Source organism: Streptomyces venezuelae, assembly GCF_008642375.1.
GTDB lineage: Bacteria > Actinomycetota > Actinomycetes > Streptomycetales > Streptomycetaceae > Streptomyces > Streptomyces venezuelae_G.
This window is the reverse complement of record NZ_CP029194.1, coordinates 676,349-734,019: the sequence shown is the minus strand read 5'-3', so window position 1 is coordinate 734,019 and position 57,671 is coordinate 676,349. Positions and strand designations below refer to the sequence as shown.

The 57,671-nt window shown below is 72.9% G+C and carries 44 protein-coding genes (2 of these 44 running past the window's edge); 13 read left to right on the top strand and 31 right to left on the bottom strand.

The window, feature by feature from the left end; translation table 11 throughout:
* Positions 1-855: the 3' portion of a hypothetical protein gene (locus DEJ46_RS03305; protein WP_150264073.1), read on the top strand. The gene continues 690 nt to the left of window position 1, outside the view; only the last 855 of its 1,545 coding nucleotides appear in the window; its start codon lies beyond the left edge, outside the window; the stop codon is at positions 853-855.
* A 102-nt stretch (positions 856-957) separates the two neighbouring features.
* Here the strand turns inward: DEJ46_RS03305 and DEJ46_RS03300 are convergent, their stop codons facing one another.
* On the bottom strand, positions 958-1,758 hold the full coding sequence (locus DEJ46_RS03300) for a VOC family protein (RefSeq protein ID WP_150264072.1): 801 nt from the start codon (positions 1,756-1,758) through the stop codon (positions 958-960).
* Positions 1,759-1,877: 119 nt separating this feature from the next.
* Here DEJ46_RS03300 and DEJ46_RS03295 point away from each other — a divergent pair, with 119 nt between their 5' ends.
* On the top strand, positions 1,878-2,567 hold the full coding sequence (locus DEJ46_RS03295) for a formylglycine-generating enzyme family protein (RefSeq protein ID WP_150264071.1): 690 nt from the start codon (positions 1,878-1,880) through the stop codon (positions 2,565-2,567).
* A gap of 9 nt (positions 2,568-2,576) precedes the next feature.
* On the opposite strand, the gene DEJ46_RS03290 is transcribed toward DEJ46_RS03295, so the two are convergent.
* From DEJ46_RS03290 to DEJ46_RS03280, 3 genes are all read right to left on the bottom strand, one after another.
* Positions 2,577-3,077, bottom strand: coding sequence for a nucleotide triphosphate diphosphatase NUDT15 (locus tag DEJ46_RS03290; RefSeq protein WP_150264070.1), 501 nt, complete (start codon positions 3,075-3,077; stop codon positions 2,577-2,579).
* A gap of 235 nt (positions 3,078-3,312) precedes the next feature.
* On the bottom strand, positions 3,313-4,290 hold the full coding sequence (locus DEJ46_RS03285) for a universal stress protein (RefSeq protein ID WP_150264069.1): 978 nt from the start codon (positions 4,288-4,290) through the stop codon (positions 3,313-3,315).
* An 88-nt stretch (positions 4,291-4,378) separates the two neighbouring features.
* Complete coding sequence (locus DEJ46_RS03280; RefSeq protein ID WP_150264068.1) at positions 4,379-4,798, bottom strand: DUF5997 family protein; 420 nt, start codon at positions 4,796-4,798, stop codon at positions 4,379-4,381.
* A gap of 92 nt (positions 4,799-4,890) precedes the next feature.
* On the opposite strand from DEJ46_RS03280, the gene DEJ46_RS03275 reads away from it, so the two are divergent.
* Both DEJ46_RS03275 and DEJ46_RS03270 read left to right on the top strand, forming a co-directional pair.
* Positions 4,891-5,721, top strand: a complete 831-nt coding sequence (locus DEJ46_RS03275; protein ID WP_150274057.1) for a LysR family substrate-binding domain-containing protein — start codon at positions 4,891-4,893, stop codon at positions 5,719-5,721.
* Between the two features lie 93 nt (positions 5,722-5,814).
* Positions 5,815-6,393, top strand: a complete 579-nt coding sequence (locus tag DEJ46_RS03270; protein ID WP_150264067.1) for a Type-2Aa cytolytic delta-endotoxin — start codon at positions 5,815-5,817, stop codon at positions 6,391-6,393.
* 49 nt (positions 6,394-6,442) lie between these two features.
* On the opposite strand, the gene DEJ46_RS03265 is transcribed toward DEJ46_RS03270, so the two are convergent.
* From DEJ46_RS03265 to DEJ46_RS03245, 5 genes are all read right to left on the bottom strand, one after another.
* Positions 6,443-8,101, bottom strand: coding sequence for an FAD-dependent oxidoreductase (locus DEJ46_RS03265; protein WP_150264066.1), 1,659 nt, complete (start codon positions 8,099-8,101; stop codon positions 6,443-6,445).
* Between the two features lie 55 nt (positions 8,102-8,156).
* Positions 8,157-9,059: an AurF N-oxygenase family protein gene (locus DEJ46_RS03260; protein ID WP_150264065.1), complete on the bottom strand. Its 903-nt coding sequence runs from the start codon at positions 9,057-9,059 to the stop codon at positions 8,157-8,159.
* A gap of 226 nt (positions 9,060-9,285) precedes the next feature.
* Positions 9,286-11,121 (bottom strand): S8 family serine peptidase, encoded by a 1,836-nt coding sequence (locus tag DEJ46_RS03255; RefSeq protein WP_223834481.1) that lies wholly within the window; start codon positions 11,119-11,121, stop codon positions 9,286-9,288.
* 259 nt (positions 11,122-11,380) lie between these two features.
* Positions 11,381-14,380, bottom strand: coding sequence for a carbohydrate binding domain-containing protein (locus DEJ46_RS03250; protein ID WP_150264064.1), 3,000 nt, complete (start codon positions 14,378-14,380; stop codon positions 11,381-11,383).
* Positions 14,381-14,615: 235 nt separating this feature from the next.
* Positions 14,616-15,083 (bottom strand): MarR family winged helix-turn-helix transcriptional regulator, encoded by a 468-nt coding sequence (locus DEJ46_RS03245; RefSeq protein WP_150264063.1) that lies wholly within the window; start codon positions 15,081-15,083, stop codon positions 14,616-14,618.
* 129 nt (positions 15,084-15,212) lie between these two features.
* On the opposite strand from DEJ46_RS03245, the gene DEJ46_RS03240 reads away from it, so the two are divergent.
* Positions 15,213-16,691, top strand: coding sequence for an MFS transporter (locus DEJ46_RS03240; RefSeq protein ID WP_150264062.1), 1,479 nt, complete (start codon positions 15,213-15,215; stop codon positions 16,689-16,691).
* 42 nt (positions 16,692-16,733) lie between these two features.
* Here DEJ46_RS03240 and DEJ46_RS03235 read toward each other — a convergent pair whose 3' ends face one another.
* From DEJ46_RS03235 to DEJ46_RS03200, 8 genes are all read right to left on the bottom strand, one after another.
* Positions 16,734-17,579 carry a VOC family protein gene (locus tag DEJ46_RS03235; RefSeq protein WP_150264061.1) on the bottom strand — a complete coding sequence of 282 codons (846 nt, stop codon included), beginning with the start codon at positions 17,577-17,579 and terminating at the stop codon, positions 16,734-16,736.
* 99 nt (positions 17,580-17,678) lie between these two features.
* The gene (locus DEJ46_RS03230; RefSeq protein WP_150264060.1) at positions 17,679-20,495 is read right to left on the bottom strand and encodes a fumarate reductase/succinate dehydrogenase flavoprotein subunit; all 2,817 of its coding nucleotides are present in this window, start codon (positions 20,493-20,495) and stop codon (positions 17,679-17,681) included.
* Between the two features lie 23 nt (positions 20,496-20,518).
* Positions 20,519-21,301, bottom strand: a complete 783-nt coding sequence (locus tag DEJ46_RS03225) for an ABC transporter ATP-binding protein (protein WP_150264059.1) — start codon at positions 21,299-21,301, stop codon at positions 20,519-20,521.
* Entirely contained in the window at positions 21,298-22,188 is an 891-nt protein-coding gene (locus tag DEJ46_RS03220; protein WP_190622400.1) for an ABC transporter permease, read from the bottom strand. Before DEJ46_RS03220 ends, DEJ46_RS03225 begins: the two co-directional genes overlap by 4 nt.
* Positions 22,185-23,555 (bottom strand): ABC transporter substrate-binding protein, encoded by a 1,371-nt coding sequence (locus tag DEJ46_RS03215; protein WP_150264058.1) that lies wholly within the window; start codon positions 23,553-23,555, stop codon positions 22,185-22,187. Before DEJ46_RS03215 ends, DEJ46_RS03220 begins: the two co-directional genes overlap by 4 nt.
* 14 nt (positions 23,556-23,569) lie before the next feature.
* Positions 23,570-23,797: a ferredoxin family protein gene (locus DEJ46_RS03210; protein ID WP_141297029.1), complete on the bottom strand. Its 228-nt coding sequence runs from the start codon at positions 23,795-23,797 to the stop codon at positions 23,570-23,572.
* A gap of 113 nt (positions 23,798-23,910) precedes the next feature.
* On the bottom strand, positions 23,911-24,678 hold the full coding sequence (locus DEJ46_RS03205; RefSeq protein ID WP_150264057.1) for a GntR family transcriptional regulator: 768 nt from the start codon (positions 24,676-24,678) through the stop codon (positions 23,911-23,913).
* Between the two features lie 171 nt (positions 24,679-24,849).
* On the bottom strand, positions 24,850-25,788 hold the full coding sequence (locus DEJ46_RS03200) for a MerR family transcriptional regulator (RefSeq protein WP_150264056.1): 939 nt from the start codon (positions 25,786-25,788) through the stop codon (positions 24,850-24,852).
* A gap of 142 nt (positions 25,789-25,930) precedes the next feature.
* On the opposite strand from DEJ46_RS03200, the gene DEJ46_RS40435 reads away from it, so the two are divergent.
* Positions 25,931-27,610: a dienelactone hydrolase family protein gene (locus DEJ46_RS40435; protein ID WP_190622398.1), complete on the top strand. Its 1,680-nt coding sequence runs from the start codon at positions 25,931-25,933 to the stop codon at positions 27,608-27,610.
* Positions 27,611-27,646: 36 nt separating this feature from the next.
* Here the strand turns inward: DEJ46_RS40435 and DEJ46_RS03180 are convergent, their stop codons facing one another.
* From DEJ46_RS03180 to DEJ46_RS03160, 5 genes are read right to left on the bottom strand one after another with little or no spacing between them, the layout of a single operon-like run.
* On the bottom strand, positions 27,647-28,462 hold the full coding sequence (locus DEJ46_RS03180) for an ABC transporter ATP-binding protein (RefSeq protein WP_223834480.1): 816 nt from the start codon (positions 28,460-28,462) through the stop codon (positions 27,647-27,649).
* Positions 28,459-29,463 carry an ABC transporter ATP-binding protein gene (locus tag DEJ46_RS03175; protein WP_150264055.1) on the bottom strand — a complete coding sequence of 335 codons (1,005 nt, stop codon included), beginning with the start codon at positions 29,461-29,463 and terminating at the stop codon, positions 28,459-28,461. Before DEJ46_RS03175 ends, DEJ46_RS03180 begins: the two co-directional genes overlap by 4 nt.
* Positions 29,464-29,468: 5 nt before the next feature.
* The gene (locus DEJ46_RS03170) at positions 29,469-30,338 is read right to left on the bottom strand and encodes an ABC transporter permease (protein WP_150264054.1); all 870 of its coding nucleotides are present in this window, start codon (positions 30,336-30,338) and stop codon (positions 29,469-29,471) included.
* A complete protein-coding gene (locus DEJ46_RS03165; protein ID WP_150264053.1) occupies positions 30,335-31,288 on the bottom strand; it encodes an ABC transporter permease in 954 nt (317 codons plus the stop codon). The genes DEJ46_RS03170 and DEJ46_RS03165 overlap by 4 nt, the downstream gene beginning before the upstream one ends.
* Positions 31,288-32,925, bottom strand: coding sequence for an ABC transporter substrate-binding protein (locus DEJ46_RS03160; RefSeq protein ID WP_150264052.1), 1,638 nt, complete (start codon positions 32,923-32,925; stop codon positions 31,288-31,290). The genes DEJ46_RS03165 and DEJ46_RS03160 overlap by 1 nt, the downstream gene beginning before the upstream one ends.
* A gap of 131 nt (positions 32,926-33,056) precedes the next feature.
* Here DEJ46_RS03160 and DEJ46_RS03155 point away from each other — a divergent pair, with 131 nt between their 5' ends.
* The gene (locus tag DEJ46_RS03155; RefSeq protein WP_150264051.1) at positions 33,057-34,151 is read left to right on the top strand and encodes a LacI family DNA-binding transcriptional regulator; all 1,095 of its coding nucleotides are present in this window, start codon (positions 33,057-33,059) and stop codon (positions 34,149-34,151) included.
* Between the two features lie 12 nt (positions 34,152-34,163).
* Here the strand turns inward: DEJ46_RS03155 and DEJ46_RS03150 are convergent, their stop codons facing one another.
* Positions 34,164-35,798 carry an amidohydrolase gene (locus tag DEJ46_RS03150; protein WP_150274048.1) on the bottom strand — a complete coding sequence of 545 codons (1,635 nt, stop codon included), beginning with the start codon at positions 35,796-35,798 and terminating at the stop codon, positions 34,164-34,166.
* 96 nt (positions 35,799-35,894) lie between these two features.
* Between DEJ46_RS03150 and DEJ46_RS03145 the strand changes: the two genes are divergently transcribed.
* Together DEJ46_RS03145 and DEJ46_RS03140 are read left to right on the top strand one after the other, a co-directional pair.
* Positions 35,895-36,608, top strand: coding sequence for a TetR/AcrR family transcriptional regulator (locus tag DEJ46_RS03145; protein WP_150264050.1), 714 nt, complete (start codon positions 35,895-35,897; stop codon positions 36,606-36,608).
* Complete coding sequence (locus DEJ46_RS03140) at positions 36,601-37,503, top strand: DUF4232 domain-containing protein (protein ID WP_150264049.1); 903 nt, start codon at positions 36,601-36,603, stop codon at positions 37,501-37,503. Before DEJ46_RS03145 ends, DEJ46_RS03140 begins: the two co-directional genes overlap by 8 nt.
* Positions 37,504-37,524: 21 nt before the next feature.
* Here DEJ46_RS03140 and DEJ46_RS03135 read toward each other — a convergent pair whose 3' ends face one another.
* Together DEJ46_RS03135 and DEJ46_RS03130 are read right to left on the bottom strand one after the other, a co-directional pair.
* Positions 37,525-38,871 carry a hypothetical protein gene (locus DEJ46_RS03135; RefSeq protein WP_223834479.1) on the bottom strand — a complete coding sequence of 449 codons (1,347 nt, stop codon included), beginning with the start codon at positions 38,869-38,871 and terminating at the stop codon, positions 37,525-37,527.
* Between the two features lie 63 nt (positions 38,872-38,934).
* The gene (locus tag DEJ46_RS03130) at positions 38,935-42,636 is read right to left on the bottom strand and encodes a choice-of-anchor D domain-containing protein (protein ID WP_150264048.1); all 3,702 of its coding nucleotides are present in this window, start codon (positions 42,634-42,636) and stop codon (positions 38,935-38,937) included.
* 225 nt (positions 42,637-42,861) lie between these two features.
* On the opposite strand from DEJ46_RS03130, the gene DEJ46_RS03125 reads away from it, so the two are divergent.
* On the top strand, positions 42,862-44,295 hold the full coding sequence (locus tag DEJ46_RS03125) for a polysaccharide lyase 6 family protein (protein WP_150264047.1): 1,434 nt from the start codon (positions 42,862-42,864) through the stop codon (positions 44,293-44,295).
* A gap of 129 nt (positions 44,296-44,424) precedes the next feature.
* Here the strand turns inward: DEJ46_RS03125 and DEJ46_RS03120 are convergent, their stop codons facing one another.
* Together DEJ46_RS03120 and DEJ46_RS03115 are read right to left on the bottom strand one after the other, a co-directional pair.
* Complete coding sequence (locus DEJ46_RS03120) at positions 44,425-45,390, bottom strand: LLM class F420-dependent oxidoreductase (protein WP_150264046.1); 966 nt, start codon at positions 45,388-45,390, stop codon at positions 44,425-44,427.
* 121 nt (positions 45,391-45,511) lie between these two features.
* Positions 45,512-47,086 carry a carbohydrate-binding protein gene (locus DEJ46_RS03115; protein ID WP_150264045.1) on the bottom strand — a complete coding sequence of 525 codons (1,575 nt, stop codon included), beginning with the start codon at positions 47,084-47,086 and terminating at the stop codon, positions 45,512-45,514.
* Positions 47,087-47,336: 250 nt separating this feature from the next.
* On the opposite strand from DEJ46_RS03115, the gene DEJ46_RS03110 reads away from it, so the two are divergent.
* Both DEJ46_RS03110 and DEJ46_RS03105 read left to right on the top strand, forming a co-directional pair.
* Positions 47,337-48,287, top strand: a complete 951-nt coding sequence (locus tag DEJ46_RS03110) for a LysR family transcriptional regulator (protein WP_150264044.1) — start codon at positions 47,337-47,339, stop codon at positions 48,285-48,287.
* Positions 48,288-48,357: 70 nt separating this feature from the next.
* Complete coding sequence (locus tag DEJ46_RS03105) at positions 48,358-49,713, top strand: carbohydrate-binding protein (protein WP_150264043.1); 1,356 nt, start codon at positions 48,358-48,360, stop codon at positions 49,711-49,713.
* Positions 49,714-49,794: 81 nt separating this feature from the next.
* On the opposite strand, the gene DEJ46_RS03100 is transcribed toward DEJ46_RS03105, so the two are convergent.
* The 4 genes from DEJ46_RS03100 to DEJ46_RS03085 form a co-directional block, all read right to left on the bottom strand.
* Positions 49,795-51,234: a GH1 family beta-glucosidase gene (locus tag DEJ46_RS03100; protein ID WP_150264042.1), complete on the bottom strand. Its 1,440-nt coding sequence runs from the start codon at positions 51,232-51,234 to the stop codon at positions 49,795-49,797.
* Between the two features lie 60 nt (positions 51,235-51,294).
* Complete coding sequence (locus tag DEJ46_RS03095; RefSeq protein WP_223834478.1) at positions 51,295-52,215, bottom strand: carbohydrate ABC transporter permease; 921 nt, start codon at positions 52,213-52,215, stop codon at positions 51,295-51,297.
* Positions 52,212-53,171 (bottom strand): carbohydrate ABC transporter permease, encoded by a 960-nt coding sequence (locus DEJ46_RS03090; RefSeq protein ID WP_150264041.1) that lies wholly within the window; start codon positions 53,169-53,171, stop codon positions 52,212-52,214. Before DEJ46_RS03090 ends, DEJ46_RS03095 begins: the two co-directional genes overlap by 4 nt.
* A 199-nt stretch (positions 53,172-53,370) precedes the next feature.
* Positions 53,371-54,681, bottom strand: coding sequence for an extracellular solute-binding protein (locus DEJ46_RS03085; RefSeq protein WP_150264040.1), 1,311 nt, complete (start codon positions 54,679-54,681; stop codon positions 53,371-53,373).
* A 314-nt stretch (positions 54,682-54,995) separates the two neighbouring features.
* On the opposite strand from DEJ46_RS03085, the gene DEJ46_RS03080 reads away from it, so the two are divergent.
* Positions 54,996-57,671, top strand: partial view of a glycosyl hydrolase gene (locus tag DEJ46_RS03080; RefSeq protein WP_150264039.1) — the 5' portion only. Its footprint extends 138 nt past the window's final position; 2,676 of the gene's 2,814 nt are visible here — the first part of the coding sequence; its start codon is at positions 54,996-54,998; the stop codon falls past the right edge of the window.

The window sequence follows — 57,671 nt, the reverse complement described above, 5'->3', positions numbered from 1 at the left end:
AATCTCTTCCCCAGCGGCGTCTGCGACCCCGTCACCTCCGTCATGCCCGACTGGGACGGCCGCATCTGGTGGGTCACCCGGCTCGGCCGCGTCGGCACCGTCGACCCGGCGACGGGCGCGCTCCGCGCGATCAGGCTCGACGGGGAGGAGATCCAGAACTCCTTCTCCGTCGCCGAGGACGGCGCATCCATCGTCACCGACCACGCCCTGTACGGCTTCCGCGCCGACGCCGACGGCACCCCGCGCGTCGAGTGGCGCCAGACGTACGACCGGGGGACCGGCACCAAGCCCGGCTCCGTGAACCAGGGTTCGGGAACCACCCCCGACCTGTTCGGCGACCGGGACCAGTACGTCGCGATCACCGACAACGCCGACGACCGCATGAACGTCCTCGTCTACCGGCGCGGCGCCGACGTCCCCGCCGCCGAGCGGCTCGTCTGCAAGGTCCCGGTCTTCCGCTCCGGGGCCTCCACCACCGACAACTCCCTGATCAGCTGGGGCAACAGCCTCGTCGTCGAGAACAACTACGGCTACGAGAACACGAGTACGGTCACGCTCGGCCGCAGCGTCGTCGGCGGCGCGACCCGCATCGACGTCCGCGCCGACGGCAGCGGCTGCGACATTGTCTGGGAGAGCGACGTCCGCTCGCCCTCCACCGTCCCGAAGCTCTCCACCGCCAACGGGCTGCTCTACTTCTACGAGAAGCGCCCCCACTCCTTCGGCATCGACGCCTGGTACCTCACGGCCGTCGACTTCCGCACCGGGAAGCGGGCCTTCTCCCGCTTCACCGGCACGGGGCTCGCCTACGACAACCACTGGGCGCCGATCACCATCGGTCCGGACGGCACCGCGTAGGTGGGTGTCTTCAACGGCATCGTCGCCGTCCGCGACGGCGCCTGACGCACGGCGGCGCGGCGCCCCGTGGCGCCGCGCCGGCCCTGCCGGTGGTCCGGTGGTTCAGATCATCTCGGGCACGTCACCGACCGTGGTCCTGAGGTCGATGACCGCGAAGGGGGCGCCCTGCGGGTCGTGGATCACCGCGAACCGGCCGAACGGGCTGTCCATCGGTCCGAAGGCCTTCTTGCCGTTGAGGCGCTCGGCCGCCTCGACGGCCTTGTCGCAGTTGTCGACGGCGAAGTAGATCTGGATGTACGGGGGGATCTCCGGCGGGAAGTCCTCGTCCGTCATCTTCATCCGTCCCAGGACCGGCATCTCGCCGCCCAGGTCGAAGACCTTGTAGTCGATGTGCTCGTCCTGCATCTTCTTCGCGTTGTAGCCGAAGACGGCGGTGAAGAAGGCGTCGGACTTGGCCGGCTCCCGGGTGAACACCTCGGCCCAGGCGTACGAGCCGGTCTCACCCTCCAGTTCGAAGCCCGTGTGGTCTCCGGGCTGCCAGATGCCGAACGTCGCGCCCGTCGGGTCCTTGGCCAGGCACATCGACCCGAAGGTGCCGACCTGCATCGGTTCCATGAGGATCGTGCCGCCCGCCGACTTGATCTTCTCCGCCGTCGCGCCGACGTCCGGCGAGGCGAAGTACAGACACCAGGCCGACTGCGGCTCTCCGTTCTGCCCCGGCATCGGCGGCACGACGGCCGCGACCGCCTTTCCGTTCTTGTACGCCTGCGTGTAGTTGCCGTATTCCGTGGAGGACTCGCCGAAGGTCCAGCCGAGCACGTCGCCGTAGAACACCTTGGCGCCCTCGACGTCGGTGAACATCGCGTCGGTCCAGACCGGCGTGCCTTCAGGTCGTGCGGCCATGACGGTGGCTCTCTCTCTTGCGATCGATGTCGTGTTCCTGGGAGCCACGCTAGCCAGGCCCGCCGCTCACCGCTCGGTGACGCAAGGTGACGGCGTGTTCCTGCTGCGATCATGCACCCATGAAGACGAGCGCGGAGCAGGGGATCATCACCGTCCCGGCGGGGCGGGTCACGCTGTCCGACCGGCGCACCGAGCGCAGCTGGACGGTCGAGCTCGACGGGTACGGACTGGCCGCCACCCCGGTCACCCAGGAGCTGTACGAGCACGTCACGGGGGAGCGGCCGAGCAGCGCGCACGGGGCCCGGCTCCCGGTGGAGGGCGTCTCCTGGGGCGACGCGATCCGCTTCTGCAACGCCCTCTCCGGCCGGGAGGGGCTCACCCCCGCGTACCGGATCCCGGACGGCGGTCCGGACGGCGACCAGGGCGGGGTCGCATGGGACCGCGACGCCGACGGCTACCGGCTGCCCACCGAGGCCGAATGGGAGCACGCCTGCCGCGCCGGCACGACGGAGGCGCGGTACGGGCCGCTCGACGAGATCGCCTGGCACCGGGGGAACTCCGGGGATCGCCTCCACGAGACCGGCGGGCGCCGCCCCAACGCCTGGGGGCTCCACGACATGCTCGGCAATGTCTGGGAGTGGTGCTGGGACGTCTACGACGCCGAGGTGTACGCGAGCTACCGGGTGCTGCGCGGCGGCGGCTGGTTCGACGAGCGCTGGAGCTGCCGGGCCTCCGTGCGGCGCCGCAGCCACCCCACCCTCCGCATCGACGACGTGGGCTTCAGGATCGCCCGCACCCTGACGGGCTGAGCGCCGGCGTCAGCGGGGCAGGCGGCTCATCGCATAGCGATGGAACGGACCGTCGGGCACGGGGAGTTCGGGACGCCACATCCTCAGGACCTGGCCCGAGGGCACGAACAGCTCCGTCGGCAGGCTGTCCGGGTCCGTCCACTCCCAGCGGGCGATGCCGTCCGGCTCCGTGACGGCCGGCGTGCCGCGGAAGCCGCGTACCACCGTGGCCACGGTCATCCGGGTCAGCTCGGCCGAGGTGACCGAGTCCAGGATGAGCCCCAGCACCTCCACGTCGGCGGCGTCCGCGATCAGGGACGTCTCCTCCGCGAGCTCGCGCACCGCCGCGTCCTCCACGGACTCGCCCGGCTCGACCTTGCCGCCCGGCAGCTCCCATACACCGGAGTGGTGCAGGCCGAGGAGGACCCGGCCGGAAGCGTCGGTCACGACGACGCCCGCACCGAGCGAGGCCTGGGCGGTGGGCGGCTGGACGTTGCGGCGGGCGGCGGGGGCCTGCTCAGGGGTGGACATGATCCTTTTCTACCAGGTGACAAAAGTCCCAGAACCCCTTGAATCGGGCGAAAAAAGGAGGAAACTCGTCCTTACACCGGACAACCGGAAAGAGCCGCACCCGCCGACGGAGACGTCCGAAGGCCCGCGTGACCCTTGACTCGGCTCTGGCCAGGCCCCCGGCGGGGCCGGTCGGGCACGGAGCCGTCGGCGACGGCCGACGACCGCGCGAACCGACCCGGACCGCCGGGGACTGTCATGTCCCGGAGTGCCCGGAAGCCCCGGGGTGCCCGGAGCCGCTGCCGGCCGGCGGGACCACCGCGACCGGGCAGTGCGCGTGGTGCAGCACCGCGTGGGCGACCGAGCCGATGAGCAGCGAGCCGATCCGGTGCCGGTGGTGCCGTCCCACGACCACCAGACCCGCGTCCCGCGAACCCTCCACGAGCCGCCCCGCCGCGTCCCCCGGCACCACCGAGGGGGCCAGCTCGACGGCCGGCCACCGCTCCGCGAAGGGCCGGAGCCGCTCCTCCTGCTCCCGCTCCGCCTCCCGCAACAGCTCCGCCGAGTCGTCGGCCTCCGGCAGCGGCGGCGGCACCTGGAGCGCGGGGGACGGGGCCGCGAGCAGCGCGCCGGGCTGCGGAGGAATCCGGAAGGCGGTCACGACCTCCAGCGGCACGCCCCGCAGCAGGGCCGTCTCGAAGGCGAAGTCCAGCACCTCGTCAGGGGTCTCCTCGGGGTGCAGGCCCAGCAGGACCCGCCCCTTGTCCGGGGCGCCGGCCGGCTCGACCGTACGGGCCTCGTGCGGCACGACCACGAGCGGACAGGGCGCGGTCATCGCCAACGTGCGGCTGGTCGAACCGACCAGCAGCGAAACGAAGCCGCCGTGCCCCCGGGAGCCCGTCACCAGCAGGCGCCCGCCCCGCGCCGCCGCCGGCAGCGCGTCGGTCACCGCCCCGTCGAGGGAGGCGTACCGGACGGGGACGGTGTGCCCGCGCTTCTCCACCACCGTCCTGACCGCTCTCAGCACGGTGTCGGGCAGCTCGGGCTCCTTGCCCAGGGAGGCGATCCGGGCGGCCCCGAGCTGGAGCGCGTCGGAGCGGACATGGGCCACGACCACGGGCGCGCCGAGGAGCTCTCCCGCGCTCAGGGCCCACTCCAGGGCGCGGAGACTGTGGTCGGACCCGTCCACGCCGACGACGACCGGGGGCTCGGAAGCGGTGCTCGTGTCACTCATGGGGACATGCCTCCCGCACCGGCCCGGACGCCACACCGGCCCGTACCGAATCGCTTCGGGTACGGGCCGGTGGGGAAATCGGGGAGGGTCAGGCGCCCTGCGCGCGGCGCGCCCGCTCCGCGTCCCGCTCCTTGATGCGGACGGTCTCGGCGCGGACCTCCGACTGGGTGGCCCGCTCCTTGCGCAGCCATGAGGGGAACTCTTCCTTGATCGCCTCGATCTGCTCCGTGGTGAGCGCCTCGGTGATCCCGCCCCGCGCGAGACCGGCGATGGAGACGCCGAGCTTGTTGGCGACGACCGGGCGGGGGTGCGGGCCGTTCTTGCGCAGCTCCTGGAGCCAGGCCGGCGGGTCGGCCTGGAGTTCGGTCAGCTCGGCGCGCGAGACGACACCCTCCCGGAACTCGGCGGGGGTGGCTTCGAGGTACACACCCAGCTTCTTCGCCGCGGTCGCGGGCTTCATCGTCTGGGCGTTCTGGTGCGACGTCATGGTGTCAAGGGTATCGAGCATGCGGGCGACCTCCGACCACGTTCGCCAGCCGGTAGCCTTGCGGGGTGACAGGCTCGGACGATTCCCCCGCGGTTTCCCCCTCGGATTCCCCCATCCCTTCCCCTTCCACCCCCGCCTTCCGGCTCGCCTACGTGCCGGGAGTGACGCCCGCGAAGTGGGTGCGGATCTGGAACGAGCGCCTGCCCGACGTGCCGCTGACCCTCCTCGCCGTGACGCCCGCCGAGGCCTTCGGCGCGCTCCGGGACGGGGCCGCGGACGCGGGACTCGTGCGGCTGCCCGTCGACCGGGACGACCTCAGCGCCATCCCGCTCTACACGGAGACCACGGTCGTCGTCGTCCCCAAGGACCACCTCTTCGCGGAGGTCGAGGAGATCTGGGCGTCGGACCTCGCCGAAGAGCTCGTCCTGCACCCGCTCGACGACACCCTCGGCTGGGAGCAGCCGCCGGGCCGCCCCGCGAACGAGCGGCCCGAGACGACCGCCGACGCGATCGACCTCGTCGCCGCCGGCGTGGGCCTGCTCGCCGTACCGCAGTCCCTGGCCCGGCTCCACCATCGCAAGGACCTCACCTACCGGACGCTCAACGACGTCCCGCAGTCGCGCGTGGCCCTGTCGTGGCCGGCGGCCGACGAGGCCCCCGACCTGGTCGAGGAGTTCATCGGGATCGTCCGCGGCCGGACGGTGAACAGCACCCGGGGCCGTCGCGCCGAGGCCCAGAAGGGCCAGAAGCAGCCGCGGAAGGACCAGAAGCCCGCCAGGTCGGGCGGCGCCAAGCAGGCCGGCGCCAAGCAGGGCGGTCCCAAGCACGTCGGCACCAAGGGGGGCGCGCGTACCGCCGGGAAGGGCGCGGCAGCCCGTAAGGGCGGCAGCTCCGGTGGCGCCGGCCGCGGCAAGGCCGCGAAGCCCCGCCGGGGCCGCGGCTGAGCCCCCTGTCCGCACGGCGGACGGTGCTCACCGGGGCGGCGGAGCCTCGGCATACTGACCCCTCCTGATCATCGAGATCACCCAGGAGGAGCTTTGGCCGCCAGTTTCAGGACCGTCGTCGAGGTGGGGCCCGACCATCTCGAACGGGCCCGGTCCATCGACCGGGTGTTCCAGGAGGCGATCGCGCCCGCGACCGTCAACTTCGACTTCGAGGCGATACGGACGGCCGCCGCGGCCGTCCCCGACACCACCGTCGTGCGGCAGGTCCGGGGGTGGGGGCTCCAGGAGCACGCTCCCGTCCTCGTCATGGTTCTCTCCCTGAAGGAGGCCGTCCGGCAGGCCCTGCCCCCGGAGTACGCGGAGGCGGGCTTCTGGGGGACCGTCGAGCGGGAGCTCGTCGAGGCCTTCACCGGGCTCGCCGGGCAGGAGGGGCAGCCCGGACTCTCCTTCTACGAGGAGTCCGAGCAGCGCACCCGCTTCTACCGCGACCTGTTCTTCGCCCTTCAGGACGAGAACACCGGGGACGACATCTACGCCCTCGCCTTCTGCGTCGACGTGACCGTCGAGCTGCCGAAGGCCGAGGCCACCACCCTGGAGCTGACGGACGTCGTCCCCTTCGCCGTCCGGCTCAACGCGATCCTGGTCCGCCACGCACCGACCGTCGCCGTCTGAGCCGGCCCGGCCCGCCGTCCCGGGCCGGACACCGCAGACGTCGTTCGCCTCAGACCGGGCGGAGCCACCGTCCCGCCCGTGCCGCCGCGACGAGTTCCGGGACCGTCGCCAGCTTGACCCGGGGACGTCCCGTCTCCCGGCCCCGTGCCCGCTCGGTGCGGTCGATGGCCGCGAGACCGCGCGCGTCGACGAGACCCGTGCTGCGGCTCCGCACCAGCTTGCGGAAGGCCTGCGAGGTGCCCGTGGGGGAGGGCAGCGCGCCCGCGACCGCGTCCGCGAGCAGGGTCCCGACCGTCTCCTCCGCGCATGCCCGGTTCGCCCCGATGCCCCCGGTGGGCCCTCGCTTGATCCAGCCGACGACATAGCCGCCGGGCAGTCCGGTCACCCGTCCGGCCTCGTGGGGCACGGTGCCGGTGGCCTCGTCGTACGGCAGGCCGGTCAGGCGGACGCCCCGGTAGCCGATCGCCCGGACCAGCAGGCCCGCCTCGATCTCCGGGCCGGCCGGCGCGCCCTCCTCCGTCACCCGGACCGCCCGCACCCGCTCCGTACCGACCGCCTCGACCGGTGCCGAGTGGAAGCGCAGGACGATCCGGTGCCGGTCCTGCGCTGGCTCCCGCGCCCAGTCCACCGTCTCGCGCGGCACGTCCCGCAGGAGCGCGGCCTTGTCGCCGGGCGCGGCCGAGTCGATGGCCTCGCCGGTGCGCGGGTCCCGGTCGTCGACGAGCAGCTCGACCCCCGGCAGGTGCTTCAGGGCGAGCAGTTCGGACGAGGTGTACGCCGCGTGCTCGGGGCCCCGGCGGCCGAGCAGCACCACCTCCCGCACCCGCGCGCCGCGCAGCGCGGCGAGGGCGTGGTCGGCGATGTCGGTGGCGGCGAGGGAGCCGGGGTCCGTGACGAGGACGCGGGCGACGTCGAGGGCCACGTTGCCGTTGCCCACGACCACCACCCGCCCGGCCGGCGGGTCGACCGCGTCCGGGCCGGTCTCCGGGTGGGCGTTGTACCAGGAGACGACCGAGCTCGCGGAGACGCTGCCCGGCAGGTCCTCGCCGGGGATGCCGAGCCGCCGGTCGGCCGGTGCGCCCACCGCGTAGACCACCGCGTCGTGGTGCGCGGCGAGTTCCTCGACGGTGACGTCCCGGCCGATCTCCACACCCAGCCGCAGCCGGACACGGGGGTGGGTGTGGAAGCGGGCGAAGGTCTCCCCGGCGCCCTTGGTCGCCGGGTGGTCGGGCGCCACGCCGTAGCGGACGAGACCGCCGGCCACCGGCAGCCGGTCGATCAGCGTGACCTCGGCGTTGGTGTGCAGGAGCAGGTCCTCGGCGGCGTACATGCCCGCGGGGCCCGTGCCGACGACGGCGATCCGCAGCGGGGCGAAGTCGGAGGGCAGGGAGCGGCGGAAGGCCGGCTCGCCCCAGCTGTGGAAGGTGGGTGAGGCCTTGGCCGGCGCGGGCGTGCGGTCGGCGTAGTACTCCGCGTTGACCGCCTCGTACTCCCGCAGACGACCCGTGAGCCGGTCCGCCGGGAAGATCGCGTCGACCGGGCAGGCGTCGGCGCAGGCCCCGCAGTCGATGCAGGACTTCGGGTCGATGTAGAGCATCTCCGTGGTCCCGAAGTCCGGTTCCTCCGGCGTCGGATGGATGCAGTTGACCGGGCAGACGGCGACACAGGTCGCGTCGTTGCAGCAGGTCTGGGTGATGGTGTAGGTCATGTCGTCGGCTCGACTCTGGTGCGGGAGACGGGGCGGGGGTCGGATGGGGCCGGCGTCAGACGAGGTGGGCGCGCCGGTAGAAGAAGAGCGCGGGCCGGGTGAGCATCCCGACGTCGGCCAGGAAGTCCATGAGGCCGGAGCAACTGGCGCGCAGCTGAGCCTTGTAGTGCTCGTTGGCGGCCGCTTCGCGGCGGGCCCGCTCGGGGTCGAGCCCGGCCCGTACGTACACCTCCGGGTTCACCAGGCTCGTGATGATGTAGTACGCCGCAACGGCGACCACGAGGGCCTGGAAGTGACGGCGCGGCCGGCTCGCGCGGGCGAGGTGGCGGCGCGTCTCGTCCCTGGCGAACTTCATGTGCCGGGATTCCTCGACGACATGGATGTTGTTGATGGTGCGGACGAAGGGGACGACCCGCTCGTCGCGCATCCAGTCGCGCTGCATGACGTCGAGGACCTCCTCGGCGACGAGGATGCCGGCGTACGCGGCTTCGCCGAAGCCGACGGTCTTCATGAAGCGTCCGAGTTCCAGCACGGCCCGCTTGGGCCGGTACGCGGGCGCGCCGAGCTTCTGGGAGCCGCGGGCGAACATGATCGAGTGCCGGCACTCGTCGGCGATCTCGGTGAGGGCCCACTGGAACCGGGGGTCGGTGTGGTCCGTGAGGTAGATGTCGCGGAGCACCATCTGCTGGAGGATCATCTCGAACCAGATGCCGGTGCTGGCGACCGAGGCGGACTCCTGCCGGGTCAGCTCCTTGCGCTGCTCCTCGGTCATCTCCTGCCAGTAGGCGGTGCCGTAGAGGGAGTTCCACTCGGGGCTCTGCCCGTGGAAGTCCTTGTCGAGGGGCGTGTCCCAGTCCACCTCGACTGCGGGGTCGTACGACAGCTTCGCGGCGGACAGGAGCAGTCGCGCGGCGATGTCGTGGCCTTCGTTGTCAGGGCGGACGGTGCTGCTTGCCATGGGGCGGCTCCTCGTTTCGCGCGAGCGGCTCGGACGCTTGTTAGACGTCGCGTCTAGCAAGCTTGTTAGACGGAACGTATAGCAAGCGTGCCGCGCGGGCCTACCCCTCGGTACGGACTTTCTTCCAACGGAGTTACCCCGGGTACGCGAACGGGGCCGGAGCCAAGGCGGCTCCGGCCCCGTTCCCCGGGTCGGGAAGGACTGGGTCGGACTGGACCGGGAAGGACTAGAAGGTCACGTTCCAGGCGTCGATCTTGCCCGTGTCCTGGCTCGCGTTGTCGTTCACGCGGAGCTTCCAGACGCCGTTGGCGACCTCTGCCGAGGCGTTGACCGTGTACGTCTGGGCGATGTTGTCCGTACCGCTGCCGGTCCTGTTGTGGAGCGTGTACACGGTGCCGTCCGGAGCGACCAGGTCGACCTTCAGGTCACCGATGTACGTGTGCTTGATGTCCACGCCGACCTTGAGGGTCGCCGGGGCGTTGCCCGTCACGCCGCTGACCGTGATCGGGCTCTCGACCGTCGCGTTGTCGGCGATCGCGACATCGGCCAGGTTCTCGAAGTACGCGCCGGGCGGCGGGGTGGAGCCGCCGACGGCCTTCAGGGCGTCGACCGCGCCTTCGCCGAAGAAGCCGTTCTTCGTCGAGGTGCCGGTGCAGCGGGAGTCCGAGGGGCACGCCCGGTCCGTCGCCTGGACGCCGAGCTGGTCCCGGATCTGCGCCGGGGTGAAGGTCGGGTTGACGCTCGCGATGAGCGCCGCGACGCCCGCCACGTGCGGGGACGCCATCGACGTGCCGTTCATGTTGCCGTACTTGCCGCCCGGGAGCGTCGAGTAGACACCGGAGGCGCCGTCGCCGCCGGGGGCCGCGATGTCGATGATGCCGTTGCCGAAGTTCGAGTACGAGGCCTTGGCGCCGCCGTTGCCCTGCGCGGCGACCGTGACGACGCCCGGGAGCTCCGTCGGGATGTCGATGCAGGCGTTGGTGATGGTGCGGGTGACCGGCGTCGAGTCGTTGGGGGACTCGGTGTCGGTCGTCTTGTTCGCCAGGTCGTAGTTGGAGTTGCCGGCGGCGGCCACCTGGAGCGAGCCCTTGCCCTCGGCGTACGCCTGGGCGCGGCGGACGCCCTCGATGATGGCGGCCTGGTCCACGTTGTCCGGGCAGTTGAACGCCCACGGGTCCGTGTAGTAGCTGTTGTTGGTGACCTTGAAGCCGTGGTCGCCGGCCCACATGAAGCCGCAGATCGTGTTCTCCGCGAAGAACAGGCTGCTGGTCGGCTCCGCGATGCGGACGGAGGAGATCTTCACGCCCGGCGCGACGCCGATGACGCCCTTGCCGTTCTTCGCCGCGGCGATCGTGCCCGCGACGTGCGTGCCGTGGGTGCCGACGTCACGCCAGGCCCCGGCACGGGTGTCCGCCTTGCCGTAGGCGCAGGACGCCGAGTCGGCGGCGTTGAAGTTGGGCGCGATGTCCTGGTGCTGGTCGTCCACGCCGGTGTCGAGGACGCCGACCTTCACCGACGCCGATCCGGTCGTGACGGCCCAGGCCTGGTCGGCCTTGATCTGGGTCATGTCCCAGCGGTTGGACTCGTTCAGCGTCGTCGCGGACTGCGACGGGTTCGCGGGGAGCGCCGGGTTGTAGGCGTCGGCCGGGACGTCGGACGTCCGGGTCGCGCCGACCTGCTGGACGCCGGCGACCGTGCGCATCGACGAGGCGAACGACGTGGACGTCGAGTGCGCCACGATCACGCCGATCGCGTCGTAGGTGGCGAAGACCGAACCGCCCTTGGTCGCCACGGCGCCGCTGACGGCGGAGGTGCCGCCCGGCGCGGTGATCACCAGGTAGGCGCGGGTGCCCGCGGCCCAGGCCGCCGGTGCCGCGGCGGCCCGGGTGGTGGTCGTGGACGTGGTGGCCTGGTTCGCCCCCGCCGAAGCACCCGCGACGGGCGCGGTGTCCGACGTTGCTGCCTGGGCGAATCCGGCGGGAGCGGCGAGCGCCACGGTCGTACCGAGGGCCGCCACGGCGACGGCCGAGACTCTCAGCCGGCTGGATATCTGGGAAAACAATGCGTCCTCCGATGACCCGGTGGCGCGGGTGGCGCCGACCGGGCCCTGTGATGTGTGGGGTGGACGCAAGATCCCAGACTCGGGGAACGGAAGGAAGCATTCTGTCCGAGAAGCCTGTTCGCGTTACGTACTGTTGACCTGGCGGCGCCGGGAACACGTATGAATCCGCCTTCCTGTCCTGTTCGTTCTCCGGCGATGCCTGTCCGCTCTCCGGGGCCCTTCCGGAGTCCCCCGTACGGCGTCGGTTCCTCCGTGTCCGTTACTTCAGGTACGGGCCCGGGACGCCGATCCTGCCGGTGCCGTTCAGGACGTACACCCGGAGGTTGCCCTTGCCCGGCGCGCCGACCGACAGGGTTCCGTCGGAGACGGTCCGTACGTCACCCGTGACGGCGTCGGTGTACGTGCCGTTGGGGATGCCCGTGAAGGTGGCGCCGCCCGAGACCGTGACCAGGGCGAAGCTGTCCGTCGTGCCGCTGGTGTAGCGGCGCTTGAAGGCCATGCCGCCCTGGATGCCCTCGGTGGAGTACTGGCCCATCTGGAGCGCGGGGATGGCCCGGCGGATCTGGTTGAGCCGTTGGACGTGCTGCGCCAGGGGCTGCTGGAGGGTCGTGGCCACGGCTCCGGAGGCCGCGGAGACCCGGGAGAAGTCGGAGGCCGTGACCGAGCCGGCGACGTGGTCGCCGAAGTAGGCGCGGCCGGTGGCGGCGAGCGGGCAGGACGGCCCGCAGTCGATCTTCTTCCCCTTCTGGAACTCGATCTCCGAGCCGTAGTACAGCGTCGGGATGCCGCGGAAGGTCCACATCAGCGACATGTTCTCGGCCCAGGCGTCGGTGCCGCCCGTGTAGCGCTCGCTCGACTTGTTGGGGCCGTAGTCGTGACTGTCGACGTAGACGACGTTGTAGGTGGCGTCGTGGTAACTGTCGTCCGAGTCCTTGCCGTTGGAGAAGGCGTTGTACGCGTCACCGAAGTTCATGTGCATGCGCATGTCGATGACGTTCATGCCGGAGAAGCGGCTGTTGTCGGGCGCGTGGTAGGTGTTCCCGTTCAGGAAGGCGTTGGTGGAGGTGGGCTGGCTGCCCGTGCCCTGCTGCTGCTCGTAGTCGTACATCTCCAGGGCGGCTTTGGTGTCGTCGGCGTCGTACTCCTTGCGCTCCTTCCAGGTGTAGAACTGCGCCGAGTGGTTCACCGAGCCGCGGTTCCACTTGTCGTTGACGAAGGCGGCGACCTCGCCGAAGACGAAGAAGTTCTTCGCCGCCTCGGCTCCGTGACGCTGTGTCACCCGCTCCTGGATCGCGGGCAGGAAGCGGCGGTTCCAGGTGGTGCGAGGGATGTGCACGGCGGTGTCGACGCGGAATCCGTCGACGCCCATGTCGATGTACTTGTTGTAGGCGCCGATCAGGTGGTTCTGGACGGTCGCGTTCTCGGTGTTGAGGTCGGCCAGGTCCTCGTGCAGCCAGCAGGAACGCGAGTCCTCACCTTCCCAGTTGCCGATCCAGCACTGATGGAAGAGGTCCTTCGGGAGCATGCCGGACGTGGGGCTCGGCCACTGGCAGTTGTAGACGGTGTAGCCCTCGGCGCTCTTGCCGCCGGTGGGCTTGCCCCAGTTCACGCAGGTGTTGCCGGTGGGCTCGGCCGTCGACCACAGGTCGCCGTTGTAGTACGACTTCCCGGACTTGGCGTCGACCGTCAGGCCGTCGTACTCGAAGCCGGGCTGCTTCTCGTCGTAGTACCAGCTCCACTGACTGTCCCGGACGCCGTACACGGTGGGCACGAAGAGGCCCTTGGCGCCCCAGCGGGAGGAGTGGTTGTAGACGACGTCCTGGTAGATCTTCATGCCCTTGGCGTGGGCGGCGTCGATCAGGTCCTGGTAGGAGGCTCCGGCGGACTCCAGGCGGGGATCGACCTTGTAGAAGTCGTAGCCGTGGTAGCCGTGGTAGTCGTAGTCCGAGCGGTTGAGCACCACCGGCGTGACCCATATCGCCGAGAAGCCGAGGCCCTTGACGTAGTCCAGCTTCTGGATGAGGCCCTTGAAGTCGCCCCGGAACATGGGGTCTTCGTTGGCCGCGTTGCCGGACTTGGTGTGCTGGCTGCCGCCGCGGTTGTTCGACGGGTCGCCGTCGTTGAAGCGGGCGGTGAGGACGAAGTAGATCGGGTCCTTCCGCGGGTCGGTGCCGAGCGGCTTCCCGTTCGTCGGGTCCGCCGGCTTGTCGCCCGTGGTGGCGGTCGCCGCGGCGGAGGCTGCGGACACGTTCCCGGCCGCGTCCACGGCCTTCACCGTGTAGCTGTACGTGGTCCGTTCGGCCAGGTTCGTGTCGGAGAACACCGTGGAGCCGACGTCGGTCACCACCGTGCCGGCGCTGCCGCCGGTCCGGGTCACCTGGTACTTGGTGACCCCCCGGTCGTCCGTCGCGGGGTCCCACGTGAGCAGCACCGAGACGCCGTCGGCGGCGGCGGTGACCCGCGCGGGGGCGGTCGGGGCCTGGGTGTCGGGCGGGGTGGCGGCGCAGGGGTCGGCCGCGTTCGCCGTCACCACGCGGTTCCGCACGGTGGAGACGCCTGCGCCGATGGTGTAGTCGGAGCCGCCGTTGTTGTCCCAGGTGCCGTTGCCGTTGTTGAAGGCGGCCTTGAGGGAGGCGGCCGACCCGAGGTCGACCTCCCGCTTCCACCAGCCGGTGCACGAGCCCTGCATGCCGACGCCGGGGACGGTGGTCCAGGCGCCGCCCGCGGGCTGGTAGTGGAGGTTGACGGTGGACCAGCCGAGCGCCTCGGTGGAGTAGTAGACCGTGGCCTTGGCGGAGGGGGCCGGTGTGGGGGTCGGCGTCGGCTCCGTACCGGCGCAGGGGTCGGAGTGGGCGACGACCCCGTCCTTGACCGTGATGGAGCCGGTGCCCAGGGCGTAGTTCTTGCCGCCGTTGTTGTCCCAGGTGCCGCTGCCGTTGTTGAAGGTGGCCTGCAGGCCCGCGGCCGTGCCGAGGGTGACGGTCTTCTTCACCCAGTCCGTACAGGCGGGCTCCATGGCGACGCCGGGGACCGTCGTCCAGGAGCCACCGTCGGGGGCGTAATGGAGGTTGTGGAGCGTCCAGTTCTTGGTCTTCGTCCAGTAGAAGACCGTGGCCGTGTTGTCGGCGGCGGCCGCGACCGGCGCGGTGCGGGGGGAGGCCTCGCCGGGTGGCGTGGCGACCACCAGGCCGAGGACGCCGGCGGCGGCCGCCAGTGCGGCGACCGGGCGGGCCGGCAGCCGTCTGCGGGTGCGTGTCATCTGAATCTCCAGGCAGGGGGCAGCCGCGTCACCGATCGGAGCAGGGCGCCGGGCGGACGGCGGGAAGCTCCTTGGAAACGCAGTCGGAAACTTTCAGAAACATCTTGCGTGGCCGGAAGTTACCGGTGCGCGGCCCGCCCGTAAAGGGATCCGACGGAAGCGGGGCCCGCGGCCTGTTCGGCCACGGGCCCCGCCGGGGTTGCCTGTTGGGTGCGTACGAGGGGTGGACGCCCCGTCAGGGGCGCGGCCAGGGGCGCCCTTCCAGGCGCTCGATGTCCCGGTTGAAGCGCTCGAGGAAGCCCGCGAAACAGGCCACGTCCTCGGGTGACCAGTGCTCCATGACCCGCTCCAGGCCCTCGATGTTCGAGGTCCGGTCGGCGTCGAGGCGGCGCTCGCCCTCCCTCGTGATGCGGAACTTGCGGGCGATGCCGCCCTCGGGGTCGGGGATCCGCTCGACGACCCCGGCGCGCAGCATGGCGGCGGTCTGCCGGTTGAGGGTGGAGGCGTCCAGGCCGAAGGCGTCGCTGAGCTGCCCGATGGACATCGGCCCGTGCATGCGGATGCGGCTCAGCAGGACGTAGGCGCTGCGGTCGAGCAGGCCGCCGCCCGCGCGGGAGCGGGGCGCGTGCAGGTGGGTGTGCCTGCCGAGCAGCATGGTCTCGAACTCGACCAGGTGGGTGGGCTTGTCCACGGGCTTGTCCATGGAGGCATTCTCCCTCGCGGTGGAATGATGTGCAGCATGCACGGCTTGTGTATGACGCAATGGATGTGCATGATGCATATCAGTCATGCGCATTGCATCGTGAATCGTGGAAACACCGAGGGAGAACCCGTGGACGGCCCCCAGCCCGAAGCCCGCACCGGAGGCGTCGTCGGCGTCCTCGCCCTCGCGGGCATCGTGGCCGCACTCATGCAGACCCTGGTGGTGCCGCTCATCGGCGACCTGCCGAATCTCCTCGACACCGCCCCGTCCAACGCCTCCTGGGTGATCACCGCCACCCTGCTCGCCGCGGCCGTCGCCACCCCCGTCGCCGGACGCCTCGGCGACACCCTGGGCAAGCGCCGGGTCCTGCTCGCCTCGGTCGTCCCGCTGATCGCCGGCTCCGTCGTCTGCGCTCTCGCCTCCTCCGTCGTACCGATGATCGTCGGACGTGGTCTCCAGGGCCTCGGCATGGGCGTCGTCCCCGTCGGCATCAGCCTCCTCCGGGACGTCCTGCCGCCCGAGAAGCTCGGCGGCTCCATCGCGCTGATGAGCGCCTCCATGGGCGTCGGCGGAGCCCTCGGCCTGCCCTTCTCCGCAGCCGTCGCCGAGAACGCCAGCTGGCGCGTGCTCTTCTGGGTCGCCGCAGCCTTCAGCCTCCTCGCCGGCCTCCTGATCTGGCGCGTCGTGCCCGCGGGACCGCGCAACCCCGCCCCCGGCCGGTTCGACGTGCCCGGCGCCCTCGGCCTCGGCGCCGGCCTCGTCGCCCTGCTGCTCGCCGTCTCCAAGGGCGCGACCTGGGGCTGGGGCAGCGGCACCACCCTCGGCCTCTTCGCCGGCTCGGCCGTCGTCCTGCTCGCCTGGGGCGCGTGGGAGCTGCGGACCCCGGAACCGCTCGTCGACCTGCGGGTCACCGCCCGCCCCGTGGTCCTGCTGACGAACGCGGCCTCGGTCCTCGTCGGCTTCGCCATGTACGCGCAGTCCCTGGTCGTCCCGCAGCTGCTCCAGCTGCCCGAGGCCACCGGCTACGGCCTCGGCCAGTCGATGATGGCGATGGGTCTCTGGATGGCCCCGGCGGGCCTGATGATGATGGCCCTGGCCCCGCTCGGCGCCAAGCTGTCGGCCGCCCGCGGCCCCAAGGTCACCCTCTCCGTCGGCGCCCTGGTCATCTCCGCCGGATACGCCTCCTCCCTCGCGCTGATGGGCTCCACCTGGGGCCTGCTCGTCGTGACGCTCATCTGCAACACCGGGGTGGGTCTCGCCTACGGGGCGATGCCCGCGCTCATCATGGGCGCGGTCCCGCAGGAGGAGACGGCCTCGGCCAACAGCTTCAACACCCTGATGCGCTCCATCGGCACATCCGTCTCGGCCGCCGTCATCGGCGTCGTCCTCGCCCAGATGACCACCACGCTCGGCGGGCACGCGCTGCCCTCCGAGGACGGCTTCCGCGCCGCCATGCTCATCGGCGCAGGGGTCGGCCTCGTGGCCGCGGTGGTCGCCGCCCTCATCCCGGCCAAGGCCCCGTCGGCAGGCTCGGGCGGCGCGTCCGGTGTCGTCGCTGCCGATCCGGAGGCCGATGCCGGGGCGCGCCGCCCCGCCGCGGCCCCGTAACCGGCCATCGGCAGACGAGCCGCCGCAGACCCCGACGGTCACTCAGCCGTGACCGTCGGGGTCCTCGGACGTGTCCTCCTCCGTCGGCGCGTCCAGCGTGAACAGCGCGCCGTCCGGGTCCCGTACGACCACGCGATGGTCCTCGGCGCCCTTCGGGGCGCGCACCCCGCCCCACTCGCCGCCCGGCACGACCGTCCCGCCGTGCTTCACGACGGCGGCCGTCGCCGCCTCCAGATCCGGCACCCGGAACCGTACGAGCCAGCGCGGACGCAGCTGCGGACGGGGCGAGGCGGACTCGACCGGGCCGCTGTTCAGCCGGGCGACGGCCTCGCCGTGCCAGCGCAGGACGACCTGGTCACGCTCGTACGAGACCTCGCAGCCGGACGGGCTCCCGTCCGCCCAGCCGAGCACCCCGCCGTAGAACACGGCCGCGTCGAACGCGTCCCGCGTGTGCAGCTCCAGCCAGGCCGGCGCCGTCCGCTCGCCCACGCGCCAGCGCGAGATCAGCCGCCCCTCCCACACGGCGAACGCGGCGCCCTCCTGGTCCGTCGCGAGCGCCGCCCGCCCCCGGGGCGGGAAGGCGACCGGGCCCACGCCGACCGTGCCGCCGCGCTCCCGGATCCGCGCCACCGCCGCGTCGGCGTCGTCCACCGCGAAGAACGGCGTCCAGGCCACCGGCACCGCCATCTCCGAGGCCACCGCCGCGATCCCGGCCACCGGCACCCCGTCGCGCTCGCCCACCGCGAACGCGTCACCGAGTGCGCCCCGGCGGAACGTCCAGCCCAGCACCGCCCCGTAGAACCGCACCGCCGCGTCGAGATCGCGCGCGGCCAGACTCAGCCAGCACGGCGCGCCCATTGCCTCCGCGCTCACCGCCACCCTCACCATCTCCTCGGTCCACCGTCCACAGCGGGTCGCCCGACACCACCCCGCGCCCCTTCCCCGTCCGGTGGCCCCGCATGCGTCCGTTCACCCGAGTGCCGCCGATCACCCCCTGCGCGTCACGCGGGACGCGTACGCGCGGACGTCCGCGTCGGGGTCGTCCGCCGCCGCGGCGAGCGCGGTCCGGGCCGCCGGGTCGGCACCGTGCGGGAGCAGGGAGAGGACGGCGGCCTTGCGGACGTCGGCGTTCGCGTCGGCGAGGGCTCCGGCGAGCGCGGGAACCGCCGCCCCGGGCGGCGCGGCCCGCAGCGCCGTCGCCGCACCGGCCCGGACCTGCCAGGCGGCGTCGGCCAGCGCCGCCACCGCGGACGCCGCGTACTCCGGCGGGCAGCCCGTGCCCGCCAGGGCGGCCAGCGCGGCTCCCCTGACCAACGGATCGGGATCGTCGAGCAGGGGGTCGAGCGGCTTCGGGGCGGGGGCGCGCACGACGGCGAGACCACGGGCCACCGCGACCCGCACCTCACGGGCCGGATCGGCGGCGGCCCCCGCGAGCTCCTCCACCGCGTCCACGGACACCAGGGCCCGGACGGCCTGGATACGGACCTCGACTCCGGCGTCGGCGAGCGAGGCCGCGTACAGGGCGGCGTCACCGAGCCGCAGGGCCCGCAGGACGTCCAGCGCCGCCGCGCGCACCGCCGGGTCGGGCACGGCGAGCGCCTCCCGCAGCCCCTCGGCGAGCTGCGGTTCGGCGGGCAGGACCTCGACCAGCTCGCGCAGCGCGGCCGCGGCGGCGGCCCGCACCCGCGGCTCCGCGTCGCCGAGGTGGGCCGCGAGCGCCGGTCCCGTCCCGGCCGGGGCGGTCTCCCCGAGCGCGGTGACGGCGGCGGCCCGGACCGCCGGGTCGCTGTCGTCGAGGTAGGGCCGGAGCGCCGCGAGGTCGGGGGACTCCTCGACGAGAGCGAGGAGCCGCAGCAGGCGGAGACGGGGTGCGGGGGAGGGGGCGGCCTCCGCCCGGTCGGTCCCGGCCGAGTCCGGCGCCCCGGGCTCAGGCTCCGCCGCTTCGGCCGCCGCCCGGCGGGCCGTCGGCGCCCCGTCCCGGGAGCCGGCCGTCGCCACCGGCACGAGCTCGACCTCGCCCAGCGGCCGCTCGGGACCCGCCGGCGGCGCGAACTCCGCCACCGGCACCACGTACGGCTCGACCGGCCGCGCCGTGAACTCCATCGCCCCGGAAGGGGACTTGCGAAGGTCGAGGTGGTGCAGCCAGCCCTGGTCGTCCCGCTCCGGATGGTCGAGCCGCTCGTGGTAGAGCCCCCACCGCGACTCCGTCCTGGCCAGCGACGCCCGCGCCGCCATCTCGGCGCAGTCCCGGATGAAGCTCACCTCCGCGCACCGCATCAGCTCGTGCGCGGTGCGCGCTCCCATGCCGGCGATCTCGTCCGACATCCGGGTGAACGCCTCCACCGCGAGGGACAGCTTCGCCCCGGTCTTCGGCGGCGCCACGTAGTCGTTGACGAACCTCCGCAGCTTGTACTCGACTTGGGGCTGCGGCGGACCCCCCGGGTTCCGCAGCGGCCGGTAGACGAGCTCGTGCGCGGCGGCCAACTGGTCCGCCGGAAGCTCCCCTTCGTAGGCCTTGTACCCCGCCGCGTCCTCGCCCGCCAGATCGCCGTAGACGAAGGCGCCGATCATGTAGTTGTGCGGTACGCAGGCCAGGTCGCCGGCCGCGTACAGCCGGGGGACCGTCGTGCGGGCGTGGGCGTCCACCCGTACCCCCGAGGCCGAATGGCCGCCGCACAGGCCGATCTCCGAGATGTGCATCTCGACGTCGTGCGTGCGGTAGTCATGCCCCCGTCCCTCGTGGAAGGTGCCCCGGGTCGGCCGCTCCGTGGTGTGCAGGATCGACTCGACGGCGCCGATGGTCTCCTCCGGCAGATGGCTCATCTTGAGGTACACCGGGCCCCGGTCGGAGGCGAGTTCGGTCGCGAACTCGGCCATCATCTGCCCCGACCAGTAGTCCGACTCCACGAACCGCTCACCGTGCCGGTTCACCTGGTACCCGCCGAACGGGTTGGCGACGTAGGCGCAGGCCGGGCCGTTGTAGTCCTTGATCAGCGGGTTGATCTGGAAGCACTCGATCCCGGTGAGCGCGGCTCCCGCGTGGTACGCCATCGCGTAGCCGTCGCCCGCGTTCGTCGGGTTCTCGTACGTCCCGTACAGGTAGCCGGAGGCGGGCAGCCCGAGCCGGCCGCAGGGTCCGGTGGCGAGGATCACCGCACCGGCCCGGACCGTGACGAACTCCCCCGTACGGGTGTGGAATCCGGCGACGCCGACGGCCCGGCCGTCGTCGGGGTGGGTGAGCACCCGGACCGGCATCACCCGGTTCTCGATCCTGATCCGCTCCCGCATCTCCCGGCGCCGCAGCTGCCGGTAGAGGACCTTCTTGACGTCCTTGCCCTCCGGCATCGGCAGCACGTACGAGCCGGACCGGTGCACCTGGCGGACCGCGTACTCGCCGTGCTCGTCCTTCTCGAACTTCACCCCGTACGACTCCAGCCGCCGGACCATCGCGAAGCCGCGGGTCGCGGTCTGCCGGACCGTGGACTGGTCGACGAGACCGTCGTTGGCGCGGGTGATCTCGGCGACGTAGTCGTCGGGTTCGGCCCGGCCCGGGACGACCGCGTTGTTGACCCCGTCCATGCCCATGGCCAGGGCGCCCGAGTGCCGGACGTGCGCCTTCTCCAGGAGCAGGACGTTCGCACCGCGCTCGGCGGCCGTCAGCGCGGCCATGGTGCCGGCGGTGCCGCCGCCGACGACGAGCACGTCGCAGGAGAGCTCGGTCGCGTCGGCGAGGGAGGGGACGGCGAGGGAGTGGGCTGCGAGGGAGTGGGCTGCGGGGGCCGGGGCGGCCGAGGGGGTGCTCACGGGATGCCTTTCGGAGGGACTGTTCAGAGGGAGTCGAGGACGCGGCGGCGCAGCGCGGCCGTGGCCGGCGCCTGGCGGGCGTCCCGCGACCGCGGGTGCGGCACGTCAAGGACCTCCCCGGACGCGAACAGGACGACCCGGTCGCCCAGATGGAGGGCCTCGTCCACGTCGTGCGTGACGAAGACGACGGTCGCGCCCGTGCCGCGCAGGATCTCCACGAGCAGGTCCTGCATCCCGGCACGCGTGTGAGCGTCGAGCGCGCCGAACGGCTCGTCCATCAGGACCGCGCGGGGACGGCCTGCCAGCGCGCGGGCCAGCTGCACGCGCTGCCGCTGCCCGCCGGACAGCTGGTGCGGCAGCTTCTGCGCGTGCCCGGCGAGCCCGACCCGCTCCAGCCACTCCTCCGCAGCGGGCCGGCGCTCGGCCCGGGGTACCCGGCGGATCGCCAGCGGCAGCTCCACGTTGGCGCGGACCGAGCGCCACGGCAGCAGCGCGTCGTGCTGGAAGACCAGGGCCCGGTCCGCGCCGGGCCCGACGATCGGCTCCCCGTCCTGCGTGACCCGCCCGGCGAGCGGGGGCAGCAGCCCGGCGAGGGTGCGCAGCAGCGTCGTCTTCCCGCAGCCGGAGGGACCGACGACGGTCAGCAGCTCACCGGGTGGGATCCGCAGCCCGGCGGGCGCGGCCACCGCCACGCCGCCGGGGTGGCCGAGCCGCACACCGTGCAGGGCGAGTTCGGCGCCGGCGGACGGGTTCGTACCGCCGAGCGGCTTCGTACGCGCTTCGGTGGACGGGCTGACGGCGCTCATGACACCGGCTCCTTCTCCCCCGAGGGGGCGGGTGAGGGCGAGGCGGCGGGGGTACGCCGGAAGGCCGAGGCGGCAGAGACGGAGCCGCCCCGCGCGCGGACGGGACCGGCCGGGCCGCGTGCGGCCGGGCGCGGGAGCCAGGCGGTGACGCGGCGGCCGAGCACCTCGACCGCGGTGGAGGTGAGCCAGCCGAGGACGCCGATGGTGGCCATCCCGACGAACACCCCCGGGTAGTCGACGACCGTGTAGTCCTGCCAGGTGCGGTAGCCCACTCCGTACTCGCCGGAGATCATCTCCGCCGAGATCACACAGATCCACGAGACGCCGATGCCGACCGAGAGACCGCCGAAGATCCCCGGCAGGGAGCCGGGCAGCACCACGGAGAGCAGCACCCGGAGCCGGCCGCCGCCCATGGTGAGCACGGCCTCCTCCCACACCGGGCCGAGCGCGGCCACCGCGTGCCGGGTCGACACGAGGACGGGGAAGAACGCCGCGGTGAAGGTGATGAAGACGATGCCCTGCTCGGTGGTGGGCAGCAGCAGGATCGCCACCGGCACCAGGGCGATGGCCGGCACCGGCCGGGCCACCTCCACCAGCGGACCGAGCAGGTCGGCGGCCCACCGGGACCGGGCGACGGCCGTCCCGGCCGCCACGCCGCACAGCGCGGCGAGGAGGAAGCCCACCACGATCCGGCGCAGGCTGTGGCCGAGGTCCTGCCAGTACACGTCGGTCCCGAGCCGGCCGGCGAGCGCGGAGGCCACCTCCCCGACCGTGGGGAACTGCTCGAACCGCAGCCACAGGGTGACGTCCAGGGCCGTCAGCAGCTGCCAGAGCCCGAGGGCGGCGGCGAGCGAGGCGACCCGCAGCAGCCGGCGGCCCCCGGTCACGACGCCGCCTTCAGTACGTCCGCGTACGCGACGATCCGGGCACCCGCGTGACCGGAGACGTACCGCTCGGCCCCAGAGACGGTGACGAACGCCCGCGGTCCTGCGCCGTCCGTGACCCACACCGCCCGGTCGGCGAACCACAGCGTCCCGGTCACCGCGTCCGGCACGTACGCCGCCCGCACCCGGTCGCCCCCGCCCGCCGCCCCGATCGCCTTGAGGAGCTCACCGGGAGTCGCGAACGTCCTGGTCGCGCTCTGCCCCTTCAGCCACAGCTCGGGCCGGGACGCACCCGCCTTCGGGTACGCGGCGTCCCGGACCGCCCGCCGCAGCGGGTCCGGATCGACGAACGCGTCCACGTCGACGTCCTTCACCAGACCGGCGTCCTTCAGCACCGACACGTCGTCCTTCAGCGCGGCGATCAGCTCCGGGCGGAGGGCCGGGTCGAAGGTGGCGATGCCCTGGGCGCCGTTGTAGAGGTAGACCACCTCGGCGGGGAGACCGGTCTCCTTCGCCACGGACTCGGCGGCGGCGACGGGCCGCGCCCTCAGCTCGTCCGTCGCCCGTCGCTGGGCCTTCAGGAAGTCGTCGAGGACCCCGGGGCGCCGGGACGCGAAGCCCTCACGGACGGTCACGCCGTGGAACGTCGGCAGGTTCAGCTCGGCACCGTCGTACAGGGCGGTGGCCTTGCCCTGGAAGGCGAGGAGACCCGGCCAGGCGACGAACTGCGACAGCGCGTCGACACTCCCCGACGACAGGGCCGAAGCACCCACACTGGGCTGCTGGTTGAGCTTCTCCACGTCCTTGTCCGGGTCGATCCCCGCCCGCCGGAGTGCCCGGACGAGGGTGCCGTCGGCCGCCGAGCCGACACTCGTGGACACCTTCTTCCCGCGCAGGTCGGTGAGCGAGCGGAGCGGCGAACCGGGCGCCGTCACCACGGTGTTGAGCCCGCCGCGCGGGTTGTAGCCGGTCACCGAGACCAGCCGGGTCCGCTCCTTGAGCTCGACACCGCGCGCCGCGTTGATCAGCAGCGGGAAGTCGCCCATCGAGCCGATGTCGATCTTCCCGGCGGTCATCTGCGCCGTGATCGGCGCTCCGGTCGCGTAGTCCTGCCAGGCCACCCGGTAGGTGACGCCGTCCCGCTTCCCGCGCGCCGCGAGCTCCTCCTCGAAGTAGCCGAGGGAGCGCAGCAGCGTGCCGGCCGTGACGGTGTTGATGGTCTTCGACTGGTAGCCGACGGTCACCGTGACCGTCTTCGCGTCGCCCTCGCCCTCCGCACCGGCGGAGCCGCCGCAGGCGGTGGCCAGCGGCGCCAGGAGAGCGAGCGGAAGGGTGAGCGGGAGGAAGGAGAGGGATCTCGTGCCGTGCATGGGAGTTCGGCCTTTCACCGGAGCAGGTAGGGCATGTTGACGGTCACCGCGCCGGTGGGACAGCGGGCGGCGCACGGGCCGCAGTACCAGCACTCGTCCACGTGCATGTACGCCTTGCCGTTGTCCTCGCGGATCGCGAGCGAGTCGAGCGGACACATGTCGACGCAGAGCGTGCAGCCGTCGACGCACTTCGACTCGTCGATGGTCACGGGCACGTCGGCGCGCTGGGGGACGAGGGGCACGGCTGTCTCCAGGAAGGGGGGTACGGGAAGGGGAAGCAGGGCAGAGGGAGGTTCGGTGAAGGGCGTACGGCAAAGGGCGTACGACAAGGGGAGTCACGGGCGTCGAGCGCGGGTCAGAGCGAGCGGCGGAGGACGCCGCTCATGGTGATGCGGTCGCCGCGGAAGCGGATGAACTCCAGGTCCACCGGCCGCCCGTCGGGCAGGTGGGTGAGCCGCTCCAGCATCAGGACGGCCGCCCCGCGCGGGGCCTGGAGCACCGCCGCCGAATGGGCGTCGGCGTTGACTGCCTCCAGGGTGATCTCGGCGTGCCCCAACGGCCCGCCCGTCAGCTGCTCCAGGAGCCGGAACACATCCGTGTTCTCCAGGTCGCAGCCCAGCAGTTCGCCGCCGATGTCCATCGGCAGGTAGGACAGGTCCAGGGAGAGCGGCAGTCCGTTCAGCCGGCGCAGCCGCTCGACGCAGAGCACGTCCGAGTGCTCGGGCAGGCCGAGCCGGTGGGCCACCGGACCCGGCGCCGCGACCGGGCCGACCGTGCGGACCTCGTTGGTGACCCTGCCGTGCTCGTGCAGGGTCTCGGCGAGTCCCTGGAGGCGCTCCAGGCCGTGCGGGAACTTCTCGCACACGACCACCGTGCCGACCCCCGGCTGCCGGGCGACGATCTGCTCTCCGCGCAGCAGGTCCAGGGCCTGCCGGACGGTGTTCCTGCTCGCCCGGAAGTCGGCGGCGAGCGCGTCCTCAAGCGGCAGGACCCCGTCGGGGAAGCCGCCCGCCAGGATCTGGTGGCGCAGCAGGTCGGCGAGCTGCCGAGCCCGGTCCGCCCGCAGGAGCCGACGGCGGGCGGCGGCGAGCGGGAGGGCGGCGGAGGCGGGTTCGGCTGGCATGGCACGGAACGTAGCGGGGGACCGGCCCGGGTGGTGTTGCCGCAGTATTGCGCCACGTGACGATCCCTCCGTACGCCTCTGACCTGCGGCGACGGTGGGAGCCTGGCGAGATCCGCCACCCGGCCGCCCGGTTCGTGGACAGCGGAAGCCCACGATGTGGAACGGAGGCCTTCAGACGGTCCGGTCCTCGACCTCGGCGTGCAGGGCGGTGGAGAGGTGATGGTGGAGGGCGCCGAGGACCGGCTCGCCCGGGGCGAAGAGACCGGTGGCGAGCTTCCAGTAGCGGTGGATCACAGGACCGCTGCTCCGCGCGAGCAGGCCGACAAGACGGCGGCGGAAGGCCGGGGTGTCCCGTACGCCGCTCGCGCGGGCATAGGCGGCGACGAAGCAGTCCAGCGCCCCGCCGTCCCCCGGGAGCCGGCCCGCGCGCTCCTGGGAGGACGCCAGCGCGTACGCCTCGGCCAGCCCCTCGTACAGGACCTCCGGCCGGTACTCGCCGTCCGGCAGCGGCGGCGCCGGCCGGAACTCCGGCCGGTCGAGGCGCGGATCGGTGACCAGCTCGTGCAGCCGGGCGAAGGCCAGCACCTGCGCGGGGCTCGGGTCCCGGGGCGGCTCCGGCACCACCGAGCCGAGGACCGTCGCCACGGTCCGGGCCGGCAGCCGCACCGGCAGCGTCCGCCGCCAGAACCGAGTCAGGGCGGCCGTGCCGGGCGGCGCGGCCACGGCACCGACCAGCCGCAGCCGCTCGGCGCGCTCCCCGGACGGGCAGTCCCTGAGCAGCAGCAGGGACGCCTCGCGCCAGCGCAGCGCGGCGAGTCGGGAGTCCACCGCGCGCAACTGCCCCGAGACCACCTCCTCCAGGGCCTCGCCCAGGGCATCGTCCCGGTCGAGCACCCGCTCGACCTCCGGCACCGGCAGGTCGAGGGCGCGCAGCGAACGGATGAGCCGCAGCCGTTCGAGCGCCCCGGGCCCGTAGCGCCGGTGCCCGCCGGAGCTGCGCCCCGCCTCGGGGAGCAGCCCGCGGTCGGAGTAGAAACGCACGGTCTTCACGGTGGTCCCCGCCCGCTCGGCGAGTTCCCCGATGCTCCACAACCCGTCGTCGTACGGCACGGGTCGAACCCTATGCCGGTGATGCCGCCGGGTGCCCGGGGGCGGGTCGTGGCAGACCCGGGCCGGCCCGCCTTGAATCTCCCCCGAGGGGAGTTCCTAGCGTGGCCGCGACGCATCGCCCAGGAGTCACGAGGAGACGATCATGACGGCGTTCGTGCTGGTGTCCGGCCCCTTCACCGAGGGCCGGCTGTGGGAGGAGACGGCCCTCGGGCTCCGCGGGGCGGGCGCGGAGGCGTACCCGGTGACGCTCACGGGCATGGGCGACCGGAGTGACGAAGCCGACTCCGGTACGGATCTGGAGACGCACGTGGCGGACCTGGTGCGGGTCGTCGACGGGATCACCGCCACCGACGTCGTCCTCGTCGGGCACGGCTACGGCCTCCATCCGGTCCTCGGCGCCGCCGACCGGCGGCCGGAGCGGGTGACCCGGATCGTCGCCCTCGACACGGCGCTCCCGCAGGACGGGGAGGCGGCCGTGCGCTCCGTACCCGACCCGGAGGTCCGGGCGCTGCTGGCCGACCCGACCGGGCCGGCCGGGGACGGCGGGCCCGTGCCGCCACCGGTGCCCGGCACCTGGCAGCGCTGGGGCAGTACCGACGGCGTGCCCGCCGAAGCCCTGGACCGCCTGGCGCGGCTCGCCGTCCCGCAGCCGCGCGGCACGCTCACGCGGCCCCTGAGCCTGACCGGCGCGGCCTCCGCCCTGCCGGTCACGGGCATCCTGTGCACCGGCAACGGATCGAGCATCGACCTGGTCGAGATGCTGGTGGAGTCGGGCCCGCCGCAGTTCCGGGCACTCGCCGACGCCAGGGTGAGCTTCCTCGAACTGGCCACCGGACACTGGCCGATGCTCTCTGTCCCGGGGGAGCTCGCGACGACGCTGCTGCGCGCGGCGACGGGCGAGGGCCACCGGGTGAAAGCGCCCGAGCCCGTTCCCGAGCCCGTTCCCGAGCGCGCCGACGAGCGCGCCGACGAGCGCGCCGACGAGCGCGCCGACGGGGGAGCCGACGGGGGAGCCGACGGGAGCGCCGACGGGGGAGCCGACGGGAGCGCCCACGTACGAGCCGACGAGCACGCCCCCGCCCCCGGAGTCCCGACGTACCTCCTGCCCTTCCTCCTCGACGTCCCCGACGCCCCGCGCGAACGGCGGGGGCGGATCGACCTCCACCTGCCGGGAGCCGACGACCCCGAAGGCCGTCCCCTGCCGGCTGTGGTCTTCGTCCACGGCGGACCGGTCGCCCCCGACCAGCGGCCCACCCCGCGTGACACGCCGTTCTTCCTCGGATACGGCCGCTACGCGGCGAGCCTCGGTGTCGTCGGCGTGACCCTGGACCACCGGCTCCACGGCCTCGCCGACTGTCCGCGGGCCGCCGAGGACCTCGCCGAGGCCGTCGCACTCGTCCGCGCCGACCCGCGCGTGGACGAGGACCGCATTGCCCTCTGGTTCTTCTCCACCGGCGGGCTGCTCGCGGCGGACTGGCTCGCCGCGCCCCCGCCGTGGCTCCGGTGCCTGGCGGCGAACTACCCCGCCTTCGCGCCGCTGCCCGGCTGGGGCGGGGTGGAGGACCGCTTCCGTCCGGTCGACGCCCTCGGCCCGGAGTCGGGCGCCTTACCCGTCGTTCTCACCCGGGCCGGACGCGAACACCCCGCCTTCGCGGCGACCGTCCAGGACTTCCTGGACGCCGCCGCGGAGAACGGGGTGGAGGTCGACCTCGTCGACGTGCCGCTGGGGCGCCACAGCTTCGAGCTCACCGACCCGACCGACGCCTCCCGGGCCGCCGTGGAACGGGCGATGGGTTCCGTCCTCCGCCGGCTGCGGGCCTGACCCCTCGATCAGGCCCGCCCCAGCCGGTTCAGCCGATCAGCCGGTCGTCGCGAAGCCGCCGCGCCGGGGTACGGAGTCCAGGAGGAGCCGGGTGTAGGGATGCTCCGGGGACCCCAGGACCCGCGCGGTCGAGCCGGCCTCCACGACCTGGCCGGACTTGAGGACCATCACCTCGTCCGCGATGTGCCGCACCACGGCCAGGTCGTGGGTGACGAACAGGTAGCCGATGCCCGAGTCGCGGCGGATCGTGCCGAGGAGTTCGAGGATCTGCGCCTGGATCGACACGTCGAGCGCGGCGACCGCCTCGTCGAGGACGAGGACCCGGGGCTGCACGGCGAGGGCGCGGGCGATCGCGACGCGCTGCCGCTGCCCGCCGGAGAGCCCGCGGGGCAGCGCCGAGGCCTCGCGGCTGCCGAGGCCGACCTGGTCGAGGAGCTCGGAGACCCGGGCGGCGCGGGCGGTCCCGTCGAGCCCGGTGTGGAGGCGGAGGACCTCGTCCAGGCAGCCGGAGACGCTGATCCGGGGGTCGAGCGAGAGGTACGGGTCCTGGAAGACCATCTGGATCTCGCGGGCCCTGGCGAGGCGCTCCGCCCGGCCCCGGGGCCGCGCGGAGCGGTCCCGGCCGTCCAGGCGGACGGTGCCGTCGTCCGGGCGTTCCAGACCGACGAGCATCCGGACCGTGGTGGTCTTGCCGCTGCCGGACTCGCCGACGATCGCGAGGGAGGAGCCGGGTGCCAGGGTGAAGGACACCCCGTCGACGGCGGTGTGGTCGCCGTACTGCTTCCGCAGGCCCTCGACGACGAGGCCCTCGGTGGCCGGTGCCTTCGTGGCGGCGGAGGCGGAGACGGTCACAGCTTGATCCCTTCGTCGGCGCGGTGGCAGGCGGCGAGTCCGTCGCCGTGCCGGGCGAGGACCGGCTTCTCCTGGGAGCAGCGCGGCACGGCGTGGGCGCAGCGCGCGGCGAAGGCGCAGCCCGGCGGCGTCTCGGCCAGGGAGACGGGCCGTCCCGGGATGGGCCGGGGCGCGGGGGCGCCCGGCTCGATGCTCGGCGTGCAGCCGAGCAGGCCCGCCGTGTACGGGTGGCGGGGCCGGTCGAAGAGCTCGTCCGTGCCGCGCGTCTCCACGATCCGGCCCGCGTACATGACGTACACGCGGTCGCAGACGGCGGCGGCCAGTTCGAGGTCGTGGGTGACGAAGAGCATGCCCGTACCGTGCTCGGCCCGCAGGCGGGTCAGGATCCGGATGATCTCCGCCTGGGTCGTGACGTCGAGGGCGGTCGTCGGCTCGTCGGCGACGATCAGCTCGGGCTCGGAGGCGAGGGCCGCGGCGATGACCACGCGCTGGAGCATGCCGCCGGAGAACTCGTGCGGCCGGCGGCGCAGGGCGCCCTTCGGGTCGCGGATGCCGACCGCTTCGAGCAGCTCCAGGGCCCGCGCGGTCGCCACCGCGGGCGGCGTGCCGGCCGCGCGCAGGCCCTCGGTGAGGAAGTCGCCGACGCGGCGGAGCGGGTTGACGGAGGCTCGCGGGTCCTGGAAGACCATGGAGACCTGCCGGGCGCGCAGCGTGGCCAGTTCGGTGCGGTTCATGGAGAGGACGTCCCGGCCGGCGACGCGGACCTCGCCGGTGGTGCGGGCGCCGCCGGGCAGCAGCCCGAGGACGCTGCGGCAGGCCACCGACTTGCCGGAGCCGGACTCGCCGACCAGGCCGACGCTCTCCCCGGCTCCGACGCGCAGGCTGACGCCGTCCAGGATCGGCCGTCCGGCGCGGCCCTCGGGGAGCCGGACGTCGAGGCCGTCGATCTCCAGGACAGGGGCCGGGCCGCTGTGGCGGGTCGTGCCGCCGTGTTCGTTCATGCCGTTCACCGCTCACGCTTCGCGATCCGGTCGGCGAGCCCCTCGCCGACGATGCCGAACGCCACCACGGCGAGCACGATGCACGCGGAGGGCGCGAGGGCGGGCAGCATCGCCCCCTGCTGGACGGCCGACTGGCCTTCGTTGATCATGGCGCCCCAGTCGGCGGTCGGCGGCTGCACACCGAAGCCGAGGTAGGACAGCGCCGCGAGGTCCATCAGCGCGTACCCGAAGTTCATCGCGGACTGGGCGAAGACCGTCGGGGCGATGTTCGGCAGCAGGTGACGCAGGCAGACGGTCCAGCCGGACCAGCCCTGCACCCGGTAGGCCTCGATGTACGGGCGGGCCTTCTCCTGGCGCGCGATGCCGCGCACCAGACGGCCCACGTACGGGGTGTACGCCACGGCCATGGCGATCACCGGCGCGGTCATCCCGGAGCCGACGACGGTCACGAGCAGGATGGCGAGGAGCAGCCCCGGTATGGCGAAGACCATGTCCATGGAACGGGACAGGATCGTGTCCGCCCAGCCGCCCCGCCAGGCCGCCACGACGCCGATGAGGGTGCCGAGGAGGGTGGAGACGGCGACGACGAGCAGCGGTCCGAGGAGACCGGTGCGGGCGCCGTACAGCAGCCGGGAGAGGACGTCGCGCCCGGACTGGTCGGTGCCGAGCAGATGGTCGGCGCCGGTCCCGACGAGGCTCGACGAGAGGTCGAGGACCTCAGGGTCGTACGGGGCGAGCACAGGGGCGAGCACGGCGACCAGGACGAGGGCGACGAGCACCGCGACCGAGACGGTGAAGAGGGGGCCCTGGCCGAGGACGCGCAGCCGGCGGAGGCCGGGCCTGCGGTACGGCACCGTGGAGGTGGTGGTGGTCATGAGGAGCCTTCCCCGTGGAGCGACAGCCGGGGGTCGATGAGGGGCGCGAGCAGGTCGACGAGGAGGTTCACGAGGACGAAGGCGGCCACGCTGAGCAGGGTGATCGCCTGCACGACCGCGAAGTCCTGGGCCGACACCGACGCCACGAGCAGGGAGCCGAGGCCGGGCACGTCGAAGGCCGTCTCGACGATCGAGGTGCTGATGAGGAGACCGGCGAGCATCGTGCCGCCGACGGTGACGACCGGCCCGAGGGCGTTGCGCAGGACGTGCCGGCGGACCACGGTCCGGCCCGCGACGCCGCGGGCGCGCGCCACCTCGACATGTTCCCGGCCGAGTTCGTCGAGCATGGCCGAGCGGGTGACCCGGGCGAGCAGTCCCGCGAAGGTCAGGGCGAGGGCGAAGGCCGGCAGGGTCAGGTGGTGGAGCTGCTGCGAGAGGCCGACCGGGGTGCCGCCGGGGCCGGGGAACCAGCCCAGCTGCACCGAGAACAGCGACACGAGCGCGATCGCGGTCACGAAGGACGGGGTCGCCGTGGCGACGCCGGTGCCGATGAGGACCGTCCGGTCCAGCGCACCGGGGCGCAGCGCGGCGAGGATCCCGGAGCCCACGCCGATGAGGGCGACGAGCAGCGCCGCGTACGCGACGAGCAGGGCCGTGCCGGGGAGCCGGGAGCCGATGAGATCGGCCACGTCCTGGTGGAACTGGGCGGAGGTGCCGAAGTCGCCGGTGAGGACGCCGCCGAGCCACTTCGCGTACTGGACGGCCAGCGGGTCGTCCAGGTGGTGCTCGGTGCGCAGGGCCGCCACGGCCTCGGGCGTCGCGGGGCGGCCGTGGAGCAGGAAGGTCACCGGGTCGCCGGGGGCCAGATGGATGGCGCCGAAGACCACGAGAGAGGTCACGAACAGCACCGCCACCAGCCCGAGGAGCCGGCCGACGAGGTATCGGGTCATTACTTCGCGGCCCCGATCGTCGCGGCCCACGGGTAGTACAGCTGGGCGATCCCGGTGGGGGCGCCGGTGATGCGCTTGCCGAGGAAGACCGAGTAGGGCGCCTCGTACACGGGGATGATCGGCAGCTCGCGCAGCGCGATCTTCTGCAGCTCGGCGGTCCTCACGGCGCGCTTGGCCGCGTCGGGCTCCGAGTTGGCGCGGTCGAAGGCGACGTCGTACTCGGCGTTCGACCAGTTGCCGTAGTTCCCGAAGTCCCCGGTGCGGAGGTACTGGTAGAACTCCAGCGGGTCGGGGGTGTTGTCGTACCCGCTGGTGATGACCAGGTCGAGCCCGGCGCGCGCGTCGGGGTCGACGAAGATGCTGCTGTAGGCCTCGGGTGCGACGGACTTCAGCTTGACGTCGAGGCCGATCTGCCGGCCGGCCGCCTGCACGGCGTTGGCGACGACGCTGATCTCGGGCGCGAGCGTGCTGGTGACCAGGGTGATCGTGCGGCCGTTCGCCCCGGCGTCCTGGACGAGCTTCCTCGCCGCGTCGACGTCGTACACGGGCTCGGGCAGCGTGTCGTAGAGCTCGGGGGTCTTCTCCGGGGCCAGGGCCCAGGCGCCGCGCGCGGCGGGGGCCTTCGCGGGGACGCCGACGCCGCCGGCCGCGGCCTTGATGATGTTCTTCCGGTCGAGGGCCATGGAGAGGGCCTGACGGACCTTGAGGTTGCCGAGGGGGCCGTGGAAGTCGAGGACGGCGAGGTTCGAGGCGCCGGTGTTGGGACCGAAGAGGACCGTGCCCTTGCCGCTGGACCGCAGCTGCCCGAGCGAGGACGAGGGCACCATGTAGCCGCCGTCGGCGGTGCCGGACTTGAAGGCGTTGGAGCGGGCCGCCGGGTCCTCGATGAAGGTGAACTTCACGGAGTCCGACTTGGGGGCGAGCTTCGTGTCCCAGTAGGCGGCGTGCTTCTTGAGGGTGATGCCCGAGCCCTGGTCCCAGGAGTCGAGGGCGAAGGGGCCGGTGCAGTTCACGCCGCCCTTGGGGGTGCCGTAGTCCTTGCCGGCCTTGGCCAGGTAGGCGGCGCTCTCGATGGTGCCGGGGGAGGCGGCCATCAGCTCGTGCAGCAGGACGTCGGCCTTGCCGAGGCGGAGGGTCACCTCCAGCGGGCCGGTCTTCTCGATGGAGTCGACGGTCTTGAACACCGAGCCCCAGGGCGAGCCGGTCTTCGGGTCCATCTGGCGCTTGAGGGAGGCCACGACGTCGTCGGCGGTCATCGTCGTGCCGTCGTGGAACTTCACCCCCGAGCGGAGGGTGTAGATCAGCGTGCGCGGATCGGGCTGCTCGTACTTGACCGCGAGACCGGGCTCGATCTTCATGTCGGGCGTGACCCGGAACAGCTGCTCGCACACGTTGGCGAGCACGGTGTTCGGCGGGTAGTCGTACGCGAGGGCGTAGTCGAGCGTGTACGGCTCGGCGTACAGGGACCAGGTGAACGAGTCCAGGGTGCCCTTCGCGGGCGGCGAGGTCGGGCTGACGTCGTAGCCGGCCCCGCCGCCGGCGGCGGCCTGGGGCTTGGTGGCGCCGGAGCAGGCGGCGGTCGTGGCCGCGAGGGCGGCGGTACAGGTGAGGAGCGCGATGGTTCTCGGCATGCGCATGCAGACCCACCCCTTTACGGGTGTAGTGACGGGCGCTGGGGGGTTGGAGCGAGTATTAGTGCGGGAACGTTCCCGCACAAGGTCCTGCGGGAACGGTTTTGCAAAGGTCAGGAGGGTGGCACCATCGCTCCATGACCACTGGATCACGGCACGGCGGGCAGCCCTCTTCACCCACCCCGCGCGTCCGCCTCGTCGACGTCGCCCGCGAGGCGGGCCTGTCCAAGACGACCGTCTCGGCGGCTCTCAACGACACCGGAAGGCTCTCTCCCGCCGTACGGGAGAAGGCCCGCGAGACCGCGCGCAGAATGGGCTACCGGCCCAATGCCACCGCGCGTCAACTACGCGCGGGCAGAGCCAGGTTGATCGGATACGTGGTGGGGGAGTCGGTCGACGCCCGCTCGGTCTTCCTGGAGTCGCCGTACTTCGCCCGGCTGACCGGTGCCACGGCGGCGACCGCGCTGCGACGCGGCTACGCCATGGTCCTGCTGCCCGCCGGATCCCTGCAGAGCGAGTGGGCCGACCTGCCGCTCGACGCCGTCGTCGTGACCGACCCCGATGCCGACGACCGGATCGTCGACGACGTGCTCGCCGCCGGGATCCCCGTCTTCAGCGACCGCTCCGTGGAGGGGCGGCCCGGCGCGTACTGGGTGGACGTCGACACCGAGGCCGCCGTGCGCTCCGCGCTGGACCACTTCCACGCGCAGGGCGCCCGCAGGCCCGTCCTCGTCGTGCCCGACAGCACCACCCGCTTCCACACCGAGGTCTTCGCCGCCCACCGGCAGTGGTGCGCGGAGCACGGCCTGCCGGAGCGGGCCGTACGGGTCGCGGAGGCCGGCAACGGACCGGTGGTCCGCGCCGTCGAGACCGCCCTGGCGGGAGGCCCGGAGGGCGACCGGCGCGACGGCGGAGGCGGACCGGCCGGCGCGGACCGGCCGGACGCTCTCCTCGTCGTCGCCGAGGCGAGCCCGCCCCTCGTCCTGGCGGCGGCCCGCCGCCACGGCTACGCCGTACCCGGCGATCTGCTCCTCGCCTGCGTGAGCGAGGACGTCACGGCCGAGCACACGGAGCCGCCCGTGACCACCCTGAGCCTGCGGCCCGAGGCGATCGCGGAGGCGGGCATCGAGCACCTGGTGAGGGTCCTGGAGCAGGGCGGCCGGGAGCCGGCCGGGACGCTCGTCACGACCCGCCTCGACGTACGCGCCTCCTCGGTGCGGCAGCACGGCTGACCCCGGGCCCGGTCAGCTCGCGTGCACGAGCCTGCCGCCGACGTAGGTCCGCTCCACCCGGGCCTCGCCGATCTCCTCCGGCGGGGCCGTGAGGATGTCGCGGTCCAGGACCACGAGGTCGGCGAGGTTCCCGGCGCGCAGGCTGCCCGCGTCGTCGTGGCCGTTCACATGGGCGGTGCCGGCGGTGTAGGCGGCCAGCGCGGTCGCGAGGTCGAGCCGCTGCTCGGGGTAGAAGACCGGCGCGTCGGCGGACTCCGGGTCCCGGCGGTTCACGGCCACGTGGATGCCCTGGATCGGGTCGGGGCTGCTCACGGGCCAGTCGCTGCCCGCCGCGAGCGTCGCCCCGGCCCGGACGAGGTCGCCGAAGGGGTACTGCCAGGCGGCGCGCTCCGCACCCAGGAACGGGATCGTCAGCTCGTCCATCTGCGGCTCGTGGGCCGCCCACAGGGGCTGGATGTTGGCGATGGCGCCGAGCGCGGCGAAGCGGGTCAGGTCGTCGGGGTGGACGACCTGGAGGTGGGCCAGGTGGTGGCGGTTGCCCCGGCGCCCGTTGGCGGCCACCGCGGCCTCGACCGCGTCCAGGGCCTCCCGGACGGCCCGGTCGCCCAGGGCGTGGAAGTGGACCTGGAAGTCCAGGGCGTCGAGCTCGGTCACGTACCCGAGCAGTGCCGCGGGGTCGACGAAGCTCAGCCCGGAGTTGGCGGTGGCGCAGCCGCAGCCGTCCAGGTACGGGCTGGTCATGGCGGCCGTGAAGTTCTCGGCGACGCCGTCCTGCATGATCTTGACGGACGTCGCACGGAACCGGCCGGCGCTCAGCTTCTCGCGCCGCGCCACGAGCTCCGGTATCTGCTCGGCGCCGCGCTCGCGGTCCCACCAGAGCGCCCCGGTCACCCGGGCGGTGAGCGTGCCGTCCTGCGCGGCGGTCATGTAGGCGCCGGACGGGTCGGGCTGGCCGTGGAACTCGCCGAGCATCGCGTCCTGCCAGCCGGTGACGCCGAGGGAGTGCAGCAGCGACTGGGCGCGGTGGAGCCCGGCGAGGCGGTCCGCGTCCGTGCTCGGCGGCACCAGGTGGCCGACGAGGCCGGTGGCGCCCTCCTGGAGCATGCCGCTGGGGGTGCCGTCCGGCTCCCGCTCGATGCGGCCGTCCGCGGGGTCGGGAGTGTCGGCGGTGACCCCGGCCAGTTCGAGCGCCCGCGTGTTGGCCCACGCGCCGTGGTGGTCGCGGTTCGACAGCAGGACGGGCCGGTCGGGGACGATCGAGTCGAGCAGCTGCCGGGTCGGCAGTCCGCCCTCGAAGCTCTCCATCGACCAGCCGCCGCCGGTGATCCACTCGCGGTCCGGGTGCGCGTCGGCGTACGCGCGGATCAGCCGGAGGTAGTCGTCGACGCCGACCGTCTCGGTCAGATCGCACTGGGCCAGCTCCGACCCGGCGAACACCGCGTGGATGTGGGCGTCCTGGAAGCCCGGGATCAGCAGCTTCCCCGTCAGGTCGACGACCTCGGTCTCCGGGCCGATCAGCTCGCGCACCTCGTCGTGGCCGACGGCGGCGATCCGCTCGCCGATGACGGCGAGCGAGGTCGCCCGGGTGCGGGCCGGATCCACCGTGAAGACGGGACCGCGGGTGAAGACCAGATCGGCCTTGGCCATGCGCATGCTCCAGAACGTGAGGCGGCGGGGTGGTTGGGCGCTATGGAAGCGGCAAGGCTGTTTACACGTCAATGGTGTTGACGTAAGGTCCCGGCCATGTCCGAACGAGTGGTCCCCGAAGGCAGCCGGCAGCGACGCCGCCCCACCAAGCAGGGCGCCGTCCTCTCGGAGCAGGTCATCGTCGAGACCGCGCTCCGCCTCGTCGCCCAGCACGGCGCCGACGCCCTGTCCGTACGGAGGCTCGGGGCCGCGCTCGGCGCCGACCCCAGCGCGCTCTACCGCTACTTCCGCAACACCGACGCCCTCCTCCTCGCGATCGCCGACGAGCTCATCGGGCGGGCCCAGGACGGCTGGACGGCGACCGGCGACTGGCGGACGGACCTGCGCTCGATGGGCCTGCGGATCCACGCGATCTACGTCTCCCATCCCCAGGCCGCCGTCCTCGGCGCGTACCGCACGACCGGCCGCCCCCATGAGACCCGGGCCGTCGAGCGGATCCTCGGCATCCTCCGCTCCGCGGGCTTCCCCGACGCCCTCGCGGTGCGCATCTACCACGCCTTCGTCGACCAGGCCCTCGCCTTCGCCGCCCAGGACGCCGCCGCCGCGGCCCTGCCGGCCGCCGCCAGGGAGGGGGACGCACAGGTCTGGCAGTCGGTGTACGGCAGACTGTCGCCGGACACCCATCCGAACATCGCCGCGACGTTCCCCCTCCTCGCTGCCGACATGCGGGACAGCGGCTACCCCTTCGCCCTGGACCTGATGCTCGGCGCCGCCGCGGCGCTTCTGCCCCAGGAGGCCCCGCGTGCGTAACGCCGCGCTCCCCATCGCCGCCGTCGCCGGTCTGCTGCTGCTCACGGCCTGCGGCACGGAACGGCCGGGCGGCGGGCCGTCGGCCCCGTCCGCCACGGCGGCGGGCTGCGCGGCCCGGCCCGGCGACGGCGCCACCCAGGACGGCGTCGCCGTCACGGGAACGGGCGAGGCCGCCGCTTCCGGCGCCACCGGCGGCGTGCCCCGGCCCTGCGCCGCGTACACGGTCACCGGCGAGGGGACCGCGCCCTTCACGTACACGATCACCTTCCAGTTCCTGACGGAGACGGGCCAGGCGATGGCGAGCACCGAGGAGACGGTCCCGGCCGTCGCCCCCGGCAAGACCGTCCGGCGCACCGTCACCGCCCCCGAGCTCGCGCCGGGTTCGGGCGCCGTCACACGCGTGACGGTCCTGAAGGTCAGAAGCGTCCCCACCGCCGAGGCACCCTCCGAGGCCGGACCCTGCCCGCCCTCGGGCGTGCGGGTGTACGCCGACGACGGTGACGCCGCCATGGGCCTCCGGGTCGTCGGACTCCACCTGGAGAACTGCGGGACCGCGCCCTACGCGCTCAACGGACACCCCAGGATCCGGCTCGCCGACGAGGAGCGCGAGCCCGTCGACGGCGTGGAGCTCCTCCAGGGCGGCGAGGCCATCGCCGGCGGCACCGGCGCCGAAGGACCGGCGCGCCCGGTCCTGCTCGCGCCCGGCGAGCGCGCCCATGCCGGCCTGGTCTGGCGCAACACCGTCGAGGGCGGTTCCGGCGAGCCGGTGAACGCCCCCTACGTGCGCGTGTGGGCCAAGCCCGGCGCCGCCCCGGTCATGGTGGCGCCCGAGCTCGACCTCGGCACGACGGGGCGGCTCGGTGTCGGCCCCTGGAAGAAGGACGGAACACCCTGACGCCGCCCCGCCGGGCGTCCGTCAGGGATGGGAGAACACACCGACCATACGGGTGCCCGGATTGCTGCTCAGGCCGACGATCGCGCCCCCGTCGGACCGGTTCGCCCGTGCGTGCGTTCCCGCGTACCCGTCGTCGGTGAGGAAGACCCCCAGGACCGCGATCCAGTCCTCGACGGCCCCCGTCGCCGGGTCGTAGACGGGCTCGGCGCGCGGGACGACCCGCTCCTGCGCCACGTAACCGCCGTGCTCGACCGCGACGTCCAGCGCCGCCCGCCACTCGGCGTCCGTGCTCTCCCAGCCGACGAACGTGTCCAGACCGCCGTACCCGGCCCCGGGCTTGAGGATCAGCTCGTCCCGCCGCTCCCGGCAGAGGTCCACGATCTCCGCGACCCCGGTGGGACCCGCGCCGCTCACCGTCCGGCTCCACGGCAGCAGCCGCTCGACCAGGGCCCGCTCGTCCGCGTCGAAGGCGGCGCTCCACCGGGGGTCGGTGAGCAGCGACAGGGCGCTCTTGTTCCCGTAGAAGCCGCTCTCCAGGGTGGTGAACAGCACGGTCCTGCCCGCCTCGTGGGCGCGGAAGAACGGCTCGGCCACCTCAGGACCCGCCGGATCCTCCAGGAGCTGGCCGGCCGCGAAGTTCCGCACCACCAGGTCGAGGGGCGTCCCGTCCAGGGTCAGCTTGCCGTCGGCCCGGGTGCGGACGTCCCCGACCTCGCCGATCCGCAGGTCGAGACCCTGTGCGGCCATCGCCTCCTGCGTCGCGACCATCATCCGGCCGTACGCCGCGACCCCGCCGCGCCCCTCGATCAGGCCGACGACCGGCTCCCCGCCGCCCGACAGCGCGGGCTTCGCCCGCTCGCGGAACACCGCTGCCATCCGGGCCCCGATGTCGACGTGGCCGAGCCCGTGCTCACGCGCGAACGCACCGAACTCCGGTACACCGAGCATCCCTTGGTTGAACACGGCCAGCTCCAGCCCGCCCACCTCGCTGCCGAGATTGAACTCCAGGAGCTTGTACGAGGTGCCGTCGTGGTACGCGTCGGCGCGGCCCAGCCGGTCGGGCACCCCGGATCCGCCCCGGCGGAGCAGCGACACGAGCCGGGGGTCGATCCCGATGGCCGCCCCGTACCGCTCCATGTCGCCGTCGAAGAGCCGCCGCGGCAGCGACACCAGGAGGTCGAAGAGACTCCCCAGGTCCCGTGCGAACGCCTCGGTCTCCGCGGCGTCCACGAACCACGGCCGGTGCAGCAGGTGCGACCGCCAGGCCTTCTCGAAGCCCGGGGGGAAAGCGGCCCGGGCGACGGCCTCGCCGAGGCCGCCGTCCCCGCGCAGGCACTCGTCCACGAATATCCGGCTCAGTGCGGTCATCTGTATCGCTCGCCTCACGAAGTGATCGGTTACGTGTTCCGAAAGGCGGACAGGGTATCCCGCTCAGTAGCCCACGCGGACCCCCGTGATCACATGACGGTCCGTCAGGCTGCCGGTCGCGCCGCTGAATCCGAGCAGGACGTTCTTCGGCAGCGGCACCGCCACGTCGATGACCTGTACCCCGTCGACCAGCACCAGGAGCCGCCCGGCGGCGGTCACGTTCACGTCGACCACGTGACTGCCCGTGCGCAGCGCGGGGACGGCGGTCGAGGTCGCCGCGTACCGCAGGGTGGACGCCGAGCCGCTCGTGGCCACGCCGACGAAGTTCGACGAGGGCTCGCCCGGGTTGCGGTAGGTGTCCAGGGCGACGGCCACCCCGGGCAGCCCGCTGTAGCCGAGTCCACCGCCCCCGAAGCCCAGCGCCTTCGGGGTGGTCCGGGTCGCGTCGAGGAGCAGCAGCGCGAGCCCGTCGGCGCCGGTGCCGCCCGAGAGCGTCGCCGTGAAGCGGGCGCGCAGCCGGGCCGACGGCACCGCCGTGGCCTGCACGGCCGAGCCCTTGACGTACGCCTGGGCCGGGTTGAGGACGAGGCTCGTGCCGGACTGCACGGCGCTGCCGTTGTACGTCCAGCCGTTCGGGCCCGGCGGCGGCAGCGCGTACGCGGGGGAGGTGATCGCCGCGCCGCGCACGGCGTGGATGTCGGTCAGGCCCCCGGTCGCTCCCGTGAAGGCGAGCAGCGCCGCCGGGGGCAGCGAGGCCACCGTCGTCCGCAGCCGCTGGGTGCCGTCGACGGAGATCGTGACCGTCTTGCCGGTGACCGAGACGGCGACCGTGTGGGTGCCCGCGCGCAGGTTCGGGACGCTCGTCGTCGTCGCCGCGTAGGTGAGGGCCGAGCCGGTGCCGCCGGTCGCGACACCGACGAAGTTGGCCGCGGGATCCCCGGTGTTGCGGTAGGTGTCGAAGGCGACGGCGACGCCCGGGAGCCCAGCGTAGCCGAGGCCGCCGCCGACGCCGCCGAGCGCGGTGGGCGTCGTCCTGGCCGGGTCGAGGAGGGCGAAGGTCAGGCCGTCGGCGCCGCTGCCGCCGCCGATGACGGTCGTGAACGAGGCCTTGAGGCCGTCGGTGAGCACGGGGACGGGCCACACCGCCGAACCCCGCTGGGACGCGCTCGCCTGGGTGAGCTGGAGGTCGTTGCCGGAGATCCCGGCGGCGCCGTTGAGCCGCCAGCCGCCCGCGCCCGGCGAGGGCACGGTCACCCCGGTGCCGGCCACCCCCGTCCCGGTCAGCGACTCGTTGCGCGGTCCGCGACCGTCGTCCGAGGTCAGTTCGTACGCGGCCGACACCGCGCCGATCGAGGTGGGCGAGAAGGTCACGGCCTGGTGGACCACGTCCTCGGGGCCGAGGACCTGGCCCTCGCTGATCGGGTTCGTGACGTGGAAGGGGGCCGCGGGCGGTTTCGCCTTGGTGATGGTGAGCGGGATGTTGCCGGTGTTGCTGATGTCGAAGGTCCTGGTGACCGACTGACCCACCTTCACCTCGCCGAAGGCCGTCGAGGTCGGCGTGACCGTGAGCTCCGCGCGCCCGGTCACCGCCGTCCCGGTCACGGCCACCGACGCCGTGCCGTTCGCGCCGCCCACGGAGAGCGTTCCCGTGTGCTCCCCCGCGGCGGTCGGGGCGTACGCCAGCTGCACGGTGACGGACTGCCGGGGACGTACGACCGTGCCGACGGCCGGCGGGTCCGACGCGGCGAAGGGGGCGCCGGGGACGGAGACCGCGGAGATCGTCTCGTCGGCCGTCCCCGTGTTCGTGAACGTCACGCCCAGCGTCTTGCTCGTGGTGGTCGGCATCGTGCCGAAGTCGAGCGCGCCCGGCGAGGCGAGGAGCCCCGGCCGGGTGCCGTAGCCCGTGAGTCCGAGCGCGCTGTCGCCGAGGTCGGTCGCGAAGGTCAGCGCCGAGGTGTCGGGGCCGGGCGCCGTGGGGGCGAACGTCACCTGCGCGGTGTGCGTCTCGCCCGCCCGCAGTGTGCGCGGCAGCCCGGCCGAGGCCGCCGTGAACGGGCCGCCCGCCGGGGTGCGCACCCCGGTGATCGTCACGTCCCGGGTCGCCCTGACCGTGGCCGTGACGGTCCCCGCCGCCCCGACCGCCACCTCGCCCGCGTCGACCGGCTCACCGGTCAGGGCGGTGTTGGCCGGCCGCCCGAAGGCCAGCACGTGCCCGTCCCGCGTGCCCACGTAGATCCGTCCGCCGTCGGTCGCGGGCACGGCGAACTTCGACGCCACCCCGATCGGCGCCGACCAGCGCAGTCGCAGCGCCCCGTTCACCGGCACCGCGTCGTACGCCCGCAACTGCCCGTTCGCGCCGCTCGCCCCGTCCGAAGCGATCGCCCACACCAGTGCCGACCCCGGATTCGTCCCCGTCGAGGTCACCACGGGAGAGCCCGAGGTGTACCCGAACCGCTGCGCACTGCTCCCGGTGTTGGAGAGGACCGGGAGACCCGAGCCGCTCAGCCCGTACGCGAAGGCCCGCAGCGGGCCGCCGCTGCCGATCGTGTAGACGTAGCCGCCCTGCCCGCCGTACACGGCGGGATGCCCCCAGACGCCCTCGTACGGACCGAAGGCGCCGAGCACCTTGTCGGTGCCGCCGGGCCCCTGGCTCCGGCCGCCGAGGTCGTCCCGGTCGAGCAGGAACAGCCGCCCGTCCTTGCCGATCTGGACCAGCAGCCGCGGATGCCGGCTGGTGCCGAAGACCGGACCCGGAAGGGCCACCGGACCGCCCGAGCCCAGGTCGGTGTCGTTCAGGTCGAGCTGGGAGGCGTTGGCGGGACTGAAGAAGTCCTGCGCCGACATCGTCCCGTCGCTGTTCACCCCGAGCCGGACCACCGACTCCGCGAGCTGACCCGGCGGCAGACTCCCCGGGCCCGGCGCCGGCGAGACCCCGTTGCCCGTCGAGAAGAGGATCCGGCCCGGACCGTCGGAGACCAGGCCCCCGCCGCTCATCCAGATGCCCGCCATGCCGTTGGCGGAGGAGTCCTCGGTGGCCCACAGCGTCGTCCGGCGCGTCGTGGTGCTGACGCCCATGACGTACCCGACGTACGGCCCGCGGTCGCAGTGCGAGGCGAAGGCCGCGTAGACGGAACCGCCCATGAGCAGCAGCCCCGGCCGCTGCCCCGCCGTGTACGGGTTGAAGGCCCGCCCCGGATCGTTCACCGGCGCGCCCGCCACCTTCACCGGCCAGCCCGCGCGCTCGGCACCGGTCACCGGGTCCAGCGCGTGCACGTACCAGCTGGGGTGCTGGACGTCCGGCCCGTCGTTCACCTTCGACGTCAGGTACACGGCGTCGCTCGCCGGGTCGTACACCGGCGTGGCCGTCACCCCGATGTTCGGCACCAGGTCCCCGCAGCTGATCGCCGAGGCCGGCCAGGGCGCACCGAGGTCCTTGGTCCAGCCGATCGCCCCGGTGGCCGCGTCGATCCCGTACACCTTGTTGTTCTCGGTCGCCGCGACGAGCGTGCGCCCCACGACCAGCGGCTGCGCGTACACCTGCCCGTCGACGGTGGTCGAGAACTGGAGGCCGAAGTCCGAGCTGGACACCTGGTCGGGGGCGAGCCCCGGCTCGTCCTGGTCCCAGCCCGTCCGCAGGTCGTCGTGGGAGATCGTGGTCTGGTCGGCGGGGAGCGCATCGCGCACGCCCGGAGTCCAGGCGCCGGCGGTACCCACCACCAGGCACATCGTCAGCAGTCGGGCGATCGCCCTGCGTCGGCCGGCCATCTCTCCCCCTTCACCTGGTCGGACGGGCACGGAGACCGGGGTGCTCCGCCGGGGCCATCGTGAACCGGCGCCGGAGGGGGAGCGGGTCACGGACCGCCCCCGCCCGCCGAGGTCCACCCGATCGGCCGCCGTTAGCGGCGCGTAAGCGGAACGTCAGCGACCGGCGGGAAGCTTGCGGAGTTGTCGTCCCGTCCGGACGCCAACGGGGCCATCACAGGAGGCATCATGCAGCGTCGCACGTTCCTGAAGGGCGGACTCCTGGGAGCCGCGGTCGCCGCCGTGCCGCTCGACATCCTGCTCGCGACGGGCGCCTCGGCGGCCACGGAGACCCGCGTCACCAATCTGAAGGACCTCCAGAGCGCGATCGACCGCGCGGTCGCCGGCGACCGGATCGTCGTCGCGGCCGGCACGTACTCCGTCCCGTCCGGTGGCGCGATCACCGTCTCGGGAAGGAACGGCACGAGCAGCGCACCCATCACCATCGTCTCCGAGTCGCGCGGCGGCGCCGTGCTCCAGGGACAGCGCACCTTCGTCCTGAGCAACTCCAGCAACATCGTCATCAGCGGCTTCGCCGTACGGCAGAGCACCAGCCTGGAGATCCCCGCGAACAGCCCGCGCGTCCGGCTGACCCGCAACGACTTCCGGTTCGCCGACATCGCAGGCCTCGACTGGGTCGTCGTGCGCGGTGACGACGCCAAGATCGACCGGAACCACTTCCACGACAAGACCACCGAGGGCATCTTCGTCGTGGTCGACGGCCCCGGCACGACCGTCATGGCCCAGCGTCTGCACCTCCTCAGGAACCACTTCTCCGACCACAGCTACACCGGCGCCAACGGCGGCGAACCGATTCGCCTCGGCGTCAGCTCACGTGCGCTGTCCGGCGCGCACGCGATCGTGGAGCACAACCTCTTCGAGCGCTGCGACGGCGACCCGGAGGCCGTCTCCGTGAAGTCCTCCGACAACACGATCCGGTACAACACGATCCGCGACAGCCGCGGCGGCATCGTGCTGCGCCACGGCAACCGCTCCACGGTGGACGGCAACCACGTCGTCGACGGCACCGACGGCGTGCGCGTCTACGGAAACGACCACCTCGTCGTCAACAACTACCTCTCCGGCCTCTCCGGCCGAGCCCTCGTCATCGGCAGCGGTTCGACCCGCGACCACCACGAGGGCGAGACCACCGAGGAGCGCCGCGGCAACGACGCCTGCGACCGCGTGGTGATCGCCCACAACACCCTGCGCGGCAACAAGAACACGCTCTCGGGCGAGGCCCGGGACCACGCGCCCCAGGACGTGGTCGTCGCCGACAACCTCCTGGTCGGGGACGCCGGCAGTCTCGTCGCCATGGGCGCGACGACCCGGTTCACCTGGCAGGGCAACATCCTGTGGGGCGCCGCCGCCGACGGCAACCTTCCCGCAGGTGGGTACGTCCGCGTCGACCCGCGCCTCCAGCAGGGCTCCGACGGCGTCTTCCGCCTCGCGGCCGACAGCCCGGCGATCGGGGCGGCGACGCTGGCGGGCCTGACCGTGGCCGAGGACCTCGACGGGCACGCGCGGGGCTCCGCGCGGGACGTCGGCGCGGACGAGTACACGACCCTGGCCCCGGTCCGCCGCCCCCTGACGACGGCGGACGTGGGCCCGAACGCCTCCTGACGGAGGGCGCGGGACGCAGGCCGTGGGACGCGGGGCGCGGGGCAAGGGGCGGCGCCGGGGAGGGCGGCGCGAAGGGGTGATGCCGGGGGGCTTCACCCCTGGGGGGTGTCCGGAAAGTGCCGCCTGGCCCTACCTTCCGGACACCCCCTGGCGCCGCCTCCCCGTTGCCTCCCCTCTCGACAGCTCGCCGAGCAGCTTCCACGTACGGACCCGGTCGGCCTCGCCGCCCAGGTGCGTCGCGGTGAACACCACCTCCGTCGCCCCCGCCTCGCGGTAGTGCCGTACCGCGGCGGCGACGGTCTCCTCCTCGCCGATCACCGCCAGGTCGGCGGCCCGTGTGCCGCCGGACCGCTCGATGACGCGCTGGTAGGAGGGGATCCGCTCGTAGAGCGCGAGGGCCTCGGCCGCCTTCTCCCGTACGCCCTCGGGGTCGGCGGTGACCACGCCGGGGACGATGGCCACGATCCGGGGCGCCGGCCGGCCCGCCGCTTCGGCGGCGGCGGTGACGGTGGGGACGATGTCCTCGGCGAGCGCGCGCGGCCCGGCCAGGAACGGCAGGACGCCGTCGGCCAGTTCACCGCTGACGCGCAAGGTCTGCGGCCCCATCGCGGCGACGAGGAGCGGCACCGGCGGCTCGGCCCCGGGCACGGCCGCCGGCCACGGTGTCGTGGCCGTGAGCAGCTCGCCGTGGAAGTCCGCGGAGCCCGTCTCGACCAGCGGGCGCAGGGCGGTGAGGAACTCCCGGAGCAGCCGGACGGGCCGCTCGTACGGGATGCCGAACCCGTCCTCGGTCAGGTGCCTGGTGCCGAGGGCGATCCCGAGGTGGTAGCGCCCGCCGGTGGCGGCCTGCGCGGTCTGCGCCTGGCTGGAGACGATCAGCGGGTGGCGGCCGAAGATTGGGATCGCGGAGGTCCCGACCTGCAGCCCGGGCACCTCACGGCCGACGATCGCGGCGAGCGAGGGGGAGTCGTACGCGAAGGACTGGCCGAACCACGCCGAGTGCAGTCCGGCGTCGCGGGCCTCCCGCGCGAGGAGCACCGTGTGGTCGATCGGGAGCTGGCGGGTGGTCGTGCTGAGGACTGCGCCGAGAGTCATGTCAGGACCAACGGGCCTGTGGGACAAGCCGATTCCCGCCCCTGTACGACATTCGTGTGTCCGCTCTGTGAACGGAACGGCGAACGGCGTACGGGAGCGGGGAGCCCGGCGGGGCGGACGGCTACAGGGTGACCGCCCTGCCGCCGATGGTCACGGCGAGGCGGCCGTCCGGGGCGTACGACCAGCTCAGGGCGCCGGAGTAGGCGGAGCAGCGCGAGCCGTTCGTCCCGGTCCAGAACTGGTTGGAGCTGTCGGCGTCACCGACGGTCTTGTCGTTCGTGCCGCTGCCGCTCCGGCACGAGGTGTTGCCGCGGAAGACCGAAGTGCCCCCGTCGAAGGAGTAGTTGCGCTGGGCGTTGTCGACGCTGAGGTTGTTCGACACCGCCATCCTGCCCGGGTTGCTGTTGTACGTGAAGCCGTGCTTGCCGTTGCGGAAGGCGATGCTGCGCCGGACGACATGGTCGACCGCGATGTCCTCGCCGCCCAGCTTGTAGCCGTTGCGGTCGCCCGCGGTGTTCTGCGTGCCGTCGGAGAGGGTGCCGTTCTCGTAGGCGAGGGAGTCCTCGACGGTCACCGTTCCGATCGGGCCGGTGTCGGTCTTGGTGTAGAGGTCCCAGCCGTCGTCGATGTTGTGGTGGGCGACGGCGTAGCGGAAGACATTGCCGGGGCCGACCGTGAGCTTCGCCGCGAAGCCGTCGGCGTCCTCGCCGTCGGAGTCGGCGTTGTCGTGCGACTCCGCGCTCAGGACGAGGTTGTTCGAGGGCCACTGGCTCTGCGGCGTCGTGGAGGCGATCCGGGAGAGCTGGAGTCCCGAGTCGCGGTTGAAGCGTGTCACGGTCCGCTCGATGACGTTGTTGCTGCCACCGACGAAGATGCCGTTGTCACCGGCCCGTTCGACGACGATGCCGCTGACGTGCCAGTAGGAACCGTTCACGGCGAGGCCGCGGTTGGCAGGGTCCTCGGTCATGGCCGAGAAGTCCAGCACCGGCTTCTCGCCCGGGTAGGCGGAGAGCTTCGTGCGGGCGGCGGCCGTGCCGTTCTTGCCGGCGGGGACGGTGATCGTCTGGGAGTGGTGGTAGGTGCCGCCGCGGAGGTAGATCGTTCCTCCGGAGGTGACGCGGGCGATGGCCGAACTCAGCGTGGTGGGAGCCGATATGGTGCCGGCGGCGCCGTCCGTGCCGTTCGGCGCCACGTAGAGCGCGCTGCCCGACGGCGGGGTGGTGGTGCCTGCCGTCTCGATGTCGAGCCGGTCGATGTTGGGCAGGCCGGCGGCGCCGGTCGGGCTGAGCCGCACGGTGTTGGCGCCCGCGTCGACCGGCACCGTGAACGTCTTCGTCACCCAGGTCGTCCACGCGCCCGTCGGCTCGTACGAGGACGACGAGACCGCCGACCCGTTCACGGTGAGGGCCGCGGGCCGTGCGGTGGTGGTGCCGTTGGCGAAGCGGACCGTGAGCGTGGCGGTGCCCGCGGCCGGGGCGTTCACGGTGAACTGCGCGTAGGCGCCGGCCGCGTTGGTTCCGTTGCAGAATCCGGTGCCGGTGAAGCCGGCCCAGTCGGAGTCGACGGTGCCGGTGCAGACCGCGGGCGAGGCCTCGGCCTCGTAGGTGGTGGTCGCGGCCTGCGCGGTCGTACCGGACAGGGCGACGAGTGTGCCGGCCAGCAGTCCGACGCACGCGATGACGGGTCCCGTTCGCATCGTTGCTCTCCTGTGTGAGGGGTTGGTGTGAGGAGTGGGAACACGGGTAGAAAGCGCTTGCCGTGGGACGCTAGAGGCCCGCTGATGGCACGTCAATAGCTACGTATGTGATTGCAGTTCAGTTATCTGAACGCTGGTTAGGATCCAGACGGGACGGCCCGCGGCGGTACACACTCGCGCTCCGCGCCCCCGCACCTCCGGAGTCGTCGATGGTCTGGACCTATCGGGAGCAGGGCGTCAAGCTCTCGGTATGGACTTGGAGTTGAGGCACCTCAAGGCGATCCGGGCCATCGCGGACGCGGGCAGTCTCACGCGCGCCGCCACCGCGCTCGGACTCGCGCAGCCCGCGCTCAGTGCCCAGCTCAAGCGGATCGAACGGGCCCTGGGCGGCGCGCTGTTCGAGCGCAGCCGCGAGGGGGTGCGGACCACGGCCCTCGGGGACCTGGTCCTCGACCGCGCCCGGGTCGTCCTGCCCGCCGTGTGCGAACTGCAGGAGGAGGCCGTGCGGTTCGCCCGGGAGGGCGCGGGCGGCTACCGGCTCGGCGGCACCCACGGCCCGCTCCTCGGCGGCCTCGTCGACCGGCTCGCCCGCACCGAGCCCGGCACGCCGGTCACCACGCACACCTCCTGGTCGGAGCGGGAGATCGCCCGCGGGGTCGCCGCCGGCCGGCTGGACTTCGCCCTGGTCGGCGTCTGCGGCGAGAGCGCACCGCCCGAGGCGGGACGGCTCGCCTGGACGGAGGTGGCCCGCGACCCCGTGTACGTGATGCTGGCCGCCGACCACCCGCTCGCGTCCCGTACCGAACTCGACCTGGCCGAACTGGCGGTGGAGGCCTGGACGGACGTCCCGGGCGACGGCTGCTTCGGCGACTGCTTCGCCGCGGCGTGCGTCCGGGCGGGCTTCACCCCGGCCTGCGTGTACGAGACGGACACCGCTTCCTGTGTGCACCTCGTCCAGGTGGGGCGGGCCGTCGGCCTCTGCCGGGCCACCTTCCCGCCGACACCGGGCCTCGTGACCCGCCCCCTGACCGGCGCCCCGCTGGTCTGGCGCCACCTCCTCGGCTGGCACCCCGAGGGGCGCGCCGCCGCACGCGCCGCGACCGTCCTCCACCACACCCGCGCCGCCCACGCGGCGGCCCTCGCCCACAGCGCGGGCCTGCTCACCGCTCCGGGGCATAACGCCGTGGCAGGGGCCGACTGACAGCTCCCGCCGCCCTCTTCGGGATCCCTACGGTTCCGGCAGATCCCCCACCGAACCGAGGAGACACCCCATGCTCCGACGATACGCCCGCGCGGCGTGTACCGCACTGGTCGCCGCCGGGATGGCGCTGGCCGGCCTCCAGGCCGGAACCGCCACCGCGGCCCCGGACGGGAACCCGGCGGTGAAAACCGCCGCTCGGACCCTGGCCGCCGACGCCGCCCAGCCCGAGCTCCTCTCCGCCATGCAGCGCGACCTGGGACTCACCCGCCCCCAGGCCCTCACCCGGCTCGCCAACGAGGCCGAGGCCGGCGCCACCGCCGCCCGGCTCCGCCAGGGCCTCGGCGGCGCCTTCGCCGGCGCCTGGGTGGACGGGGCCGAGTCCGGCACCCTGACCGTGGCCACCACCCGCGCCGCCGACGCGGCCGCGATACGCGCCACCGGTGCGCACGCCCGGCTCGTCCCGCACAGCCTGACCGCCCTGGAGCGGGCCAAGCGGGCCCTGGACCGGGGCGCCACCGCCGAGGCTCCCGTCCGCTACGTCGACGTCCGCGCCAACGTCCTGGTCGTCGAGGAGACGCGGGCCGGCGCCGGTGCGCGGCTCGTCGATGCCGCCGGCGTCCCGCGCGACCTGGTGCGCGTCGTACGGACCGACCGGGCGCCTCGCCCGCTGTACGACATCCGGGGCGGCGACGCGTACTACATGGGCGGCGGCGGACGCTGCTCCGTCGGCTTCGCGGTGACCCGCGGGACCACCCAGGGCTTCGCCACGGCCGGCCACTGCGGCCGCGTCGGCAACACGACGAGCGGCTTCAACCAGGTGGCCCAGGGCAGCTTCCAGGGGTCGACCTTCCCCGGCAACGACATGGCCTGGGTGTCCGCCAACACCAACTGGACCGCCACCCCCTACGTGAAGGGTTCCGGCGGCGCGAACGTCCAGGTGACCGGATCGGTCCTGCAGCCTGTCGGCGCCTCCGTCTGCCGCTCCGGCTCGACCACCGGCTGGCACTGCGGCACCATCCAGCAGCACAACACCAGCGTCACCTACCCGGAGGGCACCATCTCCGGCGTCACCCGCACGACGGTCTGCGCCGAGCCCGGCGACTCCGGAGGCTCGTACATCTCCGGCAGCCAGGCACAGGGCGTGACCTCGGGCGGCTCGGGCAACTGCTCCAGCGGCGGCACGACCTTCTTCCAGCCGCTGAACCCGCTGCTGCAGAACTACGGCCTGACCCTGAAGACCACCGGGACCGACCCCGGCCCCGGGCCCGGCGAACCGCAGCCGGGCGGCACCTGGGCCGCGGGCAAGGTCTACGCGGCGGGCGCCACCGTCACCTACGGCGGTGCGACCTACCGCTGCCTCCAGGGCCACCAGGCCCAGACCGGCTGGGAACCGCCGAACGTCCCGGCCCTGTGGCAGCGCCAGTGACCTCCTACCGGCGGTGACCGGGGGTGCCGCGGACCCGAGGGGGGTGCCACGGCACCCCCCTCGGGGCTCCCGGGCCCGTCCTCAGCCTTCGAGGCCTTCGACGTCTTCGAGCCCGCCCCGGGCGATCACGTCCGCGTACCAGCGGGCGCTGTCCTTGAGCGTCCTGCGCTGCGTGGCGAAGTCCACGTGCACGATGCCGAACCGCTTGCTGTAGCCGTACGCCCACTCGAAGTTGTCGAGCAGCGACCACAGGAAGTAGCCCCGCACGTCCGCCCCGTCCGCGAGGGCCCGGTGCACCGCCGACAGGTGCGCGTGCAGATAGGCCACCCGCTCCGGGTCCTTCACGTTCCCCGACGGGTCCGCGTAGTCGTCGTACGCCGCCCCGTTCTCCGTCACCACCAGCGGCACGCCCGGCAGTTCGTCCCGCAGCCGGACGAGGAGCTCGTACAGCCCGTTCGCGTCGACCGGCCAGTCCATCGCGGTGCGCGGCCCGGGCGCCGGCTCGAACCGTACGTGCCGCTCGGCGCCCGCCCACGGTGAGGGGGACCCGGAGCTGCCGGCCGCGACGACCGAGGGGGAGTAGTAGTTGATGCCCAGCGAGTCGATCGGCGCGGCCGCCGTCGCCAGGTCGCCGTCCTGGACGAAGGACCAGTCCGTGATCCCGGCCGTGTCGCGGACCAGGTCCTCGGGCAGCCGGCCGTGGAAGACCGGGTCGAGGAAGATCCGGTTGCCGACGGCGTCGATCCGGCGGGCCGCGTCCCGGTCCTCGGGCGACTCCGAAAGGGCCCTGACCGCATGCAGGTTGAGCGTCAGGGACACCTCCGCGGAGGCAGGCAGCGCCCCGCGCAGCACGCGGGCCGCGAGACCGTGGGCCAGGTTGAGGTGGTGGGCGGCGCGCAGCGAGGCGAGGGCGTCGGTGCGCCCCGGGGCGTGCACGCCGTTGCCGTAGCCGAGGAAGGCCGCGCACCAGGGCTCGTTGAGCGTGGTCCAGGTCGCCACCCGGTCGCCGAGCGCGTCCGCCATGACGCCTGCGTACTCGGCGAAGCGGTACGCGGTCTCCCGCCGCGCCCAGCCGCCTCCCGCGGGCGAGCCGCCGGTCTCGGACTCCAGCTCCTGGGGCAGGTCCCAGTGGTAGAGCGTCGCCACGGGCCGGATGCCGGCCTCGAGCAGCCCGTCGACGAGCCGCCGGTAGAAGTCGAGCCCCTTGGCGTTGACCGGTCCGCTGCCGGTGGGAACGACCCGAGGCCAGGCGATCGAGAAGCGGTAGTCGCTGACCCCGAGCCGCCGCATCAGGGCGATGTCCTCGTCGAGCCGGTGGTAGTGGTCGGCGGCGATGTCGCCGGTGTCGCCGTTGCGCACCTTGCCCGGCGTGCGGCTGAAGGTGTCCCAGACGGACGGGGTACGGCCGTCCTCGGCTGCGGCACCCTCGATCTGGTACGCCGCCGTGGCGGTGCCCCAGCGGAACCCCTGCGGGAACCGGAGAGCGGTCGGGCTGTCGGGGCGAGCGTCGAGCGCGGTCATGAGGTGGGAACTCCCGTTGGTGAGAGGTCTGTTGGCGAAGTGAGGGGCGCGGGGGTGGCGTCAGCCCTTGACCGCGCCCTGCATGATGCCGCCGACGATCTGCCGGCCGAGCAGGCCGAAGACCAGCAGCACCGGCAGGGTGCCGAGCAGCGTGCCCGCCATGATCACGGACTGGTCGTGGACGTAGCCGCCGCCGAGCTGGCGCAGGGCGACCTGGACGGTCGGCTCGGAGGAGGTCAGGGCGACGATCGGCCAGAAGAAGTCGTTCCAGGCGGCCATGAAGGTCAGCAGTCCGAGCACCGCCATGCCGGGCCGGGCGATCGGTACCACGATCGACCAGAAGATCCGGGCGGTGGACGCGCCGTCGACCCGGGCCGCCTCGATCAGCTCGTCCGGCAGCGTCTGGACGAGGTACTGCCGCATGAAGAAGACACCGAAGGCGGAGACGAGACCCGGCAGGATCACCGACTGGAGCTGGTTCACCCACCCGAGCTCGGCGACCATCATGAACAGCGGGATCACCCCGAGCTGGGGCGGGATCATCATGGTGCCCACGGTGACCGCGAGCAGGGCGCCCCGGCCGCGGAAGCGGAGCTTGGCGAAGGCGAAACCGGCGAGCGTGCAGCACAGCACGGTGCCGAGGGTGATCGAACCGGAGACGATCAGCGAGTTGAGCAGGGCCTTGCCGATGTCCGCCTCTTCGAGCACGGCCTCGAAGTTGCGGATCAGGTTCGGGCCGGGCAGCAGCGACGGCGGGACCTGCGCCAGATCGGCGTTGGAGCGGCTCGCGGCGACGAGGGTCCAGTAGAAGGGGAACGCCGAGGCCAGGACCGCGAGGATCAGGATCGCGTAGGCGACGGGACCCGCGTGCAGGGTGCGGCCCGCCCGGGAGGTGCGGCCGCGCCGGGCCGTGGGCACGGGGGCGGGGGTGGCGGGCCGCGCGGGAGGGCGCGGGACCTCGGTGGTGATCGGCGCGGTCATCGGCCGGCCTCCTTGCGCGAACGGCGGCGCACGATCAGGGCGTTGACCCCGACGACCACCACGATGAGCAGGAACATGACCCAGGCGATGGCGGCGGCCCGGCCGAGGTGGAAGAAGCCCCAGCCCTGCTCGTACAGATAGAGGCCGAGCGTCTGGTACTGGTGCGAGATGCCGCCCGAGATCGACCCCTCCAGCAGCAGGGGCTCCCCGAAGAGCTGGGTCGCGCCGATGGTGGAGACGATGACGGTGAAGACGATCGTGGGGCGGAGTCCGGGCAGCGTCACATGGAAGAACTGCCGCCAGCGGGAGGCCCCGTCCATCGCGGCCGCCTCGTACAGCTCGTCGGGGATCGACTGCATGCCGGCCAGGTAGATCAGTGCGTTGTAGCCGGTCCAGCGCCAGACGACGACGGTCGAGACGGCGATCTGCGAGGCGACCGTGTCGTTCTGCCAGTCGACGGGACCGATGCCGACCACCCCGAGCGCGTAGTTGATCAGCCCGAAGTCCCGTCCGAAGAGCTGCGCGAAGACGAGAGTCGCGGCGGCGACCGAGGTCGCGTAGGGCAGCAGGACCGCCGTCCGCAGGAAAGTGCGGCCGCGCATCCGGTAGTTGAGCAGATGGGCGAGCCCGAGGGCCATGACCAGCTGCGGCACGGTGGAGAGGACGCCGATGGTGAAGGTGTTGCGCAGTGAGTTCCAGAAGAACTCGTCACCGAGCAGCGCGGTGTAGTTGCCGAGGCCCCGCCATTCCATGTCGCCGGGCGTCTGGAGCTCGACCCGGTAGAGCGAGACGTAGGCCGTGTAGATCAGCGGGAAGACGCCGAAGGCTGCGAACAAGGTGAAGAAGGGGGCGATGTAGGCGTACGGCGAGGCCTTCCGCCAGGCCCTGCGGGCGGACGACTCCCGCCGGGGCGAGGAGAAGGCCTTCGGTGGCTTCGCGGGTGCGGTGAGGGTCACGGTGCGGCCCTTCGGGGGAGGAGGCGGGGCGGGTGTGCGGCGGGGCTGGGCGGGTCGGCGAGCAGGCGGTGCGGCGAGACACGGGGTGGCGCCGGGCGGTGAGGCCCGATGGCGGCGAGCGACTGGCGCGGCGAGGCACGGGGGGTGCGGCGCCGGACGGGCGGACACGGGGGAGCGGGTCGCCCGTCCGGCACCGGGATCAGCCGAGGGTGTTCGCGACACCCTTCCGCGCGTTCTCCCACGCCTTCTCGGGCGCGGTGCCCTTGCGCTCGACCTCGCTCAGCGCGTTGGTGATCTGCTGGGCGATGTTCTGGTCGTGCACGCCGAGCACCTGCACCGGGGCCGCCTTCGCCGCGTCACCGAAGATCCTGCCGATCGGCGCGTTCGAGAAGTACGGGTCCGTGGCGGCGGCGACCTGCTCGATCGCTCCGGTCGAGGAGGGGAAGTTCCCCTGCTTCTCGAAGAGCCTGGCCTGCTGCTCGGGCGCGGTGAGCCACTTGATCAGCTCGTACGCCTCCTTCTTGTGCTGCGCGGCCTTCGGCACGGCGAGGTAGGATCCGCCCCAGTTGCCGGCGCCGCCGGGGAGCGCCGCGACGTCCCATTTGCCCTTGCCGGTCTCGCCGGCCTGGCCCTTGATGTAGCCGAGCATCCAGGCGGGGCAGGGCATCGTGGCGAAGGAGCCGGCGGCGAAGGCCTGGTTCCACTGCGGAGACCACTGGTCGAGCTTGGCGCTGAGCCCGTCCGCGGCCGCCTTCACGGAGTGGTCCCAGGCAGCGCGCAGGGCGGGGTTCTCCTCCCAGATGAGCTTGCCCGAGGCGTCGTAGTACCGCTCCTTCTGCTGCCCGATCATGATCGAGTAGAGGCTGCCGACGCTGTCGAGCCAGGCACTCTTGGCGGGGGCCTTCGCCTTGTACCGCTTCCCGAGCGACAGGTAGCCGTCCCAGTCGGCCCACTCCTTGGCGAGCGCCTCGCGGTCGGTCGGCAGCCCGGCCTTGGCGAAGAGGTCCTTGCGGTAGCACATCGCCTCGGGGCCGACGTCCGTGCCGAGCCCGAGCACCTCGCCGTACTTCCCGGTGGCCGCCGCCCACTTCGCCTCGGCGAACTGCGCCTTGAGGCCGTCCGCCCCGTACTTCTTCAGGTCCTCGAACTTGTCGGCCTGCTGCTGCGTGACGGAGGCGATCCGGCCCACCTCGATGCCCTGGACGTCCGCGAGACCGCCGCCGCCGGCGAGCCGGGTCTGGAGGGACTTCCAGTAGTCGGCCTCGTCCTCGGTGTCCGTCTGCTTGATCTTGACGCCCGGGTGGGCCTTCTCGTACTCGGCGTAGAGCCCGGCCTCCTTGTAGCCGAAGGAGCCGAAGAGGTCCACCGTGATCGTGACCGCCCCTCCCGCGCCGTCCGCGCTCGCCCCGTCCGAGGAACTTCCGCAGGCGGCGAGCAGCGCCCCGGTGAGGACGACCGCCCCGAGCCGGACGGCGAGGGTGGTGGATCTGACGGCTCGGTCGATGGGCATGGGGGCCTCCCTGGGCTCCGGGGCGAGCGAGAGAACTGATTGAGAGCGCTCTCAAGAATGCGGTTGGAGCGTGCCCGCGCTCCGGGTGTCCCGTCAAGACTTGAAGGCGTAACGGCTTGGACTCGGGGTGTGGGGCACCCCTAACTCCCCTCTGTGTCCCCTCTCTTGACACCTACGTTTCGAGAGTTTTACGTTTTCGGCCATCCGAAGCGCTTGAGAGCGCTCTCGGGAGGAGCCTTCGACTCCGTACGCATGTCGAACCACCCCCATCCCCGTCCGTGCTCGATCCGTCGTGACGACATGAGGTGCCGTTCATGCCAGCCCCCCGCACTCGCTCCGCCCTGCGCACCCGGCCAGGCCCCCGCACCCGACCGGTCGCCGTGGTGGCCCTGGTCTCCGCTCTCGCCGCCCTGGGACTCGGCCCCGCCGCCGCACCGGCGGCCGCCGCCACCGTCCCCGTGGGTGCCGGAAGCTACTCCGACACCCGCCCCGCCGGCACCTCCGGCCCCACGACCAACACCGGCGCACCGGTCACCCCCAAGGTCACCGCAGCCGCCCAGGGCAAGCCGGTGCCCACCAACGACTGGTGGTCCTCGCTCGCCTTCCAGCGCTACGGGGACAACCCGTACTCCACCCCCATGTACGGCCACCCGCTCACCTACCAGGCCACGTCCGGCGGCCTCGACATCGGCTACCCGACCAGCGCCGCCGTCGTCGGCGACGGCCGCCAGTACGAGTACGCCCACAAGCGCGACCTGACCCTCGGCCTCACCGGGCTCAACTCACCCGACACCAAGGTCGACGCCTGGTCCGACTGGACCGTCACCCCCTACTGGTCCGACGGCGCCCGCACCCTGCGGACCACCATCGGCCACGGCATGCCCTTCGTGTACGCCAAGGGCACGGGCGGCGACGCCCGGATCACCACCGCCACCGCGCCCACCGTCTTCGCCGACCAGGGCAACGTCCTCGGCATCACCGTCGCCGGCCACCACTACGCCCTCTTCGCACCCGGCGGCACCGACTGGAACGTCTCCGGCTCGACCCTCACCGCCGGACTCGGCGGCAAGGACTACTTCTCCGTCGCCGTGCTGCCCTCCACCGACGCGCTCGCGACCTACCGGAAGTACGCCTACAGCTTCGTCACCGGATCCACGGTGAACTGGAGCTACGGCGCGGGCACGGTCCGCGCCACCTACGGCCTCACCACCGAGGCGAAGGAGGGCACCGAGCGTGGCACCCTCCAGGCGCTCTACCGGCACCAGTGGCTGCACACCACCGACCCGCTCACCCCGTACACGTACGCCTCGCCCCGCGGCACGATGAAGGTCCGGGAGTCGGCCTCCTTCACCACCACCCAGAAGGCGGCCGCCACCCTGCCGGGCCTCCCGGGCGGTGCCGGCGTGGACACGGCCCGGCTGCGCGGTTACCTGAACGAGGTCGCGAACTCCTCCGACCCGTTCTCCGGCGCCACCGACACCTACTGGACGGGCAAGGCCCTCGGCAAGCTCGCCCAACTGGTGCCGCTCGCCGACCAGATCGGCGAGGGCGCGATCCGGGACAAGCTCCTCGGCCTGATCAAGGGCCGCCTCCAGGAGTGGTTCACGGCAGGCGGCGCCACCGAGTTCTCGTACGACAACGCCTGGAAGACCCTCACCGGCTACCCGGCCTCCTACGGCAGCGACACCGAACTCAACGACCACCACTTCCACTACGGCTACTACGTCTACGCGGCCGCGATCGTCGCCCAGTACGACCAGGCCTGGGCCGCCGACTCCGCCTGGGGCTCCATGGTGAAGACCCTGGTCCGCGACACCGCCAACCCCAGCCGCACCGACGGCGCCTTCCCCTTCCTGCGCGGTTTCGACGTCTATGCCGGACACAGCTGGGCCAGCGGCCACCAGGGCTTCGCCGCGGGCAACAACCAGGAGTCCTCCTCGGAGTCGACCAACCTCAGCGCCGCGCTCGTCCTGTGGGGCTCGGCCACCGGTGACACCGCGCTGCGCGACCTCGGCACCTACCTCCTCACCACGGAGGGCGAGGCCATCGCCCAGTACTGGTTCGACGCCGACCAGCAGGTCTTCCCCGCCGGCTTCCAGCACGACACGGCCGGCATGGTGTGGGGCAGCGGCGCCGCCTACTCCACCTGGTGGACCGCCAACCCCGAGGAGATCCACGGCATCAACGTCCTTCCCGTGACCGGCGGTTCACTCCACCTCGGCGGCCACAAGGACGCCGTCCGGCGCAACATCGCCGAACTGGAGCGCGAGAACGGCGGACCCGCCGTCGAATGGCGCGACATCCTCTGGGAGTTCCAGTCCTTCGCCGACCCGGCCGCCGCGAAGGCCAAGTGGGACGCGGGACACGCCGGATACACCCCGGAGGCGGGGGAGTCCAAGGCTCACACCTACCACTGGCTCACCACGCTCGACGCGCTCGGCGCCCCCGACGCCTCCGTCACCGGGTCGATCCCCACCTCGGCCGTCTTCACGAAGGGAACCGCACGGACGTACGTGGCCCACAACCACGGCTCGACCGCCCGTACGGTCACCTTCTCCGACGGCAAGTCCCTGACGGTTCCCGCCCGTTCCACCGCCACGGGCAACGGCACGGGCGGCCCGGACCCCGATCCCGACCCGGAGCCGTCCACCGGCAACACCTTCCAGCTCCGCACCGGCGGCACGCTCACCACGGCGACCGGTGCCACGGCGGGCAGCGACACCGTCCTCTCGGCGCAGGGCGCGAACCACGACGGGACCCCGAGCCGTCCGCTCGTCTACGAGGCCAGGGGCGTCAACGGCACGCTCAGGGCGGGCGGTTCCACCGCCTTCCGCCTCCAGGTCGACGCGGGCACGGCCGTCGGCCTCGGCCAGCAGGCCCGGATCAGCTACGACCTCACCGGTGACGGCACCTTCGAACGGACGGAGACGTACCACTACTTCGCGACCGACCCGGTCACCGGCTGGGAGGAGTACGCCCAGTCCCGCGGT

Coding starts and splice junctions, on each gene's coding strand:
- DEJ46_RS03300 (WP_150264072.1), bottom strand. CDS start 1,758: ATGGCCGCACGACCTGAAGGCACGCCGGTCTGGACCGACGCGATGTTC.
- DEJ46_RS03295 (WP_150264071.1), top strand. CDS start 1,878: ATGAAGACGAGCGCGGAGCAGGGGATCATCACCGTCCCGGCGGGGCGG.
- DEJ46_RS03290 (WP_150264070.1), bottom strand. CDS start 3,077: ATGTCCACCCCTGAGCAGGCCCCCGCCGCCCGCCGCAACGTCCAGCCG.
- DEJ46_RS03285 (WP_150264069.1), bottom strand. CDS start 4,290: ATGAGTGACACGAGCACCGCTTCCGAGCCCCCGGTCGTCGTCGGCGTG.
- DEJ46_RS03280 (WP_150264068.1), bottom strand. CDS start 4,798: ATGCTCGATACCCTTGACACCATGACGTCGCACCAGAACGCCCAGACG.
- DEJ46_RS03265 (WP_150264066.1), bottom strand. CDS start 8,101: ATGACCTACACCATCACCCAGACCTGCTGCAACGACGCGACCTGTGTC.
- DEJ46_RS03260 (WP_150264065.1), bottom strand. CDS start 9,059: ATGGCAAGCAGCACCGTCCGCCCTGACAACGAAGGCCACGACATCGCC.
- DEJ46_RS03250 (WP_150264064.1), bottom strand. CDS start 14,380: ATGACACGCACCCGCAGACGGCTGCCGGCCCGCCCGGTCGCCGCACTG.
- DEJ46_RS03245 (WP_150264063.1), bottom strand. CDS start 15,083: ATGGACAAGCCCGTGGACAAGCCCACCCACCTGGTCGAGTTCGAGACC.
- DEJ46_RS03235 (WP_150264061.1), bottom strand. CDS start 17,579: ATGGTGAGGGTGGCGGTGAGCGCGGAGGCAATGGGCGCGCCGTGCTGG.
- DEJ46_RS03225 (WP_150264059.1), bottom strand. CDS start 21,301: ATGAGCGCCGTCAGCCCGTCCACCGAAGCGCGTACGAAGCCGCTCGGC.
- DEJ46_RS03215 (WP_150264058.1), bottom strand. CDS start 23,555: ATGCACGGCACGAGATCCCTCTCCTTCCTCCCGCTCACCCTTCCGCTC.
- DEJ46_RS03205 (WP_150264057.1), bottom strand. CDS start 24,678: ATGCCAGCCGAACCCGCCTCCGCCGCCCTCCCGCTCGCCGCCGCCCGC.
- DEJ46_RS40435 (WP_190622398.1), top strand. CDS start 25,931: ATGACGGCGTTCGTGCTGGTGTCCGGCCCCTTCACCGAGGGCCGGCTG.
- DEJ46_RS03175 (WP_150264055.1), bottom strand. CDS start 29,463: ATGAACGAACACGGCGGCACGACCCGCCACAGCGGCCCGGCCCCTGTC.
- DEJ46_RS03170 (WP_150264054.1), bottom strand. CDS start 30,338: ATGACCACCACCACCTCCACGGTGCCGTACCGCAGGCCCGGCCTCCGC.
- DEJ46_RS03165 (WP_150264053.1), bottom strand. CDS start 31,288: ATGACCCGATACCTCGTCGGCCGGCTCCTCGGGCTGGTGGCGGTGCTG.
- DEJ46_RS03160 (WP_150264052.1), bottom strand. CDS start 32,925: ATGCGCATGCCGAGAACCATCGCGCTCCTCACCTGTACCGCCGCCCTC.
- DEJ46_RS03155 (WP_150264051.1), top strand. CDS start 33,057: ATGACCACTGGATCACGGCACGGCGGGCAGCCCTCTTCACCCACCCCG.
- DEJ46_RS03150 (WP_150274048.1), bottom strand. CDS start 35,798: ATGGCCAAGGCCGATCTGGTCTTCACCCGCGGTCCCGTCTTCACGGTG.
- DEJ46_RS03145 (WP_150264050.1), top strand. CDS start 35,895: ATGTCCGAACGAGTGGTCCCCGAAGGCAGCCGGCAGCGACGCCGCCCC.
- DEJ46_RS03135 (WP_223834479.1), bottom strand. CDS start 38,871: ATGACCGCACTGAGCCGGATATTCGTGGACGAGTGCCTGCGCGGGGAC.
- DEJ46_RS03130 (WP_150264048.1), bottom strand. CDS start 42,636: ATGGCCGGCCGACGCAGGGCGATCGCCCGACTGCTGACGATGTGCCTG.
- DEJ46_RS03125 (WP_150264047.1), top strand. CDS start 42,862: ATGCAGCGTCGCACGTTCCTGAAGGGCGGACTCCTGGGAGCCGCGGTC.
- DEJ46_RS03120 (WP_150264046.1), bottom strand. CDS start 45,390: ATGACTCTCGGCGCAGTCCTCAGCACGACCACCCGCCAGCTCCCGATC.
- DEJ46_RS03115 (WP_150264045.1), bottom strand. CDS start 47,086: ATGCGAACGGGACCCGTCATCGCGTGCGTCGGACTGCTGGCCGGCACA.
- DEJ46_RS03110 (WP_150264044.1), top strand. CDS start 47,337: ATGGACTTGGAGTTGAGGCACCTCAAGGCGATCCGGGCCATCGCGGAC.
- DEJ46_RS03105 (WP_150264043.1), top strand. CDS start 48,358: ATGCTCCGACGATACGCCCGCGCGGCGTGTACCGCACTGGTCGCCGCC.
- DEJ46_RS03100 (WP_150264042.1), bottom strand. CDS start 51,234: ATGACCGCGCTCGACGCTCGCCCCGACAGCCCGACCGCTCTCCGGTTC.
- DEJ46_RS03095 (WP_223834478.1), bottom strand. CDS start 52,215: ATGACCGCGCCGATCACCACCGAGGTCCCGCGCCCTCCCGCGCGGCCC.
- DEJ46_RS03085 (WP_150264040.1), bottom strand. CDS start 54,681: ATGCCCATCGACCGAGCCGTCAGATCCACCACCCTCGCCGTCCGGCTC.